The 57,671-nt window shown below is 62.2% G+C and carries 48 protein-coding genes (2 of these 48 cut by a window edge); 23 read left to right on the top strand and 25 right to left on the bottom strand.

From position 1 onward, the window contains the following. The 8 genes from ACILSE_RS11780 to ACILSE_RS11745 form a co-directional block, all read right to left on the bottom strand. Positions 1-735: the 5' portion of a squalene--hopene cyclase gene (locus ACILSE_RS11780; RefSeq protein ID WP_395717592.1), read on the bottom strand. 432 nt of this gene lie to the left of the window's left edge; 735 of the gene's 1,167 nt are visible here — the first part of the coding sequence; it begins with the start codon at positions 733-735; the stop codon falls past the left edge of the window. A gap of 52 nt (positions 736-787) precedes the next feature. Next, positions 788-3,130 carry a hypothetical protein gene (locus ACILSE_RS11775; RefSeq protein ID WP_395717591.1) on the bottom strand — a complete coding sequence of 781 codons (2,343 nt, stop codon included), beginning with the start codon at positions 3,128-3,130 and terminating at the stop codon, positions 788-790. Then, positions 3,127-6,456, bottom strand: coding sequence for a hypothetical protein (locus ACILSE_RS11770; protein WP_395717590.1), 3,330 nt, complete (start codon positions 6,454-6,456; stop codon positions 3,127-3,129). The genes ACILSE_RS11775 and ACILSE_RS11770 overlap by 4 nt, the downstream gene beginning before the upstream one ends. A 73-nt stretch (positions 6,457-6,529) precedes the next feature. Continuing rightward, complete coding sequence (locus tag ACILSE_RS11765; RefSeq protein WP_395717589.1) at positions 6,530-7,018, bottom strand: DUF3368 domain-containing protein; 489 nt, start codon at positions 7,016-7,018, stop codon at positions 6,530-6,532. Next, positions 7,015-7,257, bottom strand: a complete 243-nt coding sequence (locus ACILSE_RS11760; RefSeq protein ID WP_395717588.1) for a UPF0175 family protein — start codon at positions 7,255-7,257, stop codon at positions 7,015-7,017. The genes ACILSE_RS11765 and ACILSE_RS11760 overlap by 4 nt, the downstream gene beginning before the upstream one ends. Positions 7,258-7,307: 50 nt before the next feature. Further along, positions 7,308-9,491: a hypothetical protein gene (locus ACILSE_RS11755; protein ID WP_395717587.1), complete on the bottom strand. Its 2,184-nt coding sequence runs from the start codon at positions 9,489-9,491 to the stop codon at positions 7,308-7,310. Further along, positions 9,491-11,461: a BatA domain-containing protein gene (locus tag ACILSE_RS11750; RefSeq protein WP_395717586.1), complete on the bottom strand. Its 1,971-nt coding sequence runs from the start codon at positions 11,459-11,461 to the stop codon at positions 9,491-9,493. Before ACILSE_RS11750 ends, ACILSE_RS11755 begins: the two co-directional genes overlap by 1 nt. After that, positions 11,458-11,913: a hypothetical protein gene (locus tag ACILSE_RS11745; protein ID WP_395717585.1), complete on the bottom strand. Its 456-nt coding sequence runs from the start codon at positions 11,911-11,913 to the stop codon at positions 11,458-11,460. The genes ACILSE_RS11750 and ACILSE_RS11745 overlap by 4 nt, the downstream gene beginning before the upstream one ends. A 344-nt stretch (positions 11,914-12,257) precedes the next feature. Here ACILSE_RS11745 and ACILSE_RS11740 point away from each other — a divergent pair, with 344 nt between their 5' ends. Then, entirely contained in the window at positions 12,258-12,548 is a 291-nt protein-coding gene (locus ACILSE_RS11740) for a hypothetical protein (RefSeq protein ID WP_395717584.1), read from the top strand. On the opposite strand, the gene ACILSE_RS11735 is transcribed toward ACILSE_RS11740, so the two are convergent. From ACILSE_RS11735 to rph, 5 genes are all read right to left on the bottom strand, one after another. Next, the gene (locus tag ACILSE_RS11735) at positions 12,517-13,368 is read right to left on the bottom strand and encodes a DUF58 domain-containing protein (protein WP_395717583.1); all 852 of its coding nucleotides are present in this window, start codon (positions 13,366-13,368) and stop codon (positions 12,517-12,519) included. The genes ACILSE_RS11740 and ACILSE_RS11735 overlap by 32 nt on opposite strands. A gap of 43 nt (positions 13,369-13,411) precedes the next feature. After that, on the bottom strand, positions 13,412-13,870 hold the full coding sequence (locus ACILSE_RS11730) for a four helix bundle protein (RefSeq protein ID WP_395717582.1): 459 nt from the start codon (positions 13,868-13,870) through the stop codon (positions 13,412-13,414). A 121-nt stretch (positions 13,871-13,991) separates the two neighbouring features. Next, on the bottom strand, positions 13,992-14,996 hold the full coding sequence (locus tag ACILSE_RS11725) for an AAA family ATPase (protein ID WP_395717581.1): 1,005 nt from the start codon (positions 14,994-14,996) through the stop codon (positions 13,992-13,994). 102 nt (positions 14,997-15,098) lie between these two features. After that, entirely contained in the window at positions 15,099-16,034 is a 936-nt protein-coding gene (locus ACILSE_RS11720) for a histone deacetylase (RefSeq protein ID WP_395717580.1), read from the bottom strand. Between the two features lie 147 nt (positions 16,035-16,181). Further along, a complete protein-coding gene (gene rph, locus ACILSE_RS11715; RefSeq protein WP_395717579.1) occupies positions 16,182-16,967 on the bottom strand; it encodes a ribonuclease PH in 786 nt (261 codons plus the stop codon). A 165-nt stretch (positions 16,968-17,132) separates the two neighbouring features. On the opposite strand from rph, the gene ACILSE_RS11710 reads away from it, so the two are divergent. Further along, entirely contained in the window at positions 17,133-17,813 is a 681-nt protein-coding gene (locus tag ACILSE_RS11710) for a hypothetical protein (RefSeq protein ID WP_395717578.1), read from the top strand. A gap of 54 nt (positions 17,814-17,867) precedes the next feature. Here the strand turns inward: ACILSE_RS11710 and ACILSE_RS11705 are convergent, their stop codons facing one another. Together ACILSE_RS11705 and ACILSE_RS11700 are read right to left on the bottom strand one after the other, a co-directional pair. Continuing rightward, positions 17,868-18,581, bottom strand: coding sequence for an NAD-dependent deacylase (locus ACILSE_RS11705; protein WP_395717577.1), 714 nt, complete (start codon positions 18,579-18,581; stop codon positions 17,868-17,870). Beyond that, positions 18,578-19,480 (bottom strand): hypothetical protein, encoded by a 903-nt coding sequence (locus tag ACILSE_RS11700; protein WP_395717576.1) that lies wholly within the window; start codon positions 19,478-19,480, stop codon positions 18,578-18,580. Before ACILSE_RS11700 ends, ACILSE_RS11705 begins: the two co-directional genes overlap by 4 nt. A 68-nt stretch (positions 19,481-19,548) precedes the next feature. Here ACILSE_RS11700 and ACILSE_RS11695 point away from each other — a divergent pair, with 68 nt between their 5' ends. The 5 genes from ACILSE_RS11695 to rpmB all read left to right on the top strand — a co-directional run bounded on the left by ACILSE_RS11695 (position 19,549) and on the right by rpmB (position 25,990). After that, positions 19,549-22,239, top strand: coding sequence for a valine--tRNA ligase (locus tag ACILSE_RS11695; protein ID WP_395717575.1), 2,691 nt, complete (start codon positions 19,549-19,551; stop codon positions 22,237-22,239). 94 nt (positions 22,240-22,333) lie between these two features. Next, the gene (locus ACILSE_RS11690) at positions 22,334-23,206 is read left to right on the top strand and encodes a carbon-nitrogen hydrolase (protein WP_395717574.1); all 873 of its coding nucleotides are present in this window, start codon (positions 22,334-22,336) and stop codon (positions 23,204-23,206) included. Next, positions 23,193-24,245: an agmatine/peptidylarginine deiminase gene (locus ACILSE_RS11685; protein WP_395717573.1), complete on the top strand. Its 1,053-nt coding sequence runs from the start codon at positions 23,193-23,195 to the stop codon at positions 24,243-24,245. Before ACILSE_RS11690 ends, ACILSE_RS11685 begins: the two co-directional genes overlap by 14 nt. 152 nt (positions 24,246-24,397) lie before the next feature. After that, on the top strand, positions 24,398-25,648 hold the full coding sequence (locus ACILSE_RS11680; protein WP_395717572.1) for a hypothetical protein: 1,251 nt from the start codon (positions 24,398-24,400) through the stop codon (positions 25,646-25,648). 78 nt (positions 25,649-25,726) lie between these two features. Then, entirely contained in the window at positions 25,727-25,990 is a 264-nt protein-coding gene (gene rpmB, locus ACILSE_RS11675) for a 50S ribosomal protein L28 (protein WP_395717571.1), read from the top strand. Between the two features lie 60 nt (positions 25,991-26,050). Here the strand turns inward: rpmB and ACILSE_RS11670 are convergent, their stop codons facing one another. The 3 genes from ACILSE_RS11670 to ACILSE_RS11660 form a co-directional block, all read right to left on the bottom strand. Then, positions 26,051-26,803: a hypothetical protein gene (locus tag ACILSE_RS11670; protein WP_395717570.1), complete on the bottom strand. Its 753-nt coding sequence runs from the start codon at positions 26,801-26,803 to the stop codon at positions 26,051-26,053. Between the two features lie 74 nt (positions 26,804-26,877). Further along, on the bottom strand, positions 26,878-27,609 hold the full coding sequence (locus ACILSE_RS11665; RefSeq protein ID WP_395717569.1) for a hypothetical protein: 732 nt from the start codon (positions 27,607-27,609) through the stop codon (positions 26,878-26,880). 102 nt (positions 27,610-27,711) lie between these two features. Beyond that, positions 27,712-28,434, bottom strand: a complete 723-nt coding sequence (locus ACILSE_RS11660; RefSeq protein ID WP_395717568.1) for a sensor histidine kinase — start codon at positions 28,432-28,434, stop codon at positions 27,712-27,714. Between the two features lie 131 nt (positions 28,435-28,565). Here ACILSE_RS11660 and ACILSE_RS11655 point away from each other — a divergent pair, with 131 nt between their 5' ends. From ACILSE_RS11655 to ACILSE_RS11615, 9 genes are all read left to right on the top strand, one after another. After that, entirely contained in the window at positions 28,566-29,459 is an 894-nt protein-coding gene (locus ACILSE_RS11655; protein WP_395717567.1) for an ABC transporter ATP-binding protein, read from the top strand. Beyond that, positions 29,456-30,301 (top strand): ABC transporter permease, encoded by an 846-nt coding sequence (locus tag ACILSE_RS11650; RefSeq protein WP_395717566.1) that lies wholly within the window; start codon positions 29,456-29,458, stop codon positions 30,299-30,301. The genes ACILSE_RS11655 and ACILSE_RS11650 overlap by 4 nt, the downstream gene beginning before the upstream one ends. After that, entirely contained in the window at positions 30,298-31,149 is an 852-nt protein-coding gene (panC, locus tag ACILSE_RS11645) for a pantoate--beta-alanine ligase (protein WP_395717565.1), read from the top strand. Before ACILSE_RS11650 ends, panC begins: the two co-directional genes overlap by 4 nt. Before the next feature lie 6 nt (positions 31,150-31,155). Continuing rightward, entirely contained in the window at positions 31,156-31,488 is a 333-nt protein-coding gene (locus tag ACILSE_RS11640; RefSeq protein WP_395717564.1) for a hypothetical protein, read from the top strand. A gap of 58 nt (positions 31,489-31,546) precedes the next feature. Continuing rightward, entirely contained in the window at positions 31,547-34,648 is a 3,102-nt protein-coding gene (locus ACILSE_RS11635; protein ID WP_395717563.1) for a PSD1 and planctomycete cytochrome C domain-containing protein, read from the top strand. Positions 34,649-34,708: 60 nt separating this feature from the next. Beyond that, positions 34,709-36,916 carry a copper-transporting P-type ATPase gene (locus ACILSE_RS11630; protein WP_395717562.1) on the top strand — a complete coding sequence of 736 codons (2,208 nt, stop codon included), beginning with the start codon at positions 34,709-34,711 and terminating at the stop codon, positions 36,914-36,916. A 45-nt stretch (positions 36,917-36,961) separates the two neighbouring features. Beyond that, a complete protein-coding gene (locus tag ACILSE_RS11625) occupies positions 36,962-37,189 on the top strand; it encodes a DUF433 domain-containing protein (RefSeq protein WP_395717561.1) in 228 nt (75 codons plus the stop codon). Next, the gene (locus ACILSE_RS11620) at positions 37,186-37,503 is read left to right on the top strand and encodes a DUF5615 family PIN-like protein (RefSeq protein WP_395717560.1); all 318 of its coding nucleotides are present in this window, start codon (positions 37,186-37,188) and stop codon (positions 37,501-37,503) included. Before ACILSE_RS11625 ends, ACILSE_RS11620 begins: the two co-directional genes overlap by 4 nt. A gap of 86 nt (positions 37,504-37,589) precedes the next feature. Continuing rightward, a complete protein-coding gene (locus ACILSE_RS11615; protein ID WP_395717559.1) occupies positions 37,590-41,309 on the top strand; it encodes a protein kinase domain-containing protein in 3,720 nt (1,239 codons plus the stop codon). Between the two features lie 16 nt (positions 41,310-41,325). On the opposite strand, the gene ACILSE_RS11610 is transcribed toward ACILSE_RS11615, so the two are convergent. After that, positions 41,326-42,936, bottom strand: coding sequence for an ABC-F family ATP-binding cassette domain-containing protein (locus ACILSE_RS11610; protein ID WP_395717558.1), 1,611 nt, complete (start codon positions 42,934-42,936; stop codon positions 41,326-41,328). 67 nt (positions 42,937-43,003) lie between these two features. Next, positions 43,004-43,555: a transcription termination/antitermination protein NusG gene (locus tag ACILSE_RS11605; RefSeq protein ID WP_395717557.1), complete on the bottom strand. Its 552-nt coding sequence runs from the start codon at positions 43,553-43,555 to the stop codon at positions 43,004-43,006. Between the two features lie 124 nt (positions 43,556-43,679). Between ACILSE_RS11605 and ACILSE_RS11600 the strand changes: the two genes are divergently transcribed. Genes ACILSE_RS11600 through fmt form a run of 4 tightly spaced genes read left to right on the top strand, consistent with a single transcriptional unit; the run spans position 43,680 to position 46,763 of the window. After that, a complete protein-coding gene (locus ACILSE_RS11600) occupies positions 43,680-44,270 on the top strand; it encodes a hypothetical protein (RefSeq protein ID WP_395717556.1) in 591 nt (196 codons plus the stop codon). Then, positions 44,270-45,163 (top strand): glycosyltransferase family 9 protein, encoded by an 894-nt coding sequence (locus ACILSE_RS11595; protein ID WP_395717555.1) that lies wholly within the window; start codon positions 44,270-44,272, stop codon positions 45,161-45,163. The genes ACILSE_RS11600 and ACILSE_RS11595 overlap by 1 nt, the downstream gene beginning before the upstream one ends. Before the next feature lie 26 nt (positions 45,164-45,189). Further along, complete coding sequence (locus ACILSE_RS11590; protein ID WP_395717554.1) at positions 45,190-45,825, top strand: adenylate kinase family protein; 636 nt, start codon at positions 45,190-45,192, stop codon at positions 45,823-45,825. A gap of 8 nt (positions 45,826-45,833) precedes the next feature. Beyond that, positions 45,834-46,763, top strand: coding sequence for a methionyl-tRNA formyltransferase (fmt, locus tag ACILSE_RS11585; RefSeq protein ID WP_395717553.1), 930 nt, complete (start codon positions 45,834-45,836; stop codon positions 46,761-46,763). A 6-nt stretch (positions 46,764-46,769) separates the two neighbouring features. Here fmt and ACILSE_RS11580 read toward each other — a convergent pair whose 3' ends face one another. Together ACILSE_RS11580 and ACILSE_RS11575 are read right to left on the bottom strand one after the other, a co-directional pair. Then, positions 46,770-48,032, bottom strand: a complete 1,263-nt coding sequence (locus tag ACILSE_RS11580; RefSeq protein WP_395717552.1) for an FG-GAP repeat domain-containing protein — start codon at positions 48,030-48,032, stop codon at positions 46,770-46,772. Positions 48,033-48,082: 50 nt separating this feature from the next. Continuing rightward, the gene (locus ACILSE_RS11575) at positions 48,083-49,456 is read right to left on the bottom strand and encodes an FAD-binding oxidoreductase (protein WP_395717551.1); all 1,374 of its coding nucleotides are present in this window, start codon (positions 49,454-49,456) and stop codon (positions 48,083-48,085) included. Between the two features lie 55 nt (positions 49,457-49,511). On the opposite strand from ACILSE_RS11575, the gene ACILSE_RS11570 reads away from it, so the two are divergent. Further along, the gene (locus ACILSE_RS11570) at positions 49,512-52,238 is read left to right on the top strand and encodes an ATP-dependent DNA ligase (protein ID WP_395717550.1); all 2,727 of its coding nucleotides are present in this window, start codon (positions 49,512-49,514) and stop codon (positions 52,236-52,238) included. Here ACILSE_RS11570 and ACILSE_RS11565 read toward each other — a convergent pair. Next, entirely contained in the window at positions 52,235-53,671 is a 1,437-nt protein-coding gene (locus ACILSE_RS11565; protein WP_395717549.1) for a shikimate kinase, read from the bottom strand. The genes ACILSE_RS11570 and ACILSE_RS11565 overlap by 4 nt on opposite strands. Continuing rightward, complete coding sequence (locus ACILSE_RS11560; RefSeq protein WP_395717548.1) at positions 53,668-55,056, bottom strand: hypothetical protein; 1,389 nt, start codon at positions 55,054-55,056, stop codon at positions 53,668-53,670. Before ACILSE_RS11560 ends, ACILSE_RS11565 begins: the two co-directional genes overlap by 4 nt. Before the next feature lie 122 nt (positions 55,057-55,178). On the opposite strand from ACILSE_RS11560, the gene ACILSE_RS11555 reads away from it, so the two are divergent. Together ACILSE_RS11555 and ACILSE_RS11550 are read left to right on the top strand one after the other, a co-directional pair. Further along, a complete protein-coding gene (locus ACILSE_RS11555) occupies positions 55,179-56,000 on the top strand; it encodes a TIGR00282 family metallophosphoesterase (protein WP_395717547.1) in 822 nt (273 codons plus the stop codon). A 142-nt stretch (positions 56,001-56,142) separates the two neighbouring features. After that, entirely contained in the window at positions 56,143-56,409 is a 267-nt protein-coding gene (locus tag ACILSE_RS11550) for a hypothetical protein (protein WP_395717546.1), read from the top strand. A gap of 20 nt (positions 56,410-56,429) precedes the next feature. Here ACILSE_RS11550 and ACILSE_RS11545 read toward each other — a convergent pair whose 3' ends face one another. Next, on the bottom strand, positions 56,430-57,671 hold the 3' portion of the coding sequence (locus ACILSE_RS11545) for a caspase family protein (RefSeq protein ID WP_395717545.1). The gene runs 189 nt beyond the window's last position; only the last 1,242 of its 1,431 coding nucleotides appear in the window; the start codon falls outside the window, past its right edge; its stop codon occupies positions 56,430-56,432.

Genomic DNA, 57,671 nt, shown 5'->3' with positions numbered 1-57,671 from the left:
CATGCCCGCGTTCCGCGCTGCGAGCAGGCCCATCAGCATCGCGCCAGTCACGGACGTGTCCGCGTCGGTCGAGTTCGGCATGTAGCGCCAGCCCCCCCAGCGGTTCGCCTTCTGCGAGGTGCCAGCGCAGCGGATCGCGAGATCGAGCGCCTGTCCGATGGAGCGGATGGGCTTCTCGCCCTCCCACAGCAGCGACTCGTCCACCGCGCCGTAGGCCTCGGACAGCGCGAGCATGGCAAAACCGTGATGATACATGCTGTTCGGCAGGTAGCCGGTGCTCGCATCCTGCACGCGGATGATGGCGCGCACGGCGCGGCGTATGTTCGCCGCGTAACGGCCGAAGTTTGGATCGTCGCCACTGGCTAGAAACGCCATGAGGCAGATGCCATCGACGCCCGCGCCGTCATTCCCGCCCTGCCAGCCGCCCAGATCGCTCTGCTTCGAGGCCAGCCAGCCCAGCCCGCGCTCATACACCGTCTCCACCTCCTGCGGCACCGCGCCGCCGAAACGAAGCGCCGGGTCCTGGGCCTGCGCCGGGGAGCCGAGGATGCAAAGAAGGCAGCAGAGGCGCAGGAGCCGAGCGGAGCGAGACAGACCGCCGAAGGCGGCCCGAAGGGAAGCGCAGCGCATCAATGACGAAATTCGAATGGCGAATGACGAATCAATACCCAAAGCCCAAAGCACCAAGCCGCGCATCGAGACTCCCTCATTCGTCATTTCGGTTTCGTCATTCATTCGTCATTCTGGTTTCGAATTTCGTCATTTCCCGCTCCGCCGCGCTGCCGTCTCACTGATCAATGATCACCCCTCCATTGAAAAAGACCCGGTTGCCGTTCGCGCCCTGTTTCAGGCGGTTCTTGTGATTGTTCTCGATGCCTTCCCAGTACTGCATCGCGTCAGGCAGATCGCGCTCCTTGCAAAGCTTCCACTGCGCTGCGGGAAGAATGGCCTGGATGTCCTTCTCCGGCACACCGGCCACCGGCACCAGCGCGTAGTAGTATTGCAGGAACCACGCGCCGGACATGTAGCGTTCGATGTCCGGCTGGTACTCGGTCAAAACTTTGCGCACCAGCGGTTCGAGCTTCGCGCATTGCTCGCTGGTCAGGCGGCGGCGGCGGTCCAGTTCGGAGACAGACATGGCCGCCATGGCCTTCAGACGATGATCGCGGCGCGCCTGGGCTGTTTTTTCGAGTTTTTCGAGCTGCTCCCCGCTCAGCGCCTGCTTCAGCGCGTCCTTCCACAGGTCCATGTCCTGTGGTCCGCCCTCGTTCCGGCCAAAGCTCACGGGCTCCGGGCCTGCCAGCGCCTGGAGAATGTTCTGCGGAGTGGCGGTCTGCACGTTCTGCCGCACATAGCGCTCCGTGTTCTGCCGCCAGTATTGCAGACTCTGCTCCACCGCCCCCTTCGCGGCCGTGGTCAGTTTCGCCACGGTGGCGTCCGGCAGCGCGAGCACGCGCTGCGCCTCCTCGAGATGCGGCATCATCGTCCCCAGCACCTTTTTGCGCTCCGCCACGAACATCTTGTAAAGATGCGCCGAGATCGCCGCCTCCATGTCGGGAACCGCGGGCAGCGTGCCGGACTGCGTCGAAATCCGGGACGAGCTGCCGTTGGAGGAGGAGATCAGCTCCTTCCAGCGCTTCTGCTGCACCTCGTCGAGCAGCGTGGAGAGCTGCTCCTGCTTCAGCTTGCCCGCGGCCTGGAAAAGCAGCTGCGGGCTGTAGCTCCAGTACTGCCCGCGCCGCTGCTCCATGAGCGGTTTCATCAGCTCCGCCATCAGCGGCTCCAGCTTCGCGCGCTGCGTGTCGTCGAGCATCAGCGTCCGGTCCATCTCCGCCAGGCAGGCGGCGGCTAGGGCGGTCAGCGCGCGCTTCTCCCGCAGCTCGTTCTCCGAGCTCATGCGTGTGCGCTCGGCGTCGGTGAGGATTTTCTTCACGCCATCCTTCCAGACCGGCAGGTTCATCGCCTGCTGCTCGTCATTCATGCCAAAGTAGGTGTTTGCGCGCATGCGCTGGCGCTCCGTGGCCGAATAATTCCGCGCCTGCTGCAGCCACTGCTTCCGCCCCAGTTTCAGCGACTCCTCCACCGCCTCGTCGGACAATTTTTTCAGCCGGTCCTGCCGTTCCTTCTCCAGTCCCAGCTCGCTCACGATGGTGTCGATCTCCGTGATCAGCGCCATCTCCATCTGCTGTCGCATGTAGATTTCCGAGGGCTTGATCATGTCCGCCAGCTCGGACTCCACCTTGCCCCGTTCCTCGGTCGAGGTCTTGGTCCATTGCGCGATCATGTCCGCCGGCAGCACCTTCGCCGCGGCGTCCTGCCAGCGCTTCTCCCACGCCTCGCCCCGCGGCCGGTCGAAGCGCACGTAAAAATAACTGCGCCCGGTGATGTTCTGCCGCGACTCCGGCGTCAGCGTCCGCAGCATCCCGGCGGCACGTTTGCGCTCTGCTTCGGTGATCTGGTCGAGCAGCGTCTCCGCCGCTTTCTTCAGCGCGGTGACGCGCTCCTCCGGCAGCGTCAGCTTCGTCTTCATCTGCTCGATCTTCGCCTGCAGGTCCTCGTTCATCGGTCCGCGGGACTCACGCGTCCAGCGCTCCAGGTAGCGGTGGATCTCGTCGTCCGTCTTCTTGCGTTCCTTCGCGTCCGCCGCCTCCCAGAGTTTGAACCGTTCCTCACCCAGGGTCTGCTTCAAGGCTGCCAGCCATGCCGCGTCCTCCTGCGGCGGCGTCCAGTCCTCCACCGGTTCGTTCAACCCGGCCTGCTCCGGCTTCCACTGGGTCACGTGCCGTTTGGCGGCGGTCTCCGAGGTGCGTGAGAGATAGGTGCGCATCGCCACCACCGCCTGCGGCTTCCAATTCTTCACCGCGGTCTCCACGGCCGCCTTCGCCGGCTCCTGCAGCACTTTTTTCTCGTCATCACTGAGTTTGGCGACACCGGCCACGGCCTTGATGACCTCTTCCATGTGCGCCGCGAGCTGCTTCTGCTTCTCCGTCGCGCAGCGGTCCACAAACTCCGCCAGCGCCTTTTCCACCGCCTCTGACAGCGGCTTTTTCAGTTCCGCACGGGTAAGATACGTCTGCGCCCGTGCTGAAACGGCACCCAGGAGCAGCACTGCGAGCACCAGCCGTGTCATTTCACCGCGCCTCCCGACTCCAGCTTGTTGAAATACGAATCCAGGCCCGCCTTGAACTCCTCCGGCAGCTCGCGGCCCGCCTTGCCCGTCGATTGGCCGACAGGACGCGTGTCCACGTTCGCGTTCACATCCGAGCCATCACCCAGATCCGCCAGTGCTGCCTCCGAGGCCGACGCCGCTGTGCCACCGCCCCCGGGACTGCCACCGCCGCCGCCACCACCGCCTTTGCCCTGGCGCTTGGCCTGCAGCAGCAACTCGATCGCCTCCGTCTCAGCCGCGATCGCCGCGTCCCCCGTGTCCGCCTTGTCGAGAATGCCTGCGGCCTCCATCATCACACCCTGCACGGCGTTGAGCAGCTTCAACTCGCGGCCGAACTTCTCATTGCCCTGCGGTAGCTTCAAAATGTCATCAAACGCACCGCGCACCGCCGCCTGGATGCCATACTGCTTGGATGCGAGGTCCGCCGACTTCTTCGCATGCTCACCGTTCGCCAGCGCGGGCTTTGAGTTTTCCAGCTCTCGCGTTTCATCACGTAGCTTCATCTCATCCCGCGTGGCCTTCATCACCTTCAGCACGATCTCTGGAGGCAGGCTGTCGCTGCTGCATGAGCTGCACGATTTGCACTCGCTCGCTGCCACCATCTCCTCTGCCCAGCGGTCCAGCGTGTCTGCCCAAAATTCCGCGCCCGCCATGCTGCTGCCGCTCAGATTGTAAGCCGCCTGGTCGCCGAGATAAGCGAGCATCTTCACCACCTGCGTCTCCTTCATCTGGCCTATGACGTTCTTGAAGTGCATCTCCGGCTTCCGCGCGTAATACGCCTCCAGATCGCCCTGAATCACGCGCACCACCTCGCTTTGCTTCTTCTCATGCTCCGCGATGACCGCCGCGTCCTTCACCGGTTGTCTTTCCAAGCCGAAGGCACTCAGCGTCTTCGTATTCAAGTCCTTCGCTGCCACGAGTTGATCACGCGACGCCTTCTTCAGCCGCTTCACAAACGTGCTCGCCTCCAGGCTCGCCAGCACGGCCGCCAGCTCGTCGGAAACCTTCGCAAACTCGGCCAGCAGCAGCTTCTGCTCATCAATCGCCTCGTCCATCTTCTGCTGCGCCTGCGTTTCCGCCGGCTTCGACTCCTCCTCGCGGTCCTTCTTCTTCGACGGAGCCGCGGCCATCTGCGTCGTCGGCAGTTTCATCGTGCTCGGTTTCGGCGGCGATGGCGTTGCATTCGGATCAGCCGGCTGCGGCTCCGGCTTGCTCATCGAGCCTTCTTTGTCCGTGATGCTCGGCATGTTCGCCTTCTTCTGCTCCTCCGTCGAAGCCTTGCCGCCTTGCGATCCCTTCGGCAAATCCGGCCCGTTCGCGATCTGCGGGGCGGAAGGTTTGCCCGCCTTGCTTTCACCATCCTGCGGCTTTTGCCCATCGGAAGGCTTGTTGCTTCCGCTGGGCGAATTCTCCGCGTTCTGGCTTTCGCTCTTCGCGCCCGCTTTGGCCCCCGAGCTCTCCTTCAACAACTCTGCCACGCTCGGCATCTTCTTCTTCGCGATCTCCTGCAGCGACTTGAGCATCGTGGCCCACGATTCGAGCCTCGCCGCGTCAAACTCGTCATTCCGCGTCGCCTGCTCCACCAGATTGCGACCGCTTTGGTTCAGCGTGCTCAAGCGTGTCGCGTTCGCATTCTCCGCGCTTGCCTGTTGGGCGATCTTGCGGCGGTTCTCCGGCCGGTCCAGCTCTGCGGCGGTCATCTGGCGCAGCTCCTTGTTCGTCGCGTGAAGCTGCTGTTCGCGCTCATACGTCTCGCGGGCCGCTTCCAGCCACTTGCCGAACTGCTCCGTGAGCCAAAGAGCGTGATCCGTCTTGTTCAGCACATGCAGCACGAACGCCGCCGAGTAGGCGCGCTTCCGGTTCGGCAGATAATCTTCTGCCCAAGCGCGGATTTCGAGCGTCTGAGGCTCCACGCCGTCACGTGATGCGCAGAACGTCGCCTTCGCCGCCAGCGTCTTCTTCTCCGGCTCGCCTGCGGCCGCGATCTTCTCGCCCTTCGTCTTGTCATCATTCACGCTGCGCCATTCCAGGCCCGTGCGGCGGATGCCGAAGTCGTCCTCCACATTCATATCGAACGCGACGACCTCCGAATCCAAAACAACCTGCTCCGGCGTCTCGCGCCGCGCCGCCAGCCTTGGCGCTTCGTCCTCAATTGCGTTGATCCGCAGCACCAGTGGCTCACGCGGCGTCAAACCATCCTGATCCTGCCACATCACGCGTTTTTCCACATCCGCGTCGATCTTGCGCAGCGGCGTCACGATCTTCGCGCCAGAAACCTTCTCCTTCGCGCCGTCCACCTCCGCCGAGGCCAGTTCACGCGATGCCGTGGCCTCCAGCGCCGCCTCCGCGCCCTTCAAAACGCTCACGGCACCACCATGCACCTCCGTCACTGGCTCCGTCTTGTATTGAAGATACTGCGGCAACCGCGTGCGCACCGACAGCGTCGTCAGTTCCGGCCGCGTGCGCGGTAACACGCTCACCGTCTTGCGCACATCGCCCAAAGACAGCTTCAGCTCCGTGTCCGACTTCTGCGGCGGGAAGGCCAGCGGATACGTCCCGTCTTTCAACCCGCTCATCACCACCGGCTGGTCGCTGATGCGCGCCTTCGCCGAGGCAGGCGACCAGCGCGTGTCCTTCTGCAACTGCACCTTCAAATCAAACGGCTCCGCATACGGCACCACGAGCCGCTCCGGCAGCTTTTCAATCTTCGCGAACGTGAACCGCTCCACATCGCGCCACGGCGTCACCCAGCGCGCCAGCGCGTTCCAGGCCGCGTCCGGCAGCAGCGCGAGCGCAGCCACCGCGAGCATCGCCGTCAGTCCCGCCGCCCAGCCCCACTGCACATGCTTGGCCTCCGGCACCGCATGCGTGAAATCCTTGTCCTTCACCGCCTCCGCCGCCTGCGCCATCGCCGCCTGCACCAGCCGCTCGCTGCGCGCCGCGTCCTCATGGCGTGACAGCTCCACGATCCCAAGCAACTGGTCGCCGAGCCGTGGAAATGTCCGCTTCAACAACCGCGCCGCATCCTCCAACTGCCGCTGCCGCCACACCCAGCGATGCCATTTCAGCGGCAATCCCAGCCCCAAAGTCAACGCCCCCGCGATCAGCAGCGACGCCCGCAGCCACACCGGCGTCTCCATCACGCGGTCCAGCGCGAAGACGAGCAGATACGACAGCGCCAGCCCGAACCCCGCTGCCAGCAATCCCTCGATCAATTTCACAGTCCAGACCCGCTGGCGAAAATCAGCCAGCTTCGTTTCCAGAATGGGCGGCAGTTCCGTTTTCATAATTCGTGGATGTTATCGTGATTGAACGGTCATGACGAGCTTTTGATTGGGGATCATTAAACGCTCCCGCGGATCAGGTTTCCCCGCATTTCCGCAGTGCTTCCGTGACGAGCTGAGGTGCAAGCCAGAATCCGGCGTCTGCTTCCAGACGTTGGATCACCGGTTTGATGGCGGGCAGCAGACCGGTCTTTCTCGCCTGCATCAGCACGCCGAGAACGCCGATAGCCGGCAGTCCCAGCAGGTGCGCCGCATGTCTTCCTGCTGTCTCGTCCATCAGCACCGCGTCGGCATGGCTTTCCAAGGCAAGGGCCAGCGCTGCCGTCTCGCCCGTGTGCAGGTTCGGCATGGCTGCAAGTTTTGCAGGGATGGGCGCGGAAGGACGGATGGACGCCCAGCCGGGCATGAGCAGTCCTTGGAATCGTGGCTGGTGCCGGCTCAGGCGCTCAAACTCCACCTTCACCTCTTCGGGAATCCAAACCTGCTGAAACAATAGCGGCAGCAGGTCGGCCTGCCCGACGCAGCAGAGGTTCAGGATTACCGACGTGTCCGCCACAACGATCATGCCGGAAACAACTGGCCGAGCGTGTTGAGATCGTCCTGAAGATCAGCGGCGGAGTATTGGCGCGGAATCTCCCGCTCGTGCAGCGCGGTCTGGAAGCTCACGAGGTCCGTGCCGGCCAAATCCGCGCCTGCAACCGCGCTGATTCTGCCGCGTGCATACAGCGCGCATGCCAGCTCCAAACGCAGATCATCCGCGCTGAAGCGCCGGATGGCGCTGATTTCTGGAAGTTCCAAAGTCATGCACGAAGTCTATTCACCCCCTCCCGTGCTGACAAGACGTGATTTGAGCATCAAAACACGCCAGCCGCTTTCCGTCCCACCCAAAACACACCCAACAGCACCACCAGCAGCCCCGCCCATGCCGGATGCGCCCACAGCGGCAGGCGGCGTTCTTGAAAAGCGGCTTCGGGAATCGCAGCGATGGCATCGACGATGCTTTGCGGCTTCGTCGCGTCCAAAACTTCTCCTTTGGTGAACTGGGCGATCTCACGCAGCACGTCGATCCGTGCTGGCTGGCCGCGTTTTTCGCGGCTGGTGCCTTGAATTGAGATTTTCGTCTCCAAACTCGATCCCGCTTCCGCGCAGCTCAGCATCACGCGATGCTCGCCAGGCTCGTTGGGCGTGAAAGTGCCATTGAACAGGCCCCAGGCTTCTTCTCCAGCCGGTAGCAGCCGCAAGCTCGATACCTTGCCGCTCGGCGCTTCGATTTGCGCGATGACCGCGCCCTCGCGCAGCGGTTCGCCAGTGAGGCTCATGACGTTGGCATTCAGCGTGAGCACATCTCCGGTGCGGGGGCGATCCGGCGAGTAAAAGAGGCGCATCTTGTCGCCGCTGCTCATGTTGCGCTGGTAGGCCATCCAGCGCACCACCTGGCCCCAGAAGCGGTAGTGATACTTGTCCTCCACGCCTTTGCGCCAGCGCCACGCGCCATCGGTGCCCATGAAGAGGATTTTGCCCGCGCCGTAGGTCTTCGTGACGATCAACGGCAGGCGGCCGTATTGATTCGACTCGCTGCCATGCGTGGCGAGCACCTCGCTGCCTGCTTTCGCTCGCAAGGCGGGCGCATACCACTGAAAGCCCGGCAGCGTGCTCCACACACGGGCGCTTGCCTCGTCGGTGTCTTCGAGCTTGGTCAAAAGGCTGCGCATGCCGGCCTCGGTGAGCGCGAACTTGCCCGGCGAGCTCGATCCCCAGCCGCGCGGCTGCGCGGCATCCCAAATCACCGGCAGCAAATCGGCGAGAGGCGTTTCTTGCAGTGACGCCTGGAAGCCGTGGAAGCCGGGCATGAAGACGAGGCCGCCTGCTTGGTCACGCACGAGCTTTTGCAGCGCGGTGCAGTGTTCCGCGGTGAGTTGTCCTTTCTGCACGCCGACATCGCCGAGGAAGATCACGTCGAACTTCGTCAATTCCTCGTCCTTCGGGAACTTGTCGAGGTAGCCACGGCCCGCTGCCATTTTGCCGAGACCGGGATGCAGCAGCAGGCAGTTCACCTCCACGCCGGGATCGCGTTCGAGCGCATTGCGAAGGTAACGATACTCCCAGCGAGGGAAGGATTCGATCACGAGCACCTTGAGCTGCTCCTTGCGCACGCTGAGCGGCGCTTCCTGCGTGTTGTTTTCGGGATAGCGCTCATTAGGCGTCTTCGGGATCGTCAGCGTGAGCTTCACGTCGCCCGGTTTCTCCGGTTTCCATGCGATGGCATCCTGATAACGGCTCATCGCAGGCAGTGTGACTTCCTTCGTGATGATCTCGCCGCTCGTCGATTTCATTTCGAGCACGACGACCTCGTCACGCGGCAACGAGCTGTCGATGACGAAGGGAATGCGCAGCGGTTTCCCCGCCACGGCGAAGGTCGGCACGTCGAAGCTGCTCAATTCGACATCCGGCAGCCGTGTCTCCGCGCCGACGGGCACCGCAAACACCGGCACCTCACGCATGCGCAGCCGCGTGGCGGCCTGGGAAGGCGGCTGGCCGAGATTCCAATCGCCATCGCTGATCAAAACGACCGATTTGAGGTTCGGCTGCTTCTCCAGCACGCCGAGCAGGGCCGTGTGAATGTCCGTGCCATCGGTGGTGGCAGGCGAAAAGGGTTCGATGACCACATCCATGCGCTCTTTGAGCTTCGACCAGAGTTTTTCGTCGATCAGCGGCTTTACGAGTTCCTCGCGTGCGATCGCTTCCTGACCGCGAATCACATCCTTCGTGCTCATCGAGCCCGAAACGTCTGCCAGCACGGCCAAAACCGGCCTCGTCTGCGGCTTGAAGGTCTCCAGCCACTCCGGCTGCAGCAGCGTGATCGCAATGCCGACCGCGATGATCACCCGCAGCAACTCCAGCCATCCCATGATTGGTCGCCACCCGCTTCGACGCCAGGCCATGAACGCCAGTCCCGCCACCGCCACGACAAACGCCACACCGACGGCGAACGCGGTCGGAGTCGGGTTGAAGACGAGTTGGCTGGTGGTGGGCTGCATCAAGGATTCACGGTTTGAACTTCACGCTTCGCCGGCATGCACAGCAGCGCCTCACCAAGAAGCGCAATCGCCATCAGGAACAGGAAGGTGCGCCACACTTCGCTCGCGAGGCTGCTTTCGTCTTCAACGCGGTCTTCGATGATTTGGTGATCGAGTCCGGCGAAAAGCTCTCCGAGAGCCGTTTTGCCGAGGAAATCCGGCGCATCCTCCCGCAGTGGCCGATTCAGCGCGACGAGCTTTTCGCCGCTTTCGGCGATTCCGGCTCGCAGAGGCATTTCGGTGCTCAAAACGGCCTCGCCGCGTCTTTTCCATTCACCGGTACCGAGCGCATTGACTCCGGCTTCACGCTGTTGAGCTTTGCCGAGGCCTTTGGAGCCGTCTTGAAGGGCACGATGAAGCATCGCGAACATCACGACGCCATCGCGGGCCAAAGTGGACGCTCCAGAGCCGGGAAGGGTGCCGAGGAACCAGATTTGGTTTTCGCCGGTGGTGTTTGCGCGCATGAGCAGCAGCTGGTTTTCGCCGAGACGTGCGAGTGGCGTGCCTTCGCCGAGGATGTCGCAGCGGCGCTGCACTTCGAGATCGCCGAGTGGCAGCGCGGTGCCGCTGCGGGTGTTCGCGAGCAGGCCGGCGTCGTTGCGCCACCAGCTCACGGCGGCCGGTTTGCTGTCGCCGCTCCAGGCTCCCCATTGCAGACCGGCGAAGGCATTTGCGTCCGGCGACTCCGGCGGCAAAAACAGCACGCATCGCGCATTCGCGAGCTGTTTGGCGATGAGATCGCCCTCCTTCGGCAGCGGCGCGTGCCACACGATGAGCGCGGTGTCGTCCCACGCGATCTCGGCGGCACGCGAGGGCGGCAGCACGGTGCAGGCGTATTTGCGTGTGGGATCAGCGGCGGCTTCGAGCGCGGCCTGCAGCGGTGTGAAGGTGGCCTCGTCGTCGCTGACGATCACGCTGCGCAGCACGGGCGGCTCGGCGAAGACGAAGTGGAAGACGTTGTCGCTCGGCGCGGCATCGGCGGGCAATTCGACGCGGCCATGGCCCTGCTTCATCGTTTTGGCGATGGGGATGGCGTGCGCCTGCAACACGAACTGCGAGTCCTTCATCTCGGCTTTGAAGGTCGTGCTGACATCGCCCACGACGAAGCGCAGCGGCAGTTCGAGCGGCTCCTTGGCCGAATCCGCCCGCGTGACGCGGACATCGAGCAGCAGTTCGGCTTTTTCGGCCGTTTCGCGTCGCGTGACGCGCTCGACGGCGATGCTCAAATTCTGCGCGGCGGACTGTGCGTAGGTCAAGAGATGAAAGCGCACGCCTTTGAGGCTGGCGAAGCCGCTGCGCAGGGCCTGCCAGCGTCCGCCGCCGGCATCCCAATCGCTTTGACGCAGGTCGCTGAGCACCCACACGTCGGTGCGGCCGGTTTGATTCGTGGCGATGTAGTCGAGGGCGCTTTGTAGCAGCGCGGGCACGTCCGCGCTCGTGTCCGTGGGGCCGGTGATCGGCAGATCGGTCAGTGATTCCGGCTTTTCCAGCGCCTGCGGCTGAAGATGCGCGTTCTCGATGAGCACGAGCTTCGAGCGCGTGCCCACGGTGTCGCGGAGCGCCTGCGAAAGCTTCGCGAGGCCCGCCGTGCGCTTACTGGTGCCGGTGGAGAGGTTTTGCTGCTCCATGCTCGCCGAACGGTCCAGCAGCACGATCACCGTGTCCGGCACACCGCCCGTCAGCCCGAGCAAACCGCCCGCCATCGGCCGCGTGATCACAAACAAGATCGCCGCCACCGCCAGCACGCGAAACGCGAGAATCAAAACCTGCCGCAGCCGCGACAATCCCTTGTTCATCCGCTGCGCCATCCTCAGAAACATCATCGCCGCCCACTTCACCTGCCGCCGCCGATACAGGTGGATCAAATGAATGACCACCGGCAACGCCGCGAGCGGCAGGGCAAAGAGCAGCGCTGGGACGAGGAAGGTCATAGTGAATCGTTTGGTTCGAAGAGTTTTTCCTCAACTAGCGATTCCTCGGCCGTAAACTTGCGTGTGGAGCGCCATTCCCAAGCGATCAACGCCAAAACGAAAACCAGAAGAAGGCTATTAGCGGTAGGCCAGGGAGCATTTTCGTTTCCAGATGCCCAAGCCAAGCCACCTTGGGTTACTTGTGCTAATTGCGGTAGAAGAAGAATATAAAGCAGAGCGCTCCCTGAAGTTTTTCTTCTGTGCCATACCATTATGGCGCACAGGACGGCTCCCAGCATATAAATTGAGCCGCCTTCAATCCAACCCACATGGCGAGGGTTGTCCCAGGCTGTTGTGACTTCAAAGTAGCCAAGGTAGAAGTAGCCAAGGCAGATGCCTAACTCCAGGATGGAAAATCTGCCTTTGGATGATTGTCGAAACTCCCTGTTGCGCCGTAAAACTTGTTTTAGCATCACCGGCCTCCTTTCTCTCTCGTCAGCGTCGTGGAGTGCTGTGGCAGAGGGACAAGGCCCAGTCTTACCCCGGCGACACCGCTGTCGTTGGCTGGTTGAGCTTTCGACTGCCTGGAGACGCTCGACAGCGGCGTCGCCGATGCCGGGAGGCCCCGGCATCTCTGCCGCCGCACTCCACGACGCTGACGCGAATAGCGGAGCGGCAGGGCAAAGAGAAGCGCTGGGACGAGGAAGGTCATGGTGTCAACTGGCTGTGAGACGATGAAGTTGACGATGCGCGGCAACCCCATCCGAGCATCACTCGAATAGCAAGCGTCACCGCCAGCACAGGCAGCGATAGAAACATGGCCGCCAAAGTCAGTCCCATACACAAGTCCACAAAATCCCACGACCAGAACGCGGCGATGATCGACCAAGCTGGTTCTGTCGAGAAGCCACCTGGACAACCTGGCATGTTAACTGGCGCAATCAGCAACGAAGCCGTGAAGGCATATACCCAACGCAAAACTTTAGACTTCGAGATCCACGGGAAAAAACAGAAAAGGGCAGCAAAGCAAACGGCCAGTGGTAGGCCCCATTTTAACATGGTGTCGAGCGAACTCATCACCGGCCTCCTTTCTTCTGCACGCGGCTGAGGAGGAACTTCACGAGCACGTCGTCGTATTTCTCGTGCAGCTTCACGCGGTGGTAGTCGATGGCGGTGGTGCGGATTAGGTCGTCGATTTCGTGCATGTATTGCTTCACGGCTTCGCGGTAGTTGCGGGCAATGAGGCTGGGGTCGGCTAGGAGGGCTTCGCCGCCTTCGAGGTCGATGAAGCGGGCGGGGCGGTCGAAATCGAAGTCGAGTTCCTTCTGATCGAGCAGGTGGAAGACGGCGACATCGTGCTTGCGGAAGCGGAGGTGCTGAATGGCCGTTTTGAGCTCGGCGGGAGGGACAAAAAGGTCGCTGAAGATGACGACGAGGGCTCGCTGGCGGATTTTTTCGGCGGCGTCGTGCAGGGCGGTGAGCAGCGTGGTATCACCAACGGGCTGGATGGAGCCCATTTGGTCCAAAACGAGGCCGAGATGGCTCGCGCCGCGTTTCGCGGGGATTTCGACGGGTTTTTCCGCGAGCGACCAAAGGCCAACGGCGTCGCCCTGCTGCGCGGCGAGGTAGCCGAGCGTGCCAGCGAGTTTTTTGGCGTAGTCGAAGCGTGTGGCTCCGGCGGGGCCGAAGCTCATGCTGCCGCTCGTGTCGATGAGCAGGCAGAGGCGGAGGTTGGTGTCTGCTTCGAATTCTTTGATGTAAAAGCGATCGCTGCGGCCCCAGGTTCGCCAGTCGAGGCGGCGCGTGTCGTCGCCAGGGACGTATTTGCGGTATTGAGCGAATTCGAGGGAGGAGCCGCGAACGGGACTGCGATGCTTGCCGGAGACGCTGCCGAGCATGGCTTGACGGGCGTTGAGGGGTAGGGCCATGAGGCGGCTGAGGACCGCAGGCTCTAAAAAGGATCGTGAATTCTCAGCCATGTTCGTAGCCTCCTAGTTTCGTCCTCGTCCTCCTACTCGAACTCGTCCTCGATTCTGCGGCTCTCGATACACCCGGCACATCATCGAACCGATCCACCAGCTTCGTCAGCATGCTCACGATTCTCGCCAGCCTCGCTTTTCCTTCCTCGACTCGCTTCGCTAAACAAGCCCGTTTCGCAACGAGCGCATCAAGACAAGCTGCGCACTCGGTGGCTGAGCCTCGGGCATCGTCGAAAAACCGTGCGCGGAGCTGACTGACACGTTTGCCATTGCCTTCGGCGGTGTTGAGAAGGGTGGAAAGACTGGCGCGGTCGAGTTGATCGAGAGTTTCGGCGAGACGAGCGCCTTTGATGTCGCGAAGTTCTTCAAAGAGATCCGTGAGCCACGCGATGACAGAGAGCTCGAGTTGGTAAACATCGAGCTTTTCGTGGTCGAATAGGGTGATGGGCATGGCGAGGGAGGAAGAACGAGGTCTGGGAAGGGATAGGAAGGGCGGTTCGGAACGCGAGGAGGATTGGAGCGGATGGATCGAGGACGAGTTCGAGTAGGAGGACGAGGACGAACGAATGCGGCTACGCCTTCGCCAGTTCCTCGACGAGCCTCTTCGCCACATCCCTGCTGCTCACACCATCGCTCTCCGCTGTGAATGTCGTCATCACGCGATGCCTCAGCACCGGCTCCGCGACTTCCATCACATCCTCAAGCCGCACCATATAGCTGCCATTGAGGGCGGCCCGCGCTTTGGCACCGAGGATCAAATACTGAACGGCACGAGGACCGGCTCCCCAACTGACGAGTGGCTTCAGCCACGCAGGAGCCTCACTGCTCGCGGGACGTGTCTTTCTCGCGAGATCGACGGCGAATTCGTAGATGTGATCCGGCACGGGCACGCGACGCACGAGATCCTGAAACGCCAAAACTTTGGCCCCATCCATGATGTGCTCGAGTTGGGGCAGGCGCTGGCCGGTGGTGCTTTTGGCGATGGCGATTTCCTCGTCGCGGCTGGGGTAATCGACACCGATCATGAACATGAAACGGTCGAGCTGGGCTTCGGGGAGCGGATAGGTGCCTTCTTGCTCGATGGGGTTCTGCGTAGCGAGCACGAAGAACGGGCTGTCGAGCGTGTAGGTGCGGCCGGCGACGGTGACTTTGTGCTCTTGCATGGCTTCGAGCATGGCGGCCTGGGTTTTGGCGGGGGCGCGGTTGATTTCGTCGGCGAGGACGATGTTCGCGAAGACGGGGCCTTTGGCGAATTCGAAGGCGCGTTTGCCGCCGGGCAGTTCCTGCAAAATATCGGTGCCGGTGATGTCCATGGGCATCAAATCGGGCGTGAACTGGATACGGCTGAAGCTCAGGCTCATCGTTTCGGCGAGGCGGGAGATGAGCAGTGTCTTGGCGAGGCCGGGCACGCCCATGAGCAGGGCGTGCCCGCGAGCAAAGAGGCAGATGGCGAGCTGTTCGACGACTTTGTCCTGGCCGACGATAATCTTTTTCAGCTCGGTGCTGAGTTTCACATACACTTGGCGAAGCTCATCAATGGCGGCGACGTCATCTTTCGGAAGCGGGGAGTTGGACATGGTGATTTTTTGAGATGCACGCGCATGCCACCAGAAATCCGAGGCTCTGACAAGTGCGCGCTGTGTAAATTAACTGTCAACGCCTTGGAAAATTGGGATTGATTATCCAAGGAGCGTCTGAACGTGCGCGGTGACGGCACTGGCGAGGCCCTGAAGGTTGTAGCCGCCTTCCAAAACGGAGACGAGGCGGCCTTGGCAGTGGCTTTTGGCGGATTCGAGCAGGAGCTTGGTCAGCGTGACGAAATCGTCGTCGGTGAGGCGGAACTGGCCGAGGGGATCTTCGATGCGGGAGTCGAAACCGGCGGAGATGAGGATCAGATCCGGTTTGAACGCGTCGATGGCGGGCAGGAGGCGGTCGGTGAAGGCGGCGCGGATGTTCTGCATGCCGGTGCGGGCAGGGAAGGGGCAGTTGATGGTGCAGTTTTTGCCTTTGCCGACACCGGTTTCGTTCGCGTGGCCGGTGAAGGGGTAGAGAGGGCTCTGATGGCTGCTGAAGAACAGCACGCTACCGTCCTCATAAAAGATGTCCTGCGTGCCGTTGCCGTGATGCACGTCCCAATCGACGATGGCGACCTTCTGCACGCCATGCTGCTTCTGTGCCTGACGGGCGGCGATGGCGATGTTGTTGAAGAGGCAGAAGCCCATGCCTTGAGCGGGTCGCGCATGATGTCCGGGCGGTCGCACGGCACAGAAGGCGTTCTTCGCTTTGCCGGCGAACACGGCATCGACCGCGTTCAAGACGCCGCCGACGGCTTGAACCGCCACATCGTATGATTTCGGGCAGATCGAAGTGTCGCCGGTGCTGAGGTCGTCGAAACCGGCTTCGATATCGTGTTTCGCGGTCTCGATGTATTTGCGGTCGTGGCAGAGCGCGATTTCATCGAGCGTGGCCGCACGCGGCGTGATGGGCTGCGTTTTGGCGACAATGCCGGCGTCGGTGAGCGCCTGCGTGATCGCGACGTGACGCTGGATGCTTTCCGGGTGTCCGGGGCCGGTGTCGTGCTGCTGGTAGATGGGATCGAGAAGAAGTGCCGTCATATGACATGAACCCGGAATTTGAACAAAAGATAACGGAGTTAACGGAGGATTTTCTGATCTTCGTTTCCTCTGTTATCTCCTGTTCAAAAGAGGCCTGGTTTGCCAATTCAATTTGGCTTCATGGTAAGCCGCCCTGTTGTGCCCTTGTCATCGTTTCGCGAAGAAGTCGGCGAGTTTCTTCAGGTCGTTGCCTTCGGCGGGCTTCATGGCACTGTTGATGGCCTCGTCCTGGATGGCGACGAGCTCTTTGATGCCTTTGCGGCCGTATTCGAGCATGGAGTGGAGCTGCGCCTCGGTGAAGGTGGATTCTTCACCGCTGCCTTGGATTTCGACGAATTCGCCGTGCTCGGTGAGCACGATGTTGCTGTCCACATCGGCGGCGGCGTCTTCGGTGTAGCAGAGGTCGAGCAGCGTTTCGCCTTTGAGGATGCCGACGCTGACGGCGGCGATCTTTTTCTCGAGCGGCTGGCGGGTGATCTTGCCTTTTTCAAGGAGACGATTGAAGGCGATGGAGACAGCGATGCAGGCGCCGGTGATCGCGGCGGTGCGGGTGCCGCCGTCGGCCTGAAGCACGTCGCAATCGACGCAGAGCGTGCGGGCGCCGAGGAGTTCGAGATCAACGACGGCACGCAGACTGCGGCCGATGAGGCGTTGGATCTCGGTGCTGCGTCCGTCGGGCTTGCCACGGGAGCTTTCACGCTCTTTGCGCTCGAGCGTGGAATACGGAAGCATCGAGTATTCGGCGGTGAGCCAGCCGCCTTTGACATTTTGAACCTTCATCCAGCGCGGAACTTCCTCGTTGATGCACGCAGTGCAGATGACGCGGGTGTTGCCAAAGGCGATGAGGACGGAACCCGCGGCGTGCGGGGCGACGTCGAGGACGTATTCGATTTTGCGTAGCTGGTCGGGGTTGCGGCCGTCGGTTCTGGGCATGGGCGTGCTTAGCACGGAGCGCGGAGGGGCCAAACAAATTTGTGCGGGAGCTTACAAAGCGCCGGATGAACGTGATTGAACATCGCGAGCAGGCTCTTTTCCAAATGACAAACTTAACTGGCATTTGATATGCTTGTTACCGCTGACAGCACCCAATTGATCACCATGACGCGCTTCCCACGCCCTGGCTGCTGGTTCCGTTTCACCCCGACGGACTGGAATTTTATCCGCGACACACTGGCCCACGACGAGCGCGGACGAGAAGGCTTCAATGCGATGATCGACGATCCCGACGCGGTGCCGATCATTCTCGACAATGACAAGCTCTTCGATGCCGCCATCATCTCCCGCAAAGCGGCGCTGCTCTCGCCCGAGCTGTTTTTCTTCATCGTGGTGCGGCATTCGCTGAAGGAGTTTGGCATCACGGAGATCGCGGTGGCGGACTACATGGCGGTGGTGTGCGCGGACTTCGGCTGCACGCCGACCAAGGGGCCGGAGGAGATCAACCACAGCATCGACAGCCTCTACAGCGTCGATTACCTGGAGGCGATCGAGAATGCGAGCCGGCATCACAAGTTCTTCCTGCATGTGCAGTGCGCGAACCAGTTCCTCGTGCTGACCTGCCTGTATCCCGACTTCTTGCATCGTCGGGCCGAGCGTCGAGGCGCGCCGGATGTGGATTACTACGAGCAGGTGGTGGTGAGCCACCTCGATTCCGCCCGCAAGCATGTGCTGGCGGAGGAATTCGCGCTGGAGGAGACGTTTGAAAAAGTGGCGGAGAGCTTCCCGCCGGCAAGGCGGGCGATGAACCACACGGTGCGCGAGTATTTGAGCCTGGGGCAGTGAGCCGTATGCGGGCATCGGGAACGAAAGACCACGGCGCTTGGAGGACCAAGCTCCCTACCTTTTCGCGAGCAGACGTTCCACCAGCTTCGGCAGTTCGATGGCCGCAGGGCCGACGATGTGCTCGTGAAACTGGCGGGAGATGGCCGTGGATTCGAGATTCATCTCGATGAGGTGACAATTCGGCCGTTCGGCGGCGATTTGAGCGAAGCCGGCGGCAGGATAGACGACGCCGGAGGTGCCGATGCAGAGAAAGAGGTCTGCCCGTTTCAGCGCGGCGAGGATCACGTCCATTTCGAACGGAAACTCGCCGAACCACACGATGTGCGGACGCATGCCGCCGATCTCACCGCAGGCACGGCAGCGCGTGCCGGAGGCGAGGTCTTGCGTCCATGACATGACCGCGCCGCAGCCTTCGCAGCGGGCTTTGCGCAGTTCGCCGTGCATGTGGATGAGCTTTTCGCTGCCCGCACGTTCGTGCAGGTCATCCACGTTCTGCGTGACGAGCAGGAAACGGCCGCGCCATTCGCTTTCGAGCCTGGCGAGCGCCAGATGACCGGCGTTTGGCTCCACGTGGTTCAACGCGGCACGACGCAGGTTGTAAAAGCGATGAACGAGGTCGGGATCGCGGGCGAAGCCTCCGGGTGATGCCACGTCTTCGATGCGGTGGCCCTCCCACAAGCCGTCCACCCCGCGGAAGGTGGGCACGCCGGATTCGGCGGACATGCCGGCTCCGGTCAGGATGACAATGCTGGCGTCCGGTTGGATCATGCGGAGGGTGGCTGTGTGATTTTTTCGCGCGCGGCATCCAGCTTGGCGCGTGCTTCGGTCAGTTGCTCCTCGAGATCGTTGATCTTCTGCTCCAAGGCGGCGCAGTATTTCGCGGGATCGCGTTTATGCAGCCGCTCGACGAGGTTGAAGAGCAGCGCCAGCCGCCAGAGGCGCGACCAAAGGCCGCGGAGGCGGTAGGCGCGCAGCAGTTTGCCGGCGCGGATCATGCGCGCGAGGCGGAACGCGGTAAGCACACGCAGGAAGGCCGCGAGCGGCAGCAGGATGATGACGAGGTTGATCCAGTTCTGGAGGCAGTAGGCCAGCTTGTTCGGCGCGGCGGTCACCATCCACAAAAACTCGACCGTGAAGCCGATCCAGATCACGCAGGTGGTCAGGTGCGTGGCCAGCGCCATGTGCGGGTGATTTTCCAGCGTCTCGCCGCCGGTCAGTTCCGCGCCGAGCACGGGCAGCACGAGCAGCGTGAGGATGACCATCGGCAGCGCGAGTTTTTGCTCGAGTTTTTCCGACATCTCCTCGCCTGCGGGCCTCCACCCGGCTCCTGGCAGCCAGAACCAGCCGAGTGGCTTGCTGCTGGCGGTCACCATCCGCAGCGGCGGCACGAGCGCCGTGAGCAGGAAGCGCCGCAGCCGGCCCTTCCAGGTGTCCGCGCTGGAAAAAAGCCCGGCCAGACCCTCCACGACCACGATGCCCCACAAGCCGCCGAGCAGCGGCCGGAAACCCGGGTGACGAATGAGCCACTCGCGGAAAGCGTCGCCGCTGTCGCCATGCGGAAGCACGAGGCCCATGGTGCAGAGGAAAGCGAGCGAAACCGCGAGCATCAGGCCGTGGCGGAGGCCGCCTCCACGCGGAGCCGTGTCATGGGACGGGACGTTGCTCATGCGCCGCATGTTAGAGACGCCTCAGCGTTTGCAAAGCGCCCGCTTTCCCCCATCTTCGCGCCCCTTTTATGCCCGAACTCGAGAAGACCTACACGCCAGCCGACGTCGAAGCCCGCTGGTATCAGCGCTGGCTGGATGACAAATGCTTTGAAGCCGATCCCGCTCGTGTGAGCGAGAAGCGCCCGGCTTACTCCATCGTCATCCCGCCGCCGAACGTCACGGGCATCCTCACGCTCGGCCATGTGCTGAATAACACCATCCAGGACATCCTCGCCCGCCGCGCCCGCATGTTGGGGAAAGAAGTGCTCTGGCTGCCCGGCACCGACCACGCCGGCATCGCCACGCAAAACGTCGTCGAGAAGACGCTGAAAAAGCAGGGTGTCATCAAGCACCGCGACGATCTGGGCCGCGAAGGCCTCGTGGCGAAGATCTGGGAGTGGAAGGAAAAGCACGGCGGCATCATCATCGAGCAGCTCAAGAAACTCGGCGCCTCCTGCGACTGGAGCCGCGAGCGCTTCACCTTTGACGACGACTACAACTCCTGCGTCATGCGCGTGTTTGTCGATCTCTACAAAAAGGGCCTCATCTACCGTGGCAAGCGCATGGTGAACTGGTGCCCGTCCTCCCTGACCGCGCTCAGCGATGAGGAGGTCGTCATGAAGGCGCAAAACGCCATCATGTATCACTTCAAAGTCGAAGTTGTCGAGGAACCCGGCACCTGGCTCACCATCGCCACCACGCGTCCCGAAGTCATCCCGGGCGACCAAGCCATCGCCGTGAATCCGAAGGATGAACGCTATGCGCATCTCATCGGCAAACACGTCCGCCGTCCGCTGCCGGTCGAAGATCAGGCGCTGCTGCCGATCATCGCCGATGAGCACGTTGATTTCACTTTCGGCACCGGCGTGTTGAAGGTCACGCCCGCGCATGACAAGGCCGACTTCGAGATCGCGCAGCGTCACAACCTGCCTGCCGTCGATGTCATGCATCCGAACGGCGTGCTCAACGAACTCGCTGGCAAGGACCTCGCTGGCATGGAGCGCTTCGCCGCCCGCAAACGGGCCGCCGAGCTGCTCGCGGAGATTGGGAGCCTCGTCAAAGAGGAGCCCTATCAGAACAACCTCGGCTACTCCGAGCGTGCCGACGTGCCCATCGAGAGCCGCTTGAGCGAGCAGTGGTTCCTCAAATACCCGAGCGTGAAGGAAAGCCAGGCCGTCGTGGCCAATGGCGAGATGAAATTCCACCCCGACCGCTGGGCGAAGGTCTATGACCACTGGATGACTGGCCTGCAGGACTGGTGCATCAGCCGCCAGGTGTGGTGGGGGCATCGGATTCCGGTGTGGTATCGCAAAGGGTCCGACAAGTCCGACGCGTCTGACTCGTCCGACATCTACTGCGGCGTCGAACCTCCGGCCGATCCCGAAAACTGGGAACAAGACCCCGACGTCCTCGACACCTGGTTCAGCTCCTGGCTGTGGCCGTTTGCCACGATGGGATGGCCGGAGAAGACCTCCACGTTGAAGGCCTTCTACCCCACAACCGATCTCGTCACGGGGCCGGACATCATCTTCTTCTGGGTCGCCCGCATGATCATGGCGGGCTTCGAGTGGATGGGCGAGCTGCCGTTCAAGAACGTCTATTTCACCGGCATCATCCGCGACAAGCAGGGACGCAAAATGTCCAAATCGCTCGGCAATTCGCCCGATCCGCTGGAGCTGATCGCGAGCTACAGCGCGGATGCGTTGCGCTTCGGCATCATGCGCAGTGCGCCGCTGGGTCAGGACATCTGCTTCGACGAAAAGAACGTCGAACTCGGCCGCAACTTCTGCACCAAGCTCTGGAACGCCGCCCGCTTCCGCCAGATGCAAGGCGGCGAGGTCGAGACCGAGATCAGCGCCGCCCTGCTCAGCAGCGACGACAAATGGATCCTCCTGCGCCTCAACACCGCCATCGCCGAAGTCAGCACCGCTTTGGAAGAATACCGCTTCAGCGACGCTACCGCGACGCTCTACCGCTTCTTCTGGAGCGAGTACTGCGACTGGTACATCGAGGCCAGCAAAGCCGTGCTCCAAGGCAGCGATGAGAAGCGCAAAGCAAACACCCTCGCCGTCATCGACTTCGTGCTCGGTCACACGCTGCGCCTGTTCCATCCCTTCATGCCCTTCATCACCGAGGAGCTGTGGCACGGCATGGGCTTCAACGCCGACCTTCCCGACAACCAAGGCGGCAAGAGCATCATGTTCGCCGTTTGGCCGAAGCCGCTCGACGCGGACGAACTCGCCCACTTCGGCATCCTTCCCGAAGACGAGCAGGCCGCGAACGACAAATACAAGGCTGTGGAGCTTGGCCGCGGATTGAAGAGCACCTTCAACATCAACAAGAAGGTGCGTTTCGTGCTCAAACCAGCCTCCGAGCTGCCTGCGCACGAAATCGAGGTCCTGCGCATCCTTCTCAATGCGGAGCCACTGGAGGTCGATGCGGCCTTCCAGCCGAAAAAAGGCACTCCAGCGGCTCTGACGCCGCTCGGAACGATCTTCCTGCCGCTCGACGGTTTGATCGATGTCGAGGCCGAACGTGCGCGCATCGGCAAGGAACTTGCCAAAGTGGACAGCGAACTCGAAAAAGTCCGCGCCAAGCTGGCCGACACCAACTTCACCTCCAAGGTGCCGCAGAAGGTTCTTGATGAGCACAAGCAACGCGAGACCGACTGGATCGAGAAGAAGGCAAAGCTCGAAGAGATGATGAAAGCCATGAGCTGAAGCAGGTGGGAGAGCGCCTGCCTGCTTAGAGCGGGCGTTTTTGTGCCCACAGCTTCCTTGCATTCCCGCGCATGCGGTGAACCATCCGCGCCCTATGTCGAAAGTCACCCTCGGCCTGGTGCAGAGCCGGGCCTTTTCCAGCAAGGACGAAAGTCTCCGCGAGCACATCCGCCTCATCCGCGACGCGGCTTCGCGTGGCGCGCAAATCGTGTGCCTGCAGGAGCTTTTCAACACGCCCTACTTCTGCATCACGCAGGACACGGAGCTGTTTAACCTCGCGGAGGCCGTGCCAGGACCCACGACGGACGTTTTGGCCCCGCTGGCGAAGGAACTGGGCGTGGTGATCATCGTGCCGCTCTTCGAAAAGCGCGGCCCCGGGCTCTACCACAACACCGCGGCCGTGATCGACGCGGATGGCGCCGTTTTGGGCAAATACCGCAAGATGCACATCCCGCAGGACCCGGGCTTCGAAGAGAAGTTTTACTTCACGCCCGGCGACCTCGGCTACCGCGTGTGGGACACGAAATTTGGCCGCATCGGCGTGCTGATCTGCTGGGACCAGTGGTATCCCGAGGCCGCGAGAATGACAGCGCTCATGGGCGCGGAGATTTTGTTCTACCCGACGGCCATCGGCTGGCTGCCGAGTGAAAAAGCGGCCCTGGGCAAGGCTCAGCATTGCGCCTGGGAGACCGTGCAACGTGGTCATGCGGTGGCGAACGGCTGCTTCCTGGCCGCAGTGAACCGCGTGGGCACCGAGCAGCAGAGCGAATTCTGGGGGCAGAGCTTTGTGGCGAATCCGTATGGAGAAATCGTTGCAAAGGCCTCCGTGAGCGATGAAGAGATTTTGATCGTTCCGTGTGATTTGCAGGCCGTGGAGGATTTTCGCCGCATCTGGCCGTTTTTCCGTGATCGCCGCATTGACACCTACGCTCCCCTGACCAAACGCTACCTTGATGAGCAAAGCTAATTATCCGCAGAACTATCGTCTCCCCGCCGAATTCGAGCCGCAGGAGGCGATCTGGCTTTCGTGGCCCTCCAACAAGGAGAGCTGCCCGAAGACCTTCCACAAGCTGCAGGACAAGTTCGGCGAGATCGCCAGCGTCATCAGCCGCTACGAACGCGTGCGCATCAACGCCCCGATGCTCAGCCACATGAACATCCGCCTCAGCATCGCCGACAACGAGGGCGATCTGAGCCAGGTGGACATTTACGAGCACAACACGAATGACGTGTGGTGCCGCGACCACGGCCCGATCTTCATCAAGCACAACGAGACGGGGAAGGTGGCGATCACCGACTGGGAATTCAACGCCTGGGGCGGCAAGTTCCCGCCGTGGGACCTCGACAACGCCATCCCTGAAAAAGCGGCCAAAGTGCTGAACATGGAGCGCTTTACCTCGAAGATGATCCTCGAAGGCGGTGCCATCGAAACCAATGGCAAAGGCACGCTGCTCACCACCGAGTCCGTTTTGCTCAATCCGAACCGCCATGGCGGCAAACCCGGCAACAAGGCTGAGGTCGAGAAGGAGCTGAAGGCCATGCTCGGCGTCAAAGACATCGTCTGGTTCAAGAAAGGCATCGAAGGCGACGACACCGACGGTCACATTGATGACATCGTGCGCTTCATCCGCGAAGACGCTGTCATCTGCATGATCGAGCCGCGTGATTCCGACCCGAACCACAAGGTGCTGAAGGAAATCCGCGAGCGTCTCGACGACGTGAAGGCTCCCGACGGCGGCAAGCTTGAGATCATCGAGATCGAAATGCCCCAGGCCATCGAAATGAAAGACTGGCGCCTGAACCGACTGCCCGCCAGCTACGCGAACTTCCTGATCCTGAACAACGCCGTGCTAGTCCCCCTCTTCGGCAACAAGAAGAAGGACGCCGCCGCCGAGGACAAGATCGCCGAGTGCTTCCCCGGCCGCGAAATCATCTCCATGATGGCCAAGGACCTCGTCACCGAAGGCGGTGCACTACATTGCATCGCGATGCACCAGCCGAAGTGACCGGGTTGAGTTCCAGGAGGGCTTGAAAGTTAGGTGGTCTGCAAAAATACCGTCTAATTTTGAGACTGAGTAAATCCGCTTGGAAATAAACACGCCGGTGTTTCTAAAACCTTACTTGGTGCGGTTGCCACGTCAGGTAGCCTCGGCCTTCTATGGTGGGTCTATTCAATCGCGCTTTCTTCATTCAATGCAGGGCTTTGGGTGCTGCAGCGGCCGCATGTCTGATCTCAGGCTGCGCCCTGCCGGATTCCGCGTTTCAAAACTACGCCGGAGCCAGCCGTCTTCAGCAATGGACGAACGTGCTGGATGCCATCAGCGGCGGCAGCGTGAGGCGTGCGGAAAGCGCCGGTCGCGGGCCGCTCTACAATGGCGCGGTTTCGATGAACGTGCCGACGCAGTCGTCCTCCATCAACGACATCGCCCGTTTATTCGCCGGCATGGACGGCGGCGGACTCTCGAACATTCGCGGCTCCTCCGCCTGGGCTTCGCACAAACTGCGGATGGACAATCTGTGGGCCACGCATCAGAACAATCATCGTGCGCCGCTGCTCGCCTGGGCGGGGAATGAGATCGGCGATGTGCAGGCTGCGAACGCGTTGTTTTACCCGTTCAGCGGCCCGGATTTCCTGTTTGCCTGCGCGATCTGCCCGGGCGCTGAAACCTACGTGCTCTGTGGCCTCGAGCCTGCCGAGCCGCTGCCGCGTCTGGACAGCCTCTCGCAGGGGGAGATCGAGCGCGGCCTCTACGGGCTGCACAACTCGGTCTCCACCATCATGACGAGCAGCTATTTCATCACCACGGACATGAAAAACGATCTCGTGGCCACGCGGTTTCGCGGCGTGCTGCCCATCATCCTGGCCTTCATGGCCCGCACGGGACACACGGTGGATTCGGTCGATACGGTGCGTCTGGACGGTGCCGGGAACGTCACACTGGCCGGGTCATCGGGGAACACCGGCCTCATGATCCGCTGCCACAGCGGATTTGGCAGCCCGAAGCGCGTGTTTTACTTCCGCCAGGACCTCGCGAACGGTGGCGGCAGCGGCCCGCTGCTCGCTTATGTCTCGCGTCTGGGCCGCATTCCGGCCTTCACAAAAAGCGCGTCCTACCTCATGCATGACGGCGGGTTCTCAAACATCCGCGAGTTTTTGCTGCGGCACAGCAGCGCCATCGTCCAGGATCCCTCGGGCGTGCCTTATCGTGAGTTCAATCGCCACAACTGGGACTTGTGGCTCTACGGCCACCATCGCGGCACGCTGGGCATCTTCTCCGGCTGCCAGCAGCCGGATCTGACCGCCGCCTATTCATCTGGGCGTCATCCGGTGAAACCGTTGAACTTTGGCATCGGCTACCTCATGAATCCTGAGACAACCTGCCTCATGGTCGGGAGGCCGCGGCGCTGAGAAACCCGGACTTTTGGTTGACGCCCCGTGGTCCTCGGCTAGTATCGCGGCCCCTTTCCCCCGAACCCTCTTCATCTTATGGCAAAAGTTTGCGAAATCACCGGCGTTGGCGTCACCCGCGGCCACCACATCCATCGTAGCGGTAAAGCCAAGAAAGAAGGCGGTATCGGCCGTCACATCACGAAGCGCGTGAAGCGCGTCATCCTGCCGAACCTGCGTGCGAAGCGCATCTTCGTGCCGGAGCTCGGCAAGTTCGTCGAGGTAAAGCTCACCGCGCGTGCCCTCAAGACCGTGAACAAAAACGGTGCTTATGTGACGCTGAAGAAAGCCGGCCTGATCTGACCGTTGCTCTTCAAAAGTAGTTTTTTCACAAGGCGGACTCGGAAACGGGTCCGCTTTTTCTTATTTCACCGGGATGCTCACGCTACCGCGAATTCCCACGCCGGGGACCACAGGAGGTGGATTGGGCGCCGCCAGTCCGGGCACCACGCCGAAGGCTCCGAGTTGCGGAACGGCTGGATGACTGAAGCCCCCGGGATTGTAGTAGCCCAAAGTCGGGCTGTAATGAATGCCTGGCCCGGTGAAGAAAAAACCGCCGCTTTGCGGCACATAGATGCCTCCGCTGCCAGCACCGATGGTGGCGATGCCTACATTGTCCCAACCGCGAATCCCCGGGGCCTTGCCATGGCCGTGCCATGAGGGATCTCCCCATCCTGGCGCCGCGAAACCAACCGCAGGCACGGGGCCGGTGTAGTAACCGGCGGGTTGCTGCACGACAATCACCTGCGGTGCCTGGGAGAAGCGCTTGATCTCAGCCAGCCGCGCCGCATGACGCAGTTCAGCGGCTCGTTCCGCCTTCCGTTGGCGTTCATTCGCTTTTTCCTCGCGTTCCTGCTCCCGCGCCTTTTGCAGATCGGCAGCCGCCTTCGCGCTATAGCCAAGTTCGGTTCGTGTGGCCTCCGGCAGATCGCTGAAGAGCACGCGGGCTGTGCCTTTCTGGTGTGTGAACGCAACGCCTTCAGCGTCCCGCTGCACGATTTTGCAGCGCTGATAAGTCTTCCCGTGAATCGTTTCGATCACGGCCACTTCGAGCGATGGTGCGGCTGCGGCCATGGCCGCTGTCAGCAGGATGAGTGCGGAGAGGAGCGTTTTCATCGGCTGGGACTCAGTTGAACGCGGAAGCTGCTGTTTGGCGAGCTTTTTATGCTTCGCAAAACCGAAGCAATGCCTCACGGAAACAGCCTGATCTCGCCGCCGAAAGGCGTGACGCCCACGCCGACACGGAATCCGCCGCCCACATTCCACGAACGAAAAATCGTGGGACTCACATACGCCCCCACCGGCGCATACCCGTAACCGAAATAAGGGAAGCCGTAACCATAACCATACACCGGATAAGAATAGCCGCCGCCGTAGCAGCCGAAGGGATAACCGCTCCATGACGAACCGCGGCGGTAAGCGCTGCCACCCAGCGCAGGCCCCGTGATGGCCGTCCCCACCCACGAGGGTGTCTGGTAACCCAGAACCAGCAGCTTCTCGCCAGGAAGAGCCAGCGACATCGCGGGACTTGCGGGCGTGGTGGCGGCTACGCGAGCCACTGCCGCGAAATAACCCGCCTCCGCCATCCGTGCCTCGGCCAGCTTCTCCTCCATGGCGATCTCGTGCAGCTTGGCGCGTTTTCTCTCTTCCTCCCGTTGTGCCGCCTGCTCGCGTTGATACTCCGCCTCTTTTCGCGGATCGTAGCGGAACTCCTGCCGCAGTTTCTCCGGCAGATCCTTGAAGGCGATCTTCGCCGCGCCCTCGCGGTGCGTGAAGCCGACGCCATCCGGGTAAATGCGCGTGATTTTGCACTCAAAGAACGACTTGCCGGCCTTGGTGGTGATGGTGCCGTAGTTTTTCGGCCCACCGAAAGCCGGCATCACGGCCAGCAGCAGGACGAGGAGCAGAGCGGATCGTTTCATGAGAAGACCTCCGGGAATCAATGGCACTTATGACAACGGCGGGCGGGCCGTCGTTGCATCGGATTCAAGCGCTGAAACTCAAAAAAGCCGCGCATCAGGCGCTCAGGCCACGGGGCAGCTCAGCCAGAAGGTCGTCGTGTTGTTCTCCGACGCCACTCCGAGCTGGATGCTCATCTGATGGCTCAGCATCGCGGCGATCGTCAGCCCGAGGCCGAGGTGATTGCTGTTCTTCGAGCCATGAAACGGACGGAACACCTCCTGCATCTTCTCCGGGGCGATCTGGGAGCCGGTGTTGCTCACCAGGATGTCCACACGGCGCTGCTCGGCGGGTGTGATCGTGCCAGGGCCGCAGATTTTCAGCGCGCAGCGTCCGCCGCCCTTCGCCGCGGCCTCCGCGGCGTTTCTCAGCAACTCGACGAGGATGTCCTTGAACTTCGTCGGATCGACGAGAATCGGCGGCAGCCCGGCCTGCACGTCCGCCTCGAGCTGCACGCCTTCCTTTTGAAACGGCTCCATCACCGCGCCCTCGATCACGCCGAGATACTCGTTCAGGTTCAGCGCCTGCGGGCTCAGCTTCGCGCAGCCGCCCGCGGCGCGGATGCGCTCGCTCAAGTTCGTCACGCCCACGGATGCCTCGCGGATGTGCTGCATGTTTTCGCTGACGCCGGGGTCGAGGTCTTCGGTCATCAAAATCAAGCTGCTGAAGCCCTGGATGACAGCCAGCAGGTTGTTCAGCTTGTGGGTCAGTCCGCGCAGCAGTTCCTGGTGAAAGCCTTCGCTGTGTTCATTGCCGAGATTGAGGGACGTGGGGAAATAAAACTGCATGGCGTGGGCGGGGACAGGCCGGAGTAATGCAGTCTCGCGGCGGCGCTGGCAATCCCGATTTTGGCGGCTTTCAGCGGCAAAACGTGACGAAAAAGTGGCATCAGCACGCGCCGCACGCCAGTATCACGCGCATGCCGCTCCTCGAAGTCAGACATCTCACCAAGCGCTGGCCCACCGGCCGCCTGGCGCTCGATGATGTGAGCTTTGAGGTGAAGGAGGGCGAGATTCTCGGATTGCTCGGCCACAACGGCGCCGGCAAGAGCACCATCATGGGCATCACGCTCGGCATGGTGCGGCCGGACCAGGGCGAGGTGCGCATCGGCGGTCGCAGCGTGCAGAAAGACCGCGGCGGCGCGCTCCAGCAGATCGGTGCGATCTACGAGGCCGCCGTGTTTTACGATTACCTCAGCGGCTGGCAGAATCTCCGTGCTCTCTGCACTCTCTCCGGCTGGTGGGACGAGGCGGAGGTGAAGCGCGTTGTGCAGATGGTGAATCTCAACCGCGCCATTCATCACAAGGCGTCCACTTACAGCCATGGCATGCGCCAGCGCCTCGCTCTCGCGCAGGCCATGCTGCCGCAGCCGAAGATCCTCCTGCTCGACGAGCCCACCGACGGTCTCGATCCCGAGGGCATCCGCGAATTCCGCGAGTTGATCCTGCACCTGCGCAAGCATCAAGGGCTCACCATCATGCTCAACTCGCACCTCCTCGCCGAAGTCGAGCAGATGTGCGATCGCTGCGTCATCATCAAGGATGGCAAAAAGGTCTTTGAAGGCCCCGTTCCCTCGCAGGAAAAGACGCGCCGCATGTTCCAGCTCGAAACGACTGATCTCGGCCTCGCCCGCGAGATCATGGACCGTGCCGGAGCCACGATGGACAAGCACGGCGTCGTCGAAGTGCCGCTCAACATGGAGCCGCACGAGCTCGTCGCCGCGCTCGTGCGCGGCGGCGTTCACGTCAACGCGTGGCAGCCGCACCGCCGCACGCTGGAACAACTCTACATGGGCCTTTCCTCGAAATCATGACGCTCTTCTTCCAGCAATGGTATGGCGAGCTCCTGAAGCTCTTCGCGCGGCGCCGCACCTACATCGGCTTTGGCGCTTTCATCGCGCTGGAGATCACCATCCTTCTGCTCATCAAGAAATTCGGCATGGGGCCCATTCAGAAGGCCATCGTCGGTTCCGGGCAAAGCTTCGAGCACTACTTCTCCGCCATCACCGTGGCCTCCACCGTGATGAGTTTTTCCGTCTTCCTGCTTGGCGCGTTGTTTTTGAGCCTCGTCGCCGGCGACATCGTGGCCAAGGAGGGTGAGGACGGCCACATGCGCCTCCTGCTTGCGCGACCCGTCAGCCGTTTTCGGCTTCTCCTTCTCAAATACCTCACCTGCACCGGCTACGCGGTGTTTTTGATCCAGTTCCTCGCCTGGAGCTCCTTTTTGCTCGGCGTGGTGCTGCGTGGCTGGGGCGGCGGCTACTTCGCCATCGTGCCGGAGGTCTCCATCGTCGCGTTTTATGAATGGGGGCCCGGCCTGCAGCGCTACGCGTGGAGTTCGCTCGCGCTCGGTCTCAGCATGACGACCATCAGCAGCATCGCCTTCTTCCTGTCCTGCTTCCGCATCAAGCCCGCCGCCGCCACCATCGGCGCGCTGACTTACATCCTGGTGGACTTCATCCTGCGAACCAGCGGTTTTATGGACAGCTACCAGCACTTGCTCATCACGAAGCACATGGCCGCCTGGGGCCGCGTCCTGGCCGAAAGCATCGACTGGCCGCTCGTCTGGCGCGGCTATGCCGTCGTCTTTGCCGTCAACATCACTCTTTTCACCCTCGGCTACGCCGTGTTTGAATCCCGCGACTTAAAATCATGAATGTCATCAACAACATCCGCCAGGTCCGCGCATGGCACACCGTGAACCGCGGCGTGCGCTGCGTATTCGTGCCCACCATGGGCGCGCTGCACGAGGGGCATGCCGCGCTGATCCGCGCCGCCCGCGAGATCGCCGGCGCGAACGGCAACGTCGTCGTCAGTATCTTCGTCAACCCGCTCCAGTTCGGCCCCGCCGAGGATTTCTCCAAGTACCCTCGCACGCTCGTCGAGGATCTCGCCCTCTGCCGCGACAACGGCGCGGACATGATTTTCGCCCCGAAGTCTGAGGAGCTGTATCCCGCCGACCGCAGCATCGTCCTGCAGGAGACCAGCCTTTCGCAGGTGCTCTGTGGAGCCAGCCGTCCCGGCCACTTCGACGGCGTCTGCACCGTCGTCGCGAAGCTCTTCAACCTCGTCCAGTGTGAGGACGCCGTGTTCGGCAAAAAGGACTTCCAGCAACTCGCCATCATCCGCCGCCTCGTCCGTGACCTCGACTTCAATGTCGTCCTGCATGCCATCGACACCGTGCGCGAGCCCGACGGCCTCGCCATGAGCAGCCGCAACCGCTACCTCAGCCCCGACGAGCGCGCCCAGGCTCCTGCGCTGTATACCGCGCTCAAGCTCGCCCGTGAAGCCTGGAAAAACGGTGGTGAGCGCGATCCCGCCGCCCTCGTCAACCTCATCAAAAGCCATCTCCAGCAGCATGCTCCGCTCGGCCGCATCGACTACGTCTCCGCTGTTGACACCGTCACGCTCCAGCCCGTCTCCGCCACCACCGAGCAAGTCGTCATCGCCGCCGCCGTCTTCTTCGGCAGTGCCCGCCTCATCGACAACATCGAGCTGAAATAAGCCTCAATGTCCGAACTGCCCGCCGCCTCAGACACCGTTGAAGGCTACGACGCCGAGATCATCCGCCGCGTCTGGGCGCTCGCGCAGATCATCCCCGGGAACGACCCCGAAGTCTGGCGCAAAGACGAGTTCGGCGCGTGGATTCACCGCGCCGACTACCGCAATCGCCACTCTGACTACGGCTGGGAGATCGCCGACTACGGGTTCAGCCGCCGCGGTGCAGGCCTCGCCTCCCTGCGCCCCATGCAGTGGCAGAATCATCTCGACTTCATGATTGCCGCCCGCAATCAGGCCGTCGTCACCGCCGACGGCCTTCGCAACGCCCGCAGGTTGTTGTAGAACGACTTTTCAAGCTCGTTCAGGCAAGTCCGGCGTTCTGACCGCGTTTCCACGCCGCATGTCACGCCTCGCGTTCATCCTTCTTCTCGCCGCCACGGCCTCCCACGCTGCCGACTTCGCAAAAGACGTCTTCCCCGTCCTCCAGCGCGCCTGTTTCGAGTGCCACGGCTCCGAAAATCAAAAAGGCGGCCTGCGTCTCGACATCGCCTCGAAAAAACACGCCGAGACCGGATCCGAGCTGCTCCGTCGCGTCGCTTTGCCGAAGGAGGACAAGGACGCCATGCCACGTCGCGGCGACCGCCTCACCGCCGCCGAGATCAATCATCTTCGCGACTGGATCAGCACCGGCGCGAAATGGCCCGACAAGCTCGAAACGCTCAAGCACTGGTCCTACATCCCGCCGCAGCGGCCCGCGCTTACAGCCATCCAGAACAAAGCGTGGCCCAAAACCGGGCTCGACCACTTCATCCTCGCGAAACTCGAAGCCAGCAAACTCACGCCTTCTACCGAAGCCTCGCCCGAAACTCTCATCCGTCGCCTCTCCCTCGATCTCACCGGCCTGCCGCCGACGCCGCAGGAGGTGGCGGACTTCGTGCGTGATTGTCAGGCAAAGACAATCAGACAAGGAGACAATCAGACAAGGAGAGAGGGTGCCGGCGCTTCAGCAACGGTCTCATTGTCTCCCCATCCGACTGTCTCATTGTCTTCGTCGTCGCAGTCCGACAAAGCCTACGAATCCCTGGTGGACCGTCTCCTCGCTTCCAAAGAATTCGGTGTCCGCTGGGCCCGGCCTTGGCTCGATCTCGCACGCTACGCCGACTCGCACGGCTTTCAGCGCGACGACCTGCGCGAAATCTGGGCCTGGCGCGACTGGGTCGTGAACGCGCTGAATGCAAACATGCCCTTCGACCAGTTCACGCTTGAGCAAATCGCCGGCGATCTGCTCCCGAACGCCACCCCCGAGCAAATCATCGCCACCGGCTTCCATCGTTGCACGCCGACGAACGTCGAAGCCGGCACCGAGCCCGAGGAAAGCCGCATCAATCAGGTCATCGACCGCGTCAACACCACCGGCGCCGTCTGGCTCGGCACCACGCTCGAGTGCGCCCAATGCCACAACCACAAATACGACCCCTTCACCCAGCGCGACTACTACTCGCTCCTCGCCTACTACAACAACACCGAGAAGGAGGCCGAGCGCACCAACCCCAAAACACCCGGCTCCATCCAGTTCAAAGGCGTCGCGTATCAAATCAAGGACACCAGCCGCGAGGAGCAGCGCCAGCAGCTCGCCGCGCAGATGAAAGCCCTCGAAGCTCAGATCGCCGCGCAAAGCGGAAACCCGGCTGTCGCGCCTTCTCGCCAGACCGGCTCTGAAAATCCCGTCCAGCCGCTCAAACCCACCTCATTCATCACCGAAAGCGATGCCGAGTCCGAGTTGCAGGCCGATGGCAGCACCCTCCTCACCGGCCCCGTGCCCGAAACGGACACTTACACCTTCGAAACCGAGCTCGGAGCCGGTGAATTGAGCGGATTGATGCTCGAAGCCCTCACCCATCCCTCCATTCCTGGCGACGGACCCGGCCGCGGCGGCGCGAATCGCCCCAATTTCGTCCTCCATACCTTCGACTGCACCCTCACGCTGCCCGATGGCAAAACCCAGCCGCTGCAATTCAGGGCCGCCCATGCCGACTACTCGCAAAATGGCTATGCGGTGACCAATCTCCTCGACAAAAGCGGCAAAAAAGCCTGGGCCATCGGCCGCCGCTTTGGCGAGCCGCACTGGGCCGCGTTTGAACTCAAACAACCCCTGCAAATCGCCGCCGGAACCAAGCTCAGCATCCGCATGGAGCAGAATTTCGGCAACGGCCTCGTCATGGGCTGCCTGCGCATCTCCCGCATCCGTGGCGATGTCGCCGCCGCGCTTCCCGAAGTCGGGGAAGATGACGGCAAAGCCGCGAAATCCAAAAACCCGCAGCTCGCCAAGCTCGAAAAACAAAAAGCCACGCTTCAGAAGCAGATCGCCGCGCTCGCCAGTCCCACCAGCGAAGTCATGCGTGAGCTTCCCGAGCCGCGTATGACCGCCATCTTCAAGCGCGGCGTTTACACCGATCCTGCCGAGAAAGTCACACCCGCCGTCCCTGCCATCTTCAACGCCAAGATCAACGGTCCGCCGAATCGCCTGACTTTGGCCAGATGGCTTGCCAGCCGTGACAACCCGCTCGCCGCACGTGTCACCGTGAATCGCTGGTGGGCGGAAATCTTCGGCCAGGGCATCGTCACCACCCTCGAAGACTTCGGCATCAAAGGCGCGCCGCCCTCACATCCCGAGCTGCTCGACTGGCTGGCCGTCGAGTTCATGGACAGCGGCTGGAACATGAAGCATGTGCTCAAAAAGATCGTCATGAGCGCCGCTTATCGGCAGAGTTCTTCAGCAGGAGAGAACAGAGACAACAAAGATCGGAAAAACTCTCCGTTACCTCTGTTGTCTCCTGTTCAAATCGATCCGGAAAACCATCTCCTCTGGCGCGGCCCGCGTTTCCGTTTCGACGCCGAAACCATTCGCGACAACGCGCTCGCCATCGCCGGACTCGTCAATTTGAAGCAGGGCGGCGCGCCCATCCGTCCGCCGCAGCCCGACGGTCTCTGGCAGAAAGTCGGCGGCCAGAACTACAGCTACGTCGTCAGTCCAGGCGACGAAAAGTACCGGCGCGGCCTCTACGTCGTGCTCAAACGCGGCTCGCCGTATCCCAGCTTCGTGAACTTCGACGCCGGCGCCCGCATGGCCTGCGTCGTGCGCCGTTCGCGCAGCAACACGCCTCTCCAGGCGCTCACGCTGCTCAACGATCCCGTTTATGTCGAGGCCGCGAAGGCCTTCGCGCGTCGCATCGTCGCCGAATCAACCAGCAGTGACCTCGATTCGCGTTTGCAGCACGGCTTCCGCATCGCCGTGGCCCGCAAACCGAGCCCGCAGGAGCTCGCCGTGCTCAAAACGCTGTGGGAGACACAGTTTGAATCCGCCAAAGCCGACGCAAAGGCCGCGAACGAGCTCGTCGCTGGTTTTGAAATCCCCAAAAGCCTTCCCGTCACCGAATTCGCCGCCTGGTATGCCGTCGCCAGCGCCATTTTGAACCTCGACGAGTGCGTCACGAAAGGTTAAGCGCGCATTCGCCAAGAATCGGCTGGTGATGGCGTTGTTTGTGCGGCTATTCTGCCAGCCATGCAGCCGAACGCGCCGACATCCTGCCCGCACTGCTCCTCAGGCGAGGAGAAGCCGGTGATTGTCGAGACCATCATCAAGCCGGCAGCTCCCGCCGCCTACATCTGTCCGATGTGCGCGGGCGTCGGCTCCGACAAGCCGGGCGCGTGTCCGCAATGCGGCATTGCTTTGGAGAAAAACCCGCTCGCCAGGCGCAACGAGCCTGAATGCTGCGGTGATGGTGGCGATGAGGAAGTACGCGACCTCTGGTGGCGCGTGCGCTGGAGCGCGGCGATGACGATTCCCGTGCTGCTGCTCTCGATGGGCATGGATCTGCCTGTCATCCGCGGCATTCCGCACGAAGCCTCCGGCTGGATGCAGTTCGTCTGGGCCACGCCGGTTGTTTTTTGGGTCGGCTGGCCGCTGCTGGGGCGTTTTGGCCGCTCTTTGCTCACGCTGAAGCTGAACATGTTCACGCTCATCGGCCTCGGCGTACTGGCCGCGTGGGTTTACAGCACGGTGGCGGTCTTCGCCCCGCACTTGCTGCCGCACGAGGCCGCGCATGGCATGGCGCTCTACTTTGAAAGCGCCGCGGTCATCACCGTGCTCGTGCTGGTGGGCCAGTTGCTCGAATTGCGCGCGCGCAAGGCCACCGGCTCGGCGATTCGCGCTCTGATGAACCTCGCGCCCAAAACCGCGCTGCTCGTGCGCGACGGCGTGGAGATCGACACACCGGTCGAAGCGATTCAAACCGGCGACGTTCTGCGCATCAAGCCCGGCGCGCGCATTCCCGTCGATGGCATCGTCACTGAAGGCAGCTCAAGCGTGGATGAATCCATGCTCACCGGCGAGCCGATGCCGCGCACGAAGGAAGCGGGTGCGCGTGTGACCGGCGGCACGGTGAACGGCGCCGGCTCTTTCCTCATGCGCGCCGAACGTGTCGGCGCGAACACGCTGCTGAGCCAGATCGTCGAGATGACGGCGAAGGCGCAGGCCAGCCGCGCGCCGATCCAACGCCTCGCGGATCGTGTTTCCGCATGGTTTGTGCCCGCGGTGGTCGGAGTCGCGCTGCTGACCTTCCTGCTGTGGTGGAGTTTTGGTCCGCAGCCCTCGCTTGCCTTTGCCGTGGTGAACGCCGTGGCCGTTTTGATCATCGCCTGCCCGTGCGCGCTCGGTCTGGCGACGCCGATGGCCGTCACCGTCGGTCTCGGCCGTGGCGCGCAGCTCGGCGTGCTCATTAAGAACGCTGAAACTCTCGAACGGCTGCAGGACATCGACATCGTGATGCTCGACAAGACCGGCACGCTTACCGAAGGCAAGCCATCCGTGACCGAAATCGTGCCGCTGCCCGGCCTTTCCGCGCGCGATTTGCTCGCATGCGCGGCGGCGGTGGAGGCGTTTAGCGAACACCCCATCGCCGCAGCCATCGTGAACGCGGCGAAGGAGCGTAACATTCCGCTGGCCACCGTGACCGATTTTCAATCCATCACCGGCGGCGGCGTGCTCGGCAACATCGGTGAGAACGAGGTCTTCGTCGGCCAGGCGTCGTTTTTGAAGAAGAACGGCATCTTTATCGAGTCCGAATGCCTTGCGCGTTCGGCGCAGCTTCAGGCGGAGGGATGCACGGTGGTCGTTGTCGTTCTCAACGAGAAGCCACTCGGCCTCATCGCCATCAAGGACAAGATCAAGGAGACCACGCCGCAGGCCATTGAGGCGCTGCATGCGCTCGGTTTGAAGCTGCAGATGATCACCGGAGACGCGCAGCCCACCGCGCAGCGCGTGGCGAAGGATCTCGGCATCGACGAGGTCGCCGCCGAGGTCTCGCCGAAGGAGAAACTGCTCCACGTTTACCAGGCGCGAGGAAAAGACCGCCACGTCGCCTTCGCCGGCGACGGCATCAACGACGCGCCCGCGCTCGCCGCCGCCGATGTTGGCATCGCGATGGGCACCGGCACCGAGGCGGCCATCGAGAGCGCCTCCATCACGCTGGTGAAGGGTGATCTGCTCGCCTTGCATCAGGCCTTCGCCCTCAGCCGCGCCACGATGAAGATCATCCGGCAGAACATGCTCTTCGCCTTCCTCTACAACGGCCTCGGCATCCCGCTCGCCGCCGGTTTGCTCTATCCCTTCACCGGCTGGCTGCTCAACCCGATGATCGCCAGCGTGGCCATGTCCCTGAGCAGCGTTTGCGTGATCCTGAACAGCCTGCGGCTGCGGCGGTTCAAGTGACGAGCGCGGTCTTGATAACTTCCGTTCCGAAACTAAACTCGTAGCATGAACGCAGCCCTTGAGGAGCCAAAGAAATCCGCCATCACCATTGATCCTGAGATCATGGGCGGCGAGCCGGTGTTTCACGGCACCCGCGTGCCCGTGGCCAGCCTGTTTGAGCATCTTGAGAGCGGTTGCTCGCTTGATGAGTTTCTCGACTGGTTTCCCACCGTCACCCAGCAGGCGGCAGTCGAGGTGCTGATGGAGGCACATCGCAGGCTCGTGCAGTCATGAAAGTGCTCATCGACGAGTGTCTGCCCCGCCCTCTCAAATCACGTCTCTTCGGACACGACTACCGTACTGTTCAGGAAATGGGCTGGGAAGGTGTGAAGAATGGGCAATTACTGCTGCTTGCCGAGAAAGACTTTGAGGTCTTCCTCACCGGCGACAAAAATCTCCGCTATCAGCAAAATCTCGACACCCGGCAGATCGCTGTCGTGCTGCTGCCCACCACGCACTGGCCGACGTTGCGTTTACATGTCCCAGCCATCCAGACCGCGATGGAGACGGTAGGGCCACGCCAGTTTATTGAAGTGTCATTGGCATGATCCTGCTTTTATACCCGCACCTCCTCACCAGGCTTGCCCGGAAGGCTGTTCTCTGAAACAGTGCGGCCGTATTTCCTTTTTCCACCGTGAAACCAGCCCCGGACTCTCAACCTCCCGCCGACCCCAAGGAACAACCGTCGTTCGACACAGGGAATGTCACGCTCGGGCCGGAGGATGTGACCATCGCTGTGCCAAACCTCAAAAAAGGCCAGCCGCCGCCCACGATGGGTGCCCCGCGGCAACCTCCGGAGGACACTCCGACCGGCATGGTCACGCTCGGCCCCGAGGATGTGACCATCGCGGTGCCGAATCCCAGCCGCAGCCTGCCGGCGGCCACGATGGGCATGAAGCAGCCGCCTTCACTCGGAGACACGGGAAACATCACCCTTGGCCCGGATGACCGCACCATCGCGATCCCGACAAACAAGGCCCCGACCATCCAGCCGACGCTGCCCGGTGCTGCCACGCTGCCGAGCCACGGCGGACTGCCTGCGGCCACACGTGGTCCGGTGACGGGCACAGGAGCCAGCAAGCCGCGCTCGCACATGGAGTCGCTCACCGGCAATGACGGCTGGATCGGCGACCGCTACCGTCTGCTTGACAAGCTGGGCGAGGGCGGTTTCGGCGTCGTTTACCGTGCCGAGCAGGTGAAGCCCATCCATCGCATCGTGGCGATCAAGATCGTGAAGGCGGGCGTGACCTCTGCGGACATTCTGGGCCGTTTCGCCATCGAGCAGCGCACGCTGGCCATCATGGAGCATCCAAACATCGCCCGCATTCTCGACGCGGGCGAGACGGACATCGGCGCGCCCTACTTCGTGATGGAGATGGTGAAGGGCCGCTCCATCACCAGCTACTGCAAGCAAAACGACCTCAATTTGCGCGAGCGCCTCTCGCTTTTCATTCCCGTCTGCCGCGCGGTGAACCACGCGCATCAGAAGGGGATCATCCACCGCGACATCAAGCCCGGCAACATCATGGTGATGGACGAGGCGGGCAAGGCGGTGCCCAAGGTCATCGACTTCGGCATCGCGAAGGTGCTCGAAGGCGAGGGCTCCGGCCACACCATCGCCACCGGTGTCGATCAACTCGTCGGCACGCCGGGCTACATCAGCCCGGAGCAGATCGAAAACGGCAGCTCGCATGTCGATACGCGCTCGGACGTGTATGCGCTCGGCGGCGTCTTCTTCGAGCTGCTTTGCGGCCGCGCGCTCATCACACCTTCCGACATCGCCGCAAAACCGATTCATGTCCTGCTGCGTGATCTGGCGGAGAAAGATCCGCCGAAGCCCTCCTCCATCGAGCCTTCGGTGCAGGGCGATCTCGACTGGATCGCCCTCAAGGCGCTGGAGCGTGATCCGAACCGCCGTTACGGCAGCGCGGACGATCTGGCGGACGACATCACGCGCTACCTGAGCTTCGAGCCGATCACCGCCCGTCCGCCGAGCCGGGGTTATCTCATTCAGAGGTTTGTGCGCCGTCACCGCGTCGGAGTCGCTGCTGCCATCGCGATCTCGCTCGCCGTTTTGATCGGCGGCATCACCAGCACCGCGATGTATTTCAAAGCGGAGCGCAACCGCCTCGAAGCCGAGCGCGGACGCGAAAATCTGCGCAAGTCCTACAGCCGTTCCGACGAGCAGATGGCCCGCCAGCACATCGAGGACAGCCTGCATGGCGACGCGGTCGCCTATCTGGCCCGTTCGTTGCGCACCGACCCGGCCAACGATCTCGCCACCACCAATCTGCTCTCGCTGCTGGCCAACGTGCATCTCATCCGCTCCGATTTTCCGGCGCTGAAGCTGCCGGATGGCGCTCCTGATGCCAAAAAAGTCGTCGTCAGCCCGGAGGCGGGCGTGGCGCTGGCCGTTTCGGGCATTCAGCCGAAGGCAGGTCCCGCGCCGGTGAACGAGCCGCCGCCCGAGCGTGAGGTCATTTCCATCTGGAACCTGAAAACCGGCGAACGCACCGATCATCCCGTGCAGCCAGGTGTCATGATCCAGTGTCTGGAAATCACGCCTGATGGTCTCAGCGCCGTCATCGGCCGCGATGATGGCGGCGTCGAGCTGTGGTCGCTTAAGGACGGCAAACGGCGGAACCTCCAGCCGCGCATGCCGATCATGGTCACCTGCCTCGCCTTCTCCGGCAACGGGGAGAAACTACTCGCCGGTTGCGAGATCGATGGCGAAGGAAAAGGCACCATCCAGGCATGGAATCTTTCACAGCCGCAGGATCCCGCCCGCGTCATGAAGCAGAAAGGCGGCGTCACCGAGATCGCCGTCGATCATGAGGGTGTCTTCGCCGCGTCCATTTACAGCGGTGACTTCATCAATCCCGCGGGAGACGACGGCGCCGCCACCACCTGGGATTTGCGCACCGGCATGGCCCTCGGCGAGCCCATTGAGGTGGACAAAGGCCTCCTGCATGTCGCCATCGAGCCGAAGAAGGAGATCATCGCCCTCGGCATGAGCAACGGCCTCGTCTTCGTCGGCAGCTTCCGCAACGGCGGCGAGGTGCTTCCGCCGCTCTCTCATCCCTCGTCCATCACCGCGCTCTCCTTCAGCACGGATGCGAAGTCCATCATCGTAGGCGACGGCGCGGGCTACATCTACGACTGGAAGCTGGAGGACGGCAAACTGCGCTATCCCTCGCGCGCCCACAGCAGTGAGATGCTGCGCGCCAGCCCTATCCGCGACACCAGCCTCGTGATCGGCGTCTCAAAGGAAGGCATGGTCAGCGTCTTCGACAGCAAGACCGGGGCGCTCAGAAAAGTCTCGCTGCAATACAGCCTGCGTGATGCCAGGACCAGCCTCGACGGCTCGCTGCTTGCCTTCGCGCCGCGCGGCGTCTCCTCCATCCAGGTCTGGAACATCCATGAGCGCATGTCAGGCCGCCGTTTCGTCGATGTGCTCGACAAAAACCTCATCACCCGCATCAAAGGCCCCGACAATTCGCCCCAGCAGCTCCGCGACTCCGAGGCCGGCGGCGCGAACCGCCAGAAGTCGCTCTACGCCGCCGCGGACGCCGACGGAACCGTCTTCATCTACGATGCGAAGACGCTCAAACCCATCTGCGAGCCGTTTTATCATCCGCCCGCCGTCGGCGCCGTCACTTTGACGATGGATGGGAAGTACCTCATCACCTCAGGCCGTGACCGCGAGGTGCGTGTATGGGACATCAAGACGCGCGAAAACATCGTCCGCATGCGTCACGACTCGTTCGTGTCCGTCATCGCGCTCAGTCCCGATGACCAGCGCCTCGTCACCATCACCGACGAGGGCGAGATGCGCGTCTGGAACTTCCGCACCGGCTACTGCCTCACCCCCGGCATCCGCGACACGCCGCGTGAAAGCCTTGAGCAGGAGGGCATCGTCGTCGCTCGTGTTTCAGACGACGCCAAAACGCTGCTCTTCCGCGTCTCCGAGCACGCCTTCTTCGACATGCCCATGCCGCCGAAGGACACCGTGCTGCCGGAATGGTTCCTCCAGTTCGCCGAGGGCCTTGGGCGCCGTCATCTCACATCCGACGGCCGTCTTGAATCCCTCACGCTCGAGGATTTCCAGCAACGCGCCGCCGCCATCCCGAAAACACCCGCGCCGGGAGAGGAGATCGCCGTTTTGTGGGCCCGCTGGCTCATGGCGCCGTCCGCCACGCGTCCTCTTTCACCCTTCGACGAGCAGCCCTTCGACGCCTACCTCCTGTCTCTCAAGGACCAGGGCTCCCCCGCCGCCGCCCGCGAATACCTCCGCTACCGTCCGAGGGATCGTGACATGATCGACCGCGCCGCCAAATTCGTGCTGCCGAAATAAACCATCGCAATTCGAATCATCCCGCGATGACCGCCGCGCGGGCGTTTTCCTCAGCGCCGGTCTTTTGCAGGTAGTAGTCGTAATCACCTGTGTAAGTCGTCAGCTTGCCTCCATTGATGTGGATGACCTTCTGGGCGAGGCGGCGGATGAAATGCACGTCGTGGGAGATGAAGACGAGCGTGCCCTCGAACTTCTCCAGCGCCATGATCAGACCTTCGATGGCCCAAATGTCGAGGTGCGTCGTCGGCTCGTCCATGAGCAGCAGGTTCGGCGGATCGACGAGGAACTTCACGAGGTTCAGACGGCTTTTTTCACCACCGCTGAGCACTTTGCACTTTTTGTGTACGTCCTCGCGCTTGAAGAGGAATGAACCGAGAATGCTGCGTGCCTCGTCCTCGCGGATCTCCGGCGCGACGCGCTTCAGCTCCTCCAGCACGCTGCAATCGGGATCGAGGGTGTCGGCGCGATGTTGGGAGAAGTAGCCGAGCTTCACATTCGTGCCGAGCTTGCGCTCGCCTTTCTGGAAGGGCACTTCGCCGGCCAGAATCTTGATCAGCGTCGATTTGCCCGCGCCGTTCGGCCCCACGAGCACGGTGCGTTCTCCGCGCTCGATTTCGAGGTCCAGGCCCTGGTAAACCTGCTTCGTGCCGTAGGCCTGGTCGATGTTCGACAGCGCGATGAGGCGCTGGCCGCTGCGCTGCGGCTGCGGGAAGTTGAAACGGAAGCCTTTGCGCAGCGGGCGCGGCTTTTCGAGCTTCTCCATTTTCTCAAGCTGGCGCTCGCGGCTTTGCGCCTGCGCGGCCTTGGAGGCCACGGAGCGGAACCGGTCGATGAACTCCTGCATCGCCTCGATTTCCTTTTGCTGGTTTTTGTACGCTTGCATGGCGCGCTCCCAGTTTTCCTCCCGCTGCTTCAAATAATCGCTGTAGTTGCCCTTGTAGGCGATGAGCCTGCTCTCCTCGATCTCGTAAACATTCTGCACGAGCTCGTCCATGAAGTCGCGGTCATGCGAGATCATGAGGATGGCGCCGGGGTAGTTCTTCAGATAATTGCGGAACCACATCAGCGACAGGAGGTCGAGATGGTTCGTCGGCTCGTCGAGCAGCAGCAGATCGGGCTCCATCACCAGCAGCCGCGCCATGTGCGCGCGCATCACCCAGCCGCCGCTGAATTCGCGCGCGGGCCGGTCAAAGTCGCCTTCCAGGTAACCCAGGCCCTTCAGGATGCGTTTTGCCCGCGCCTCGGCCTGCGGATCCTGCAGCGCGTCATGTTTGGCATGCGCCTCAAAATATTCCGGGCTGGAGACATCACCTGCGGCCTCGAACGCGGCCAGTTCCTTCTCCAGTTTCTCAATTTCCCCCGCTTTGCCCGTCGCGACCTCGAGAACGGTCTCCTGGCCCACCGCCTCGGCCTCCTGCGGGAGAAAGCCGACCGTCGTCCACTCGTCGCGGATCACTTCGCCCGCGTCCGGCGTGTCATTTTTCAAAATGAGCGAGAACAAGGTCGATTTGCCCGCGCCGTTCGGCCCCACCAGCGCCACGCGTTCGCCGTGGTTGATCGTCATGGTCGCGCCGCTGAACAGAACGCGGGCGTTGAAGGTCTTGGTGACGTTGCGGATGGTGAGCATGGGGGCGGATGAGGTAGTGCATCCCTCGTGCCATGCAACCACGAGCAGGCTCCGGCGGCGGAATCGCTCAGCCCGCCTTTCGCGCCATCACCGCCCGCGGCTTGTGCTCCGTGAGGATTTTGGAGACTGGCACCTCCACCGCGCTCTCGCGGCCGAGGAACTCCAGCAGCACGCGCACGCGCTCCGCGCCGGTCAGCATCGCGTTCACGATGCCCTTCAGGCCGCGCATCGGTCCTTCGGTGAGCTCCACCATGTCGCCCACCTTCACATCCACCAGCACCTCCCGCACTTCCTCGTCCTGCATCTCCTTTTTCAAAGCCTCGATCACTTCGTCCGGCACCGGCGTGAGATTGCCGCCGAAATCGACCACCTTGATCACACTCTGGGAGTGCTTCACGGCGCGCAAGGATTCGATCGGCGTGAAGCGGGCGAAAAAGTAGCTCGGGAACAGCGCCTCGATGAACCACACCTTCCCGCGCCGCGTGCTTTTCTGGAAACGGATGCGCGGGCAGTACACCTCCACGTTCTCCAGCCCCACCATCAGCGCCGCGGCGATGTGCTCGCACTTCGGGCGTGTGTGGACGACATACCAGGCCGGGGTGGAGTCTTTGTTGTTCATCGAGCGCCACCATACTGCCGCCTGTGATCTTCGAGGCAACCGCAAACCTGCCGTGGAACATGGCATTTGCGCATCTGTGCGGTCTGCGCCACCTGTGCGGCCGTTTTTTTCCCGTCCGACGCGCATGTTTGCCGATCTCTACGACTATCTCTACCATCTGGCGCCCGAAGGCGGCATCCCGCTCAAAGGCACGGGCATCGTCGTGGCCCTGGCGCTCATCCTTTCCCATGCCTGGGCGCTGAAAAACACCGCGAAGACCCAGGCCTTTCTCAAAGCCTTTCCGCGCACCTTCAAGTGGGGTGTCATCCTGCTCACCATCGACATGATCTGGAGCGTCTTCGCGCTCGCGAACATGGACATGGGGGAGTTTTTCGACAAACGGCGCATCTTCATCATGATCACCATCGGCGGCTATGTCGCCGTGCTGGTCTATGTGAAGGAATTCCTCGCCGTTCGCGCCCTCGGCGCGTTGATGCTGCTCGCCGCCGGTCCGGTGCTCACCGCCGCCTTTCTCCAGCCGCAGACCAGCCGGCTGCTGCTGCCCATTCTGGCTTATGTGTGGATCATCGTTGGCATGTACTTCATCGGCATGCCTTTTCTCATGCGTGACTGGGTGAACTGGCTGCTCGCCAAACCGCAGCGCTGGAATCTCGCGGTCTGGTCCGGCATCGCTTACGGCGCGGTGCTGCTTCTCGCGGCGATCCTGTTCTACTGATGAAGCCGCAGCCCCGCGTCCTCGTCATTCGTGGCGGTGCGATTGGCGACTTCATCCTCACGCTGCCCGCAATTCGTTTGCTGCGTGAAACCATCACCGGCTGCCATCTCGAAGTCATCGGTTATCCTTCCATCGCCGAGCTCGCCCGCTCCGCCGGACTCGCCGATGAAATCCGCAGCCTGGAACATCGCACGATGGCTCCGTTGTTCGCCAAAAACGCGCCCATCGACGAGGCGCTCGCCGGGCATCTGCGCGGCTTCAATCTCGTCGTGAGCTTTCTCTACGATCCCGACGGCCTGTTCCGCGCCAGCATGGAGCGTGTCGGCGTGAAAACACTCATCGAGTGCTCACCACGCGTGCAAAACGAGGGCCCACACGCTTCGAGACAGCTTGCCAGGGGCCTCGAAAAGCTCGCCATGTTCCTTGAGCAGGAGCATCTGGCCCGTGCGCACTTTGAACGACGGCAGAATGGCTCCAAACGCATCGCCATCCACGCCGGCAGCGGTTCGGTAAAGAAAAACTGGCCTCTGGAGCACTGGCTTCGGCTCGCGGACGAATGGCCGGCTGACGAGATTGTTTTCATCACCGGCGAGGCTGAGGAGGCCCGCGGTGTGAAGATCACGACGCATGAAAACTGGCACGCGTTGCCGCTCACCGAGCTTGCCGGCCGTTTGAGCGCCTGTTCCGGCTTTTTGGGTCATGACAGCGGCATTTCGCATCTCGCCGCCGCGTGCGGTGTGCCGTCTCTGCTGCTGTTTGGCCCGACGAATCCAGCCGTGTGGGCGCCGCCGCAGCCATGGGTGAACGTTTTGCTGGAGGAAAGCGGTGATCTTGCCGCGCTGTCGTTCGAACGCGTGAAAATGGCAGCCACGCAAGTTGTTGCGAATTTGTAACGTGCTAGTCTGCATCTTTCCAAATCATGTCCGACACCCAAACACCCGCTCGTATCAAAGCCTTCCTCATTCTTGGCGCTCCAGGCAGCGGCAAAGGCACTCAAGGGAAGGTGCTCGGCTCCATCCCGCGCTTTCATCATCTCGCCTGCGGCGATGTGTTTCGTTCCCTCGACACACGCACGCCGCTCGGGCAGAAATTCGTCCAATACTCCAGCCGTGGAGAGCTGGTGCCGGATGACGTGACCGTGCAGCTCTGGCATGCAAACCTGAAGCAGCGTATCGACGCTCATCTATTCAAGCCTGAGATCGACTTCCTCGTGCTCGACGGCATCCCGCGCAACGTGGAGCAGGCCAGGTTCATGGAGCCGCACATTGATGTGCTGAAGGTCTTCCATCTTTCCTGCCCCGACCGCACCGAACTGGCCCGTCGTCTGCGCAAACGCGCCTTGAAGGACAACCGCTTCGATGACGCGAATGAAACCGTCATCCAAAACCGCTTCGCCACCTACGAGGCGGAGACGAAGCCGATCCTCGAACACTATGCGGGCGACCGCATTCTCGACATCGACGCCAGCCAGCCGCCCGCGAAGGTGCTCTACGACATCATTGGCGGCGTCATGCAGCTCGATGCCTGGAAAGAGCTGGAGAAGATGAAGGTCTAGCCCGCACGATGCGCGTTCTTTTCATCGGCACAGGCGACATCGGCCTTCCTTCGCTGGAGTGGCTGCTCAGCACGCCGAAACACGAAGTCGTCGGCGTCGTCACGCAGCCGGACAAGCCCGTGGGCCGCAAACAGGTGCTCACACCGCCGCAGATCAAGGTGCGTGCGCAGGCCGCTGGCATTCCGGTGATCCAGCCTCCGAAAATTCGTCACGCCGTCGAGGAACTGAAGGCTTTCAATGCCAATGTCGCGATTGTCGTCGCCTACGGCCAGATTTTGTCCCGCGCCGTGCTCGACGTGCCGAAATTCGGCTGCCTGAACATTCACGCATCGCTCTTGCCGCGTCATCGCGGTGCCGCGCCGATCCAGGCCGCGATACGTGATGGCGATGCCGAGACCGGCGTCACCATCATGTTCATGGATGAGGGGCTGGACACCGGTGACATTCTTTTGATGAAACGGCTGCGCATCGCCGCTGAAGACACTGGCGGCAGTTTGCATGACAAACTCGCGCTCCAAGCCCCCGCCGCGCTCGAAGAAGCGCTCGATCTTCTCGCCACAGGGCATCCGCCGCGTGAGAAACAAGACGACGCGAAGGCCACGCACGTCCGCAAACTCACCCGCCAGGACGGTCGCATCGACTGGACATGCCCCGCCATCGAGCTCGACCGCCTCATCCGCGCCTTCACTCCGTGGCCCGGCACATTCTGCATGCTGAAGGACACGCAGATGAAGATTCACCGCGCCCAGGCCATTCCCGAGGCGAATGCCTGCCCATCCCCCGGCACCATCGTCAGCACCAACGCCAACGGCATCGTCGTCAGTTGTGGTGATGGTCTGCTGAACCTGCTCGAAGTCCAAATCGAAGGAGGCAGACGCTTGTCTGCCGCCGACTTCCTGCGCGGGCACCCGCTTGAAGCGGGCGATGTGCTGTTTTAGTCCGGATTACTCCTGCAAAAACAGGAACACGCCCTTTTTGTTGCCGACGATCACGTCGGTCTTGCCGTCCTTGTTCACGTCACCGGCGGACACTTGTGTGCCGACGCCGCTGTCGTCGTCGATTTGATGTGGGATCAAATCAGCGCCGCCTTTGCCGTCACGTTTGATCTGGAACCAATAAAGAACCGCCGGAGCACCGGGTTCGGCGTCCTTGTTCGGGCCGTGAGCCCAGTAGCGCTTGCCGGTGATGAGGTCGAGCACGCCGTCACCATCGACATCCGCCATCGTTGTGGCGTGGGTTTGGGTGAACTTCACGCCATGCGGGCTGTCCTCCGGCTTCTCGCCGAGAATCTGATGTGTTGCGAAGCTGCCGTCCGGCTTTTGCTCATAGTAAGCGAAGCCGTAGCCGTGTGCGTCCCAACTGGTGAGCACATCGTTCTTACCGTCGCCGTTCACATCATAGACCTGCATTTGGGAGCCACCGCGAGCGCCTTCAGGAGCAAATGGTACCGGATGAAACACCCACTCTTCCGAAGGCGTGGACGGTTGCTCACGCCAGCCGTCCTTGTCGAGGATGTCGGGGCGCTTGTCGCCGTTGATGTCGCCGAAACCGTAGCCGTGCGTGTAGCGGAAGTAGCGCTTCACATCCGGCTTGGCGATGGCGTGATATGTCGCCTTCGCTCTCGGATTGGCCCAATCGAGCGACGCATAACCGAGGCGTCCGCCCGTGTGGCAGATCAGTTCCGGCTTGCCGTCGCCATCCATGTCGCCGAGCTGCGGTGACTCGTTGTCGGTCACGTCGAAGACGATGTGGCGTTTCCAGGCTTCCTTCGTGCGCTTGCCAGGATTCTCATACCACGCGGTGATGTCGCCCGGCCAGGAGAAGACCAGGATGTCCATCTTGCCATCGCTGTTAAAATCGTAGGTGTTGGTGAGGAAGTAATCCGAATAGCCGAGCGGATCGACCGCCTTGCCTTTGAACTCAGGCGCGGACTCGATGAACTTCGCGTGGTTCGGCACATAGTCCTCGTCGGTCAACGGCTTGTTGCGCTCTGGCTTCGGCGCGTTGTAAGCGCTACGCTCCTTGAATTCCGGCCCCCACCACACAAACGGTCCCGCGCAGATGTCGTTGTTTCCATCCTGGTCGAAGTCGGCAAAGTGCGCGCCTTCGCACCAGAATTCGTTGGAGAGCGTGAGCTTCTTGAATTTCACATCAGCAGCGCACAACGGCAGCGCGAGAAGCAAGGTTGGGATGAGCAGTTTGGTCATGGTGGTTGGCAGGGAACAGGACGAAAAGGAGTGATCTTGCAGCGACGACCTCACCCCAAAAACTTTCCAGGATTCAAGATGCCATTCGGATCGAGCGCCTGCTTCAAACGAAGGTGCGTTTCATGCGCGGTGGGCGGGATGGCATCGCGCCACCAGCGCTTTTTGGCGACACCGATGCCGTGCTCGCCGGTGATGGCACCGTTCCAGGCGATGATTTGATGGAACAAACGATCAAGTGCAGCCTCGGCGCGTTCGCGGATCGCCGGATCGTCCATGGTCGGCACCATGATGTTCACGTGGATATTGCCATCGCCGGCATGGCCGAAACTGGCGACGGGGAAGCCAAACTCGGCCTGCAACTGCTCGGCGAAATCGACCAGCTCGACGAGTTTGCCGCGAGGAACGACGATGTCCTCGTTCAATTTGATCAAGCCGGTGTTGCGCAGGCTGTAGCTGAACTCACGACGCAGCTTCCAGAACGCCTCGCAAGCTTCGTCGCCCACCGCCTCGTTCAAACAGATGCAGCCGAGATCACGCACGAGCTTCACGAGTTGCTGAAGCTCGCCTTTGACCGAATCGGCATGGCCGTCGATCTCGACGAGCAGATGCGCATCGCCCTGAGGCGTGACGGATTCGCCAAGATACTCGCGGGCAGCACGCAGCGTGAACTTGTCGGCGATTTCGAGCGCAGAAGGCAGGAATCCGCTGCCGAGGATGCGCTGCACCGCGTTGGCAACTTCGGCGAAGGAATTGAAGCCCGCCGAAAGCATCGCGCGCATCGGCGGATGCGGAATCAAACGCAGCGTGGCTTCGGTGACGACACCGAGCATGCCTTCGCTGCCGACCATGAGGCCAACGAGATCAAAACCCGTCTTGTTTTTGTGACAACGCCCGCCCGCCTTCACGATGGAACCATCGGCAAGCACGGCTTCCAAGCCGAGCACGTAATGACGAGTGACGCCGTATTTCAGACAGCGTGGGCCACCGGCGTTGGTGGCGATGTTGCCACCGAGACTGCATTCCTTGAGCGATGCCGGGTCCGGCGGGTAAAACCAGCCGAGTTTTCGCACGGCGGCCTGCAAGTCGCCGGTGATCACGCCGGGTTCGACCACGGCGACGCCATCCTCGATGGCGATCTCCTTGATCTTGTTCATGCGGGCCACGGAAAGAGCGATCCCGCCTTTCGCAGGCACCGCGCCGCCAACATAGCCGACGCGGGCACCTTGCGGCGTGACGGGGATTTTGTGTTCGTTCGCAAAGCGCAGCGTTTTGGACACATCGTCCACGTTTTGCGCATGCACGACGACCTCGGGCGGGTTCGACGCGAACCACTTGTCCGTGCTATGCATGGCGATGTCCGCCGCGGTGGTCGAAACGCGGTCGGGACCGAGAAGAGAGAGAAGTTGATCGGCGAGGGAAGCCATTCATGGAGACTTGGCCATCCGCCGCGTCCGTGCAACGCGTAGAATGCGAAACACCATGCCAAGCGAGCTCATCCAAGTCGTCCACCGACACGGGATCTACCTCCCGGAGGCGGATCTGTGGCTCGATCCGCACTTTGGCGTGAAGCGCGCCTTCATCTCGCATGCGCATGCGGACCACGTGGCGCGGCATGAGATGACGTTTTGCTCCGAGGTGACCCGCGACCTCATGAAGACGCGCTACGGCTTCAAAAACGAGGGCGAGGTGCGGGCGCTGCCGCTGCGCGAGATCATCGAATGGGAGGGCTGGGAACTGCGGCTTCTGCCCGCGGGTCACATCATCGGCTCCGCCATGCTGCACCTCACGCGCAAGGCGGACGGCGCCACGCTGCTCTACACCGGCGACTACAAACTGCGCCAGGGCCTCAGCTCCGAACGCTGCGAGCTGCTGCACGCGGACACGCTCATCATGGAGTGCACGTTTGGGCTGCCGCAGTTTGCCTTTCCGCCGGTGCCACAAATCGTCGCGCAGGTGCTGAAGTGGGTCCAAGAGGCGCTCGAAGATGGGGGCATCCCGGTGCTGCTCGGCTACTCACTCGGCAAGGCGCAGGAAATCCTCTGCGCCCTCGCCGAGGCCGGTCATCCGGTCATGCTGCACAAATCCGTGTGGGACATGACCCGCGCCGTCGCGCCGCTGCTTGGCAAACTGCCGCAGTTCCGGCTTTTCGATGCCGCGGAGGCCCACGGCCATGCGCTCATCTTCCCGCCGAGCAACGGCAAGTCGCTCGCGCTGAAAAAACTGAAGGTCTGCCGCACCGCGATGCTCAGCGGCTGGGCGCTCACACCCGGCGCGAAGTTTCGTTATCAAGTCGATGAGGTCTTTCCGCTTAGCGATCATGCCGATCATCCGGAGTTGCTTGAAACAGTGGAGCTCGTGAAGCCGCGTCGCGTGTGGCTCGTGCATGGTTACACGCGGGAGTTTGCGGCGGAATTGCGGACGCGAGGCGTGGAGGCGTGGACGTTGGAGGGAAGTGATCAGCTCGAGCTGTCGATCGAGGGTTCCAAGTTTCAGGTTTCAGGTTCCAAGTTGGAGGATGAGTCGTGGGGAGATGGCAGTTTTGTCGAGTGGGCGCGGGTTTGTGCGGCGACGGCGGAGGTTTCATCGCGATTGAAGAAGGTGGAATTGCTCGCGGGTTTTTTGCGTGGGCTTGATGAGGGCGAATTGAAGCTCGCGGCGCTGTTTTCGAGTGGCAGCACGGGCGAGGGAGCGTTGAACACGGGCTGGGCCTTGATCAAACGAGCCTTGATGGAGCTCAGTGGGCTGAATGAGGCCGAGTATCGCGCCATCTCGCGTTCGCAGGCGGATGCGGGGCGCACGGCGTTTCTCGTTTTGCAGCGTGCGACGCTCACGCCAGAGACATGTGATCTGGAGCAGGTGGCGGCGCTTTTCGATCAATTGAGGCACGCGAGCAGCCAGGTGGCACGCGTGAATTTGCTCAAAGCCCGGCTGCAAGGCCTCAGCGCCTCCGCAGGCTCATGGCTGGTGCGTTTGCTCACCGGCGAACTGCGCATGGGATCGAAGGAAGGCCTCATCGAGGAGGCGGTGGCCGCTGCGTTCGGTGCGAAGGCCGATGACGTGCGCGAGGCGGCGATGCTTTGTGGTGATTTGAGTGCCGCCGCCTTGCTCGCCAAGGCCGGCAAGCTCCACGAAGCTGCGCCGAGGCTGTTTGTGCCCATCAAAGTCATGCTCGCCTCGCCGGAAGAAACCGCGCAGGCCATTTGGGATCGTTTGCAGGCGGATCGTAGCCCGAATCTCCAGATTCGGGAGTCTTCGGTGAACGAATCTGGAGATTCGTTCTACGTGTGGCTGGAAGACAAATTCGATGGCATTCGCGCCCAGGTGCATCGCAGCGCGGATCGCGTGGAAATCTTCACTCGCGACCTCAAGCCCATCTCCAGTCAGTTTCCGGAGGTTGTCGCCTCGATGCGGCTTTTGAGCGACGAGGTCATTTTCGATGGCGAGATCATCGCGCATGCCGAGGGCAAAAAGCTGACCTTCTTCGATCTGCAAAAACGGCTCGGCCGACGCGATCAGGCCGATTTGTTCCTGCCGAGCGAGGTGAGCGTGAAATACGTCGTCTTCGATGTGTTGTGGAAAAATGGCGTTTCGCTGCTCGAGCAGCCGCTGGAGGTCCGCAGGGCTGAATTGGGTTCCATTTCGATGCCAGCGGGCCTGGAAATGATCACCGTCATCCAGGCCGAAAACGCCGAAGAGATCGAAGCCGCCTTCCTCGCCGCTCGCCGACGTGGAAACGAAGGTCTCATCGCCAAAGATGCCGCCAGCACCTACTCACCCGGACGTCGCGGCAAGTCGTGGCTGAAGCTCAAGAAGGCTTTTGCCACGCTCGATGTTGTCGTCGTGAAGGCGGAGCAAGGTCACGGCAAGCGCAGCCATGTGCTGAGCGACTACACCTTCGCCGTTCGTGATGAGGCCGATGGCAACACGCTCAAAGTCATCGGCAAGGCCTACAGCGGCCTCACCGATGCCGAGATCGAGGAACTCACCGAGCACTTCACGCAAACCACGCTCAGCCAGAAAGGCCGCGTGCGCACCGTGCAGCCGCAGATCGTGCTCGAGATCGCCTTCGACAGCATCCAGCCGAGCGACCGCCACAACAGCGGCCTCGCCATGCGCTTCCCCCGCATCAAAGCCATCCGCCGGGACAAATCGCCCTCTGAAATCGACACGCTGGCTTATGCGATGAGGCTCGCGGGCCTCACCTAACGCTTCATCTTCGCGAAGAAGACGCGGGCGCTTTCCATGACGCCGTAGGCGGTCTCCTGAGGCGTGAGCTCGGCGGTTTGAATGCGCAGGTCGGCGAGGGATTTGTAGAGCGGTTTGCGCTCGGTGAGCAGGCGTTCAAGCTTCGCTTTCGGATCTTCCTCTCCAGCGAGCAGCGGGCGGTTGGTGTTCATCGCGGTGCGGCGGGCGAGGCGCTCGGGATCGGCATCGAGCCAGACGATGTAGCCGAGGTGGCGCAGGATGGGCAGATTGCGTGGCTGGGTGACGATGCCGCCGCCGGTGGCGATGACGCAGCCGCGTTTTCCGAGCAGCGAACGCAGCGCGGCGGATTCGTGCAGGCGGAATCCCGCCTCGCCTTCCGCGGCGAAGATTTCGGGGATCGTCTTGCCGGCGGACTCGACGATCATCGCGTCGGTATCGACGAACTGGAAGCCGATCATCTGCGCGACGATGCGGCCGACGGTGGTTTTGCCGGAACCCATCAGTCCGATGAGCACGATGTTCGGCTGACGGGGACAAACGACCTCGCCTCCGGTCTGCACGAGGCGAAGAATTGACGAGGCGAGCTCAGGATCATCACGCAGGGCGTCGAAGTAGCTCGCGTAGCGCAGTTTCCACCCGCTGGCGTGCAGCTTGGTGTTGGAGACGCGCTTGTGGCTCCAGCCGCGTTTGCGATTCGGGTCTGGTTCGCGTTCCGGCGGCAGTTTGACGCCGAAAGTCATGCACAGGTGCTCCAGGCACTGGCGCTGCGTCATCTGAGCGTCATCGACGACGTTGAAGATGCCGCCGAGACGATGTGTGATGAGATGAACAAGCGCCGAGGCCGCGTCATCGGCGTGAATCTGGTTCAGCATCCGTCCCTGGCCGTTGTTGCCTTCGATGGCTGCCTTGCCTTCGAGCAGGTTCTTCAAAACGAAGGAGCGTCCCGGCCCGTAGATGCCCGCGAGACGGGCGACAGCCCCCTTCGCGTCGAGCGCGATGTTCTCCGCCTCACGCAGCAGGCGGCCGGTGTCGCGGTCGGGATCGGCAAAGCTCGTTTCATCGACGGTTTCGCCGTTGATCTGCGGATAGACGCTGGTGCTGCTGGTGTAGAGCGCGAAAGCCTGCGGAAAAGCCTCCACGAGGTGACGCATCCCGTTCACGTAAACGCTTTGATACATCTCCGCACCGCCACGGCTGGAGCTGGCGCAGTGAATGAACGCGTCGATGCTCGACGCCTCCAATCTGGCGGCGAGAGCGGCGACAGAATCGCGATTCGAGATGTCGCAGGACTCCACCCGCCACGGCTTGGCCGCTGCGAGACGTGCGGAGGATTCAGGCGAGTGCGTGAGACCGATGACCTCATGCCCGGCGGCATGAAGCTGGTCCGCGGCCCGTTCTCCGACGAACCCACAACCTGCGAGGAGCACCTTCATTGAGGTCGATTTTTTTGGTAGTAGGCGAGCACGCCGTTCACGACGCCGCGCACATAATCCTCGATGGTGCTCGTTTGCAGCCGTCCGGCGATGAGCGTGCGGCCGATGAAGTGGCCGTTGAGCAGGCGGCGGTAGGTTTCCTCGTTGTTCATGACGAATGGCTCGAGGTAAACAACCGGGCACTGAAAGATGCGGTTGGCGAGTAGGTTGCGCGCATAGACGTAGGCGTTGGTGCCGACGTGGCGGGCGTTGGGCGTGGTGTAAAGATAGGCGGGGAGACCTGTGGAGAGGCGCATGCCGTTCGCGATTGCTTCAGCGAGCGGCAGCTCCTCGGAGTGGATGCGGGAGAAAAGCCGGTGGAACAACTCGAAGCGCACGTCCTGCTGCTCCAGCTCCAGGGGCGAGTAGCAGCCGTTGATGAGGACATGCATGTGGTTCGCGGGCGAGAACTGCGGCTTGGTGGCGTCGCCCCAGGCCTCGGCGTTGTAGTGGAGGCAGAGGACGACATCAGGCTTGATGGTCTCATTGACCTTTTTGGCGCGGGCATGGATCTCGCTGACGCGGTAGAAGAGTTTTTCGCTCTGCCACTGGACGGTGAGTATCTTCGCGTCGCCGGTGAGGTGGTTGTAGTTCTCCTCGGGCTTCGGGAAACCGGCCTCGGCGAGGATTTGACGGGCGGCATCCAGCAGATCGGCGGGACGGCGGTCCGTGACCGGATTGTTGTTCTCACGCACGAGGGAGACGTAGGCGCCGAGGGATTTGAGGCGCTCGGCGAGCACCTGGGCGGTGATGAGCGTGAGGTCGCCCTCCTGAATGCCCTCGCCGGGAGCGAAGCTGAGGTGGCGCTCTTCCATGACCGCGAATGATCCGCCGATGTGACCGGGGTCGATGGCGATGTGGACATCACTCAACGGCGGGCGGCCTTTGAGCGGGGGCATTTCGGAGGCGCGCCGCCAAGTGCGCGTGCCGGGCAGGGGGGATTCGGAACGGTTGGCGAAGCCGACGCGGACCTCGGGTTTCGTCGGATCCCCCGTCATGATCACGACGCCGTCATTTTCCAGCTTCCACGGTGGCGAAAAAACGGAGCTGTCGGAGTAAACGTCACGGACGACGGCTTCAAATTCGGCGCGTGTGAGCGTCTGGTGAAAGGATTGCAGCTTGGACCAGTCCGGCTTGCTGCCGAGCGGACTGAGGCGGTCGAGACGCTGCGGGGCAGGCGGTGCTGGAGCCACCGGCGGGGCCGCTGGCTGTGCAGCAGGAGCGGGCGGAACGGTGGTTGGAGCGCCGACACCGGGCGTGAGTTGGGAAGGAGTGAGCGCGGGCGCGGCCGTGGGGGTGGAAGGAACGGGAGGAGTGGCAGGAACCGGCACGATCGTCTGGGCCATGCCCGGCGCGATCATGCAGCACACGAGCAAGGCCGCCGGAGAAGCGCCGCGCAGCATTCGTTTCATCATAAACCGCATCCTAGACTTGATCCCCGGCTTCATCATCTACTAAGTGGCGGCACATGAATGACAACACGGCAGATGGCGCGGACGGACTCTTCCGCCTCCTTTTTTTGGGCGATGTGGTGGGCGAGCCGGGACGCAAGGCGGTCTCGCTCTTGTTGCCGGTGCTGAAGGACGAGTTGAAGATCGACTTTATTGTCGTGAACGGTGAAAACTCCGCCGGAGGGCGTGGCATCACGCCGAAGATTGCGATCGGCCTCATGCGAGCCGGAGCCGCCGTGGTGACGAGCGGCGATCACATCTGGGACCAGCGGGAGATCGTGCCGTTTCTTGGCGAGGAGCCGCGCATGCTGCGGCCTTTGAATTATCCTGCGGGCACGCCGGGTGCCGGTTTTGTCGTGCTGGAGTCAAAAAAGTGCAAGGTGGCCGTGGTGAACCTTCAGGGCCGCACCTTCATGGGCCAGCAGCTCGACAATCCCTTCCCCGTCATCGCCGAATGCGTGGAAAAACTGCGCCAGGAGACGCCGGTGATCTTTGTGGACTTCCACGCCGAGGCCACGAGCGAGAAAGTGGCCATGGGCTGGCATCTCGACGGCAAAGTTTCCGCCGTGGTCGGCACGCACACGCATGTGCCCACCGCCGATGAACGTGTGCTGCCGAAGGGCACCGCGTTTCAAAGCGACGCCGGCATGTGCGGCCCGATGGACAGCGTGATCGGCAGCCAGATCGAGCCCGTGCTGGAGCGGTTTCACACGATGATGCCCACGCGTTTCGGCGTCGGCACCGGAGCGGTGCGTGTGAACGGCGCTCTCATCACGATCGACCCCGCCACGGGCAAGGCGCTGAAGATCGAGCGGATCGCGCGGACGTGGCATGAGTAGAGAGCAGCTTAAGCGACGCCTTCGCGCTCGCGCTGCTTGAGGATGAAATCGATCTCGCACGCCAGGTTTTTTTTGGCACAGGAGATTTCAGATCCACCACGTGCCAGAAGGGCGTGATCTTATTCAGAGGCGTGCCGTTTTGATGCTGCTCCCAGGCGTGTTCGGCGGCGATGCGCAGGAAGATGCCTGCGGTGAGCGGGCAGGTGAAGTCAGCGTGATGAGCGGCGGCCAGGTCCTCGCGCATCCGTGGCATGGTGCGGAATTCTCCTGGTGGGATATCAGCGACATAGGCGGCCACCACGGCGGGCGTGGGGATCAGCATCTTTTCACCTTCGCCATGGCCGGCATAAGGCTTTCCCAGCCGCAAGACATTGGGCTGCGGGGGATGGGCGAATTTTTCGGTCCATGACTTGGGCATCGCGTGCGTGGTTACCTGAGTTTGGCCAGTGCTTCCTCGGCGAGCTTGCGGGCTTTGAGCTGTTTGTAGCGAGGGCTTGCGGCTTCGGTGAAATCGGCTTTGGCCTCGGTGGTGTTGCCGAGGGCCAGGTGGGCGCGGCCGCGATTGTAGCGGATGTAGGAATCCTCTGGCGTGAGGGGCAGCGCGGCATTGTAGGCATCGAGGGCCTCATCTGCACGACCCATTAGCAGCAGGGCGTCGCCTTGGCGGTTTAGGGCCTTGGCGGTGAAGGGGATCTTTTGGGCGTGATCCGGCGGAAGGCAGTCGCGTAGTGCTTTGAGGAGGAGCTCGCAAGTGGCGGCGCTGGATTCCACGGCGGGAGATGATTGTGTGGCGTCTTTGAGATCGTCCTTCACGCGATCCAGCAGCACTTCGATGGGCTCTGTTGCATAATCTCCCGGGCCTTTGGCTTGCGCGAGCTGCTGCAGGCCTTCGACGCACTCGGCCGCCTTGCCGGCATGCGCCAATTTCATGAGGGAGGCCAGGGTAGGCAAAACTGGGGCGGGTGGTGGTGCCGGAGGCGCAGTGCGTGGTGTGGACTCAGGCACCGGCAGCGCAGCGGGTGGCATGACCGCAGGAATGGTCGCGGCCACGGCAGCGGGCTGACCGGCGAGGTAGATGTCATCTCCCACGAGGCGGGAGTACTCTGCAGGGATCTGTCCGCCATTGGATCTCTCCAGCACTCCGGCACGGGTGCGTTTGAAGACCTGCTCCACGGTGAGGCCGGGTGTGCGCAGGTGCTTGAGCAGTTCTTCGGTGTAGAGGCCGTTGGTACCATCGCCATCCAGCGCTGTTTGCCCGGCATCGGTGGCGAAGGCGATGAGAGATCCTGCTGGAGGCTTCATCTCGCTGAGGCCGCCTGGGCTTGCCGCATCGCGGGCGCGGCCGGTGCGTGCCACGGCGGTGGTGCGGCAGGCGTCGAGGATGACGAGATTGCAGCGTGCGCCCGAGCTTTTCATGTCCGCCACGGCCTGCTCCACATTGAAGAGCTTGGTTTCTGCCAGGAGGCGCAGCGTTACATCATCGGCCCCTTCGGGCGAGTAGCCGGACTTCACTGGCAGCAGGTAGTTGGAGCCTGCCACGGAGATGCCATGGCCCGCGTAGTAAAACAGGCCCACCCCTGCGCCGGTCAGTGTTGCGCGGAATTCCACCACCGCCTTCAGCAGTTGATCGCGCGTGACGTCGTGCTTTTCGATCACTGCGAATCCGAGATC

This window comes from Prosthecobacter sp., from assembly GCF_044236155.1.
Lineage (GTDB): Bacteria > Verrucomicrobiota > Verrucomicrobiia > Verrucomicrobiales > Verrucomicrobiaceae > Prosthecobacter.
Note: the sequence above shows the minus strand (reverse complement) of the source record. Positions and strands in the feature narration are given on the sequence as shown.

Coding starts and splice junctions, on each gene's coding strand:
- ACILSE_RS11775 (WP_395717591.1), bottom strand. CDS start 3,130: ATGACACGGCTGGTGCTCGCAGTGCTGCTCCTGGGTGCCGTTTCAGCA.
- ACILSE_RS11770 (WP_395717590.1), bottom strand. CDS start 6,456: ATGAAAACGGAACTGCCGCCCATTCTGGAAACGAAGCTGGCTGATTTT.
- ACILSE_RS11765 (WP_395717589.1), bottom strand. CDS start 7,018: ATGATCGTTGTGGCGGACACGTCGGTAATCCTGAACCTCTGCTGCGTC.
- ACILSE_RS11760 (WP_395717588.1), bottom strand. CDS start 7,257: ATGACTTTGGAACTTCCAGAAATCAGCGCCATCCGGCGCTTCAGCGCG.
- ACILSE_RS11755 (WP_395717587.1), bottom strand. CDS start 9,491: ATGCAGCCCACCACCAGCCAACTCGTCTTCAACCCGACTCCGACCGCG.
- ACILSE_RS11750 (WP_395717586.1), bottom strand. CDS start 11,461: ATGACCTTCCTCGTCCCAGCGCTGCTCTTTGCCCTGCCGCTCGCGGCG.
- ACILSE_RS11745 (WP_395717585.1), bottom strand. CDS start 11,913: ATGCTAAAACAAGTTTTACGGCGCAACAGGGAGTTTCGACAATCATCC.
- ACILSE_RS11740 (WP_395717584.1), top strand. CDS start 12,258: ATGGCCGCCAAAGTCAGTCCCATACACAAGTCCACAAAATCCCACGAC.
- ACILSE_RS11735 (WP_395717583.1), bottom strand. CDS start 13,368: ATGGCCCTACCCCTCAACGCCCGTCAAGCCATGCTCGGCAGCGTCTCC.
- ACILSE_RS11730 (WP_395717582.1), bottom strand. CDS start 13,870: ATGCCCATCACCCTATTCGACCACGAAAAGCTCGATGTTTACCAACTC.
- ACILSE_RS11725 (WP_395717581.1), bottom strand. CDS start 14,996: ATGTCCAACTCCCCGCTTCCGAAAGATGACGTCGCCGCCATTGATGAG.
- ACILSE_RS11720 (WP_395717580.1), bottom strand. CDS start 16,034: ATGACGGCACTTCTTCTCGATCCCATCTACCAGCAGCACGACACCGGC.
- rph (WP_395717579.1), bottom strand. CDS start 16,967: ATGCCCAGAACCGACGGCCGCAACCCCGACCAGCTACGCAAAATCGAA.
- ACILSE_RS11710 (WP_395717578.1), top strand. CDS start 17,133: ATGACGCGCTTCCCACGCCCTGGCTGCTGGTTCCGTTTCACCCCGACG.
- ACILSE_RS11705 (WP_395717577.1), bottom strand. CDS start 18,581: ATGATCCAACCGGACGCCAGCATTGTCATCCTGACCGGAGCCGGCATG.
- ACILSE_RS11700 (WP_395717576.1), bottom strand. CDS start 19,480: ATGAGCAACGTCCCGTCCCATGACACGGCTCCGCGTGGAGGCGGCCTC.
- ACILSE_RS11695 (WP_395717575.1), top strand. CDS start 19,549: ATGCCCGAACTCGAGAAGACCTACACGCCAGCCGACGTCGAAGCCCGC.
- ACILSE_RS11690 (WP_395717574.1), top strand. CDS start 22,334: ATGTCGAAAGTCACCCTCGGCCTGGTGCAGAGCCGGGCCTTTTCCAGC.
- ACILSE_RS11685 (WP_395717573.1), top strand. CDS start 23,193: ATGAGCAAAGCTAATTATCCGCAGAACTATCGTCTCCCCGCCGAATTC.
- ACILSE_RS11680 (WP_395717572.1), top strand. CDS start 24,398: ATGGTGGGTCTATTCAATCGCGCTTTCTTCATTCAATGCAGGGCTTTG.
- rpmB (WP_395717571.1), top strand. CDS start 25,727: ATGGCAAAAGTTTGCGAAATCACCGGCGTTGGCGTCACCCGCGGCCAC.
- ACILSE_RS11670 (WP_395717570.1), bottom strand. CDS start 26,803: ATGAAAACGCTCCTCTCCGCACTCATCCTGCTGACAGCGGCCATGGCC.
- ACILSE_RS11665 (WP_395717569.1), bottom strand. CDS start 27,609: ATGAAACGATCCGCTCTGCTCCTCGTCCTGCTGCTGGCCGTGATGCCG.
- ACILSE_RS11660 (WP_395717568.1), bottom strand. CDS start 28,434: ATGCAGTTTTATTTCCCCACGTCCCTCAATCTCGGCAATGAACACAGC.
- ACILSE_RS11655 (WP_395717567.1), top strand. CDS start 28,566: ATGCCGCTCCTCGAAGTCAGACATCTCACCAAGCGCTGGCCCACCGGC.
- ACILSE_RS11650 (WP_395717566.1), top strand. CDS start 29,456: ATGACGCTCTTCTTCCAGCAATGGTATGGCGAGCTCCTGAAGCTCTTC.
- panC (WP_395717565.1), top strand. CDS start 30,298: ATGAATGTCATCAACAACATCCGCCAGGTCCGCGCATGGCACACCGTG.
- ACILSE_RS11640 (WP_395717564.1), top strand. CDS start 31,156: ATGTCCGAACTGCCCGCCGCCTCAGACACCGTTGAAGGCTACGACGCC.
- ACILSE_RS11635 (WP_395717563.1), top strand. CDS start 31,547: ATGTCACGCCTCGCGTTCATCCTTCTTCTCGCCGCCACGGCCTCCCAC.
- ACILSE_RS11630 (WP_395717562.1), top strand. CDS start 34,709: ATGCAGCCGAACGCGCCGACATCCTGCCCGCACTGCTCCTCAGGCGAG.
- ACILSE_RS11625 (WP_395717561.1), top strand. CDS start 36,962: ATGAACGCAGCCCTTGAGGAGCCAAAGAAATCCGCCATCACCATTGAT.
- ACILSE_RS11620 (WP_395717560.1), top strand. CDS start 37,186: ATGAAAGTGCTCATCGACGAGTGTCTGCCCCGCCCTCTCAAATCACGT.
- ACILSE_RS11610 (WP_395717558.1), bottom strand. CDS start 42,936: ATGCTCACCATCCGCAACGTCACCAAGACCTTCAACGCCCGCGTTCTG.
- ACILSE_RS11605 (WP_395717557.1), bottom strand. CDS start 43,555: ATGAACAACAAAGACTCCACCCCGGCCTGGTATGTCGTCCACACACGC.
- ACILSE_RS11600 (WP_395717556.1), top strand. CDS start 43,680: ATGTTTGCCGATCTCTACGACTATCTCTACCATCTGGCGCCCGAAGGC.
- ACILSE_RS11595 (WP_395717555.1), top strand. CDS start 44,270: ATGAAGCCGCAGCCCCGCGTCCTCGTCATTCGTGGCGGTGCGATTGGC.
- ACILSE_RS11590 (WP_395717554.1), top strand. CDS start 45,190: ATGTCCGACACCCAAACACCCGCTCGTATCAAAGCCTTCCTCATTCTT.
- fmt (WP_395717553.1), top strand. CDS start 45,834: ATGCGCGTTCTTTTCATCGGCACAGGCGACATCGGCCTTCCTTCGCTG.
- ACILSE_RS11580 (WP_395717552.1), bottom strand. CDS start 48,032: ATGACCAAACTGCTCATCCCAACCTTGCTTCTCGCGCTGCCGTTGTGC.
- ACILSE_RS11575 (WP_395717551.1), bottom strand. CDS start 49,456: ATGGCTTCCCTCGCCGATCAACTTCTCTCTCTTCTCGGTCCCGACCGC.
- ACILSE_RS11570 (WP_395717550.1), top strand. CDS start 49,512: ATGCCAAGCGAGCTCATCCAAGTCGTCCACCGACACGGGATCTACCTC.
- ACILSE_RS11565 (WP_395717549.1), bottom strand. CDS start 53,671: ATGAAGGTGCTCCTCGCAGGTTGTGGGTTCGTCGGAGAACGGGCCGCG.
- ACILSE_RS11560 (WP_395717548.1), bottom strand. CDS start 55,056: ATGGCCCAGACGATCGTGCCGGTTCCTGCCACTCCTCCCGTTCCTTCC.
- ACILSE_RS11555 (WP_395717547.1), top strand. CDS start 55,179: ATGAATGACAACACGGCAGATGGCGCGGACGGACTCTTCCGCCTCCTT.
- ACILSE_RS11550 (WP_395717546.1), top strand. CDS start 56,143: ATGCTGCTCCCAGGCGTGTTCGGCGGCGATGCGCAGGAAGATGCCTGC.